This window comes from Actinoplanes sp. NPDC051411 (assembly GCF_040682075.1).
GTDB lineage: Bacteria > Actinomycetota > Actinomycetes > Mycobacteriales > Micromonosporaceae > Actinoplanes.
In genome coordinates, this window is record NZ_JBFBAD010000012.1 from 57,672 (window position 1) to 115,342 (window position 57,671).

At 70.7% G+C, this 57,671-nt stretch carries 46 protein-coding genes and 1 pseudogene (2 of these 47 cut by a window edge); 13 read left to right on the forward strand and 34 right to left on the reverse strand.

Annotation, left to right across the window (positions count from 1 at the left end; genetic code table 11):
* On the forward strand, positions 1–720 hold the 3' portion of the coding sequence (locus AB0M88_RS09355; RefSeq protein WP_364097921.1) for a right-handed parallel beta-helix repeat-containing protein. Its footprint begins 792 nt before the window's first position; 720 of the gene's 1,512 nt are visible here — the last part of the coding sequence; its start codon lies off the left edge, out of view; the stop codon is at positions 718–720.
* Between the two features lie 4 nt (positions 721–724).
* On the opposite strand, the gene AB0M88_RS09360 is transcribed toward AB0M88_RS09355, so the two are convergent.
* From AB0M88_RS09360 to AB0M88_RS09370, 3 genes are read right to left on the reverse strand one after another with little or no spacing between them, the layout of a single operon-like run.
* Positions 725–2,398, reverse strand: a complete 1,674-nt coding sequence (locus tag AB0M88_RS09360; protein WP_364097924.1) for an ABC transporter substrate-binding protein — start codon at positions 2,396–2,398, stop codon at positions 725–727.
* A 25-nt stretch (positions 2,399–2,423) separates the two neighbouring features.
* Entirely contained in the window at positions 2,424–3,359 is a 936-nt protein-coding gene (locus AB0M88_RS09365) for a carbohydrate ABC transporter permease (RefSeq protein ID WP_364097927.1), read from the reverse strand.
* Entirely contained in the window at positions 3,356–4,414 is a 1,059-nt protein-coding gene (locus AB0M88_RS09370; RefSeq protein ID WP_364097929.1) for an ABC transporter permease subunit, read from the reverse strand. Before AB0M88_RS09370 ends, AB0M88_RS09365 begins: the two co-directional genes overlap by 4 nt.
* A gap of 217 nt (positions 4,415–4,631) precedes the next feature.
* Between AB0M88_RS09370 and AB0M88_RS09375 the strand changes: the two genes are divergently transcribed.
* Positions 4,632–7,118, forward strand: coding sequence for a X2-like carbohydrate binding domain-containing protein (locus AB0M88_RS09375; protein ID WP_364097932.1), 2,487 nt, complete (start codon positions 4,632–4,634; stop codon positions 7,116–7,118).
* Positions 7,119–7,137: 19 nt separating this feature from the next.
* Here the strand turns inward: AB0M88_RS09375 and AB0M88_RS09380 are convergent, their stop codons facing one another.
* Together AB0M88_RS09380 and AB0M88_RS09385 are read right to left on the reverse strand one after the other, a co-directional pair.
* Positions 7,138–9,984: a hypothetical protein gene (locus AB0M88_RS09380; protein WP_364097934.1), complete on the reverse strand. Its 2,847-nt coding sequence runs from the start codon at positions 9,982–9,984 to the stop codon at positions 7,138–7,140.
* Positions 9,985–10,134: 150 nt separating this feature from the next.
* The gene (locus AB0M88_RS09385; RefSeq protein ID WP_364097937.1) at positions 10,135–11,265 is read right to left on the reverse strand and encodes a Zn-dependent alcohol dehydrogenase; all 1,131 of its coding nucleotides are present in this window, start codon (positions 11,263–11,265) and stop codon (positions 10,135–10,137) included.
* Between the two features lie 128 nt (positions 11,266–11,393).
* On the opposite strand from AB0M88_RS09385, the pseudogene AB0M88_RS09390 reads away from it, so the two are divergent.
* From AB0M88_RS09390 to AB0M88_RS09415, 6 genes and pseudogenes are all read left to right on the forward strand, one after another.
* A pseudogene (locus AB0M88_RS09390) lies at positions 11,394–12,172 on the forward strand (SDR family oxidoreductase).
* Positions 12,169–13,020 (forward strand): SMP-30/gluconolactonase/LRE family protein, encoded by an 852-nt coding sequence (locus tag AB0M88_RS09395; RefSeq protein ID WP_364097940.1) that lies wholly within the window; start codon positions 12,169–12,171, stop codon positions 13,018–13,020. Before AB0M88_RS09390 ends, AB0M88_RS09395 begins: the two are co-directional and overlap by 4 nt.
* A gap of 150 nt (positions 13,021–13,170) precedes the next feature.
* Positions 13,171–13,353, forward strand: a complete 183-nt coding sequence (locus AB0M88_RS09400; protein ID WP_364097943.1) for a hypothetical protein — start codon at positions 13,171–13,173, stop codon at positions 13,351–13,353.
* Between the two features lie 81 nt (positions 13,354–13,434).
* Entirely contained in the window at positions 13,435–15,000 is a 1,566-nt protein-coding gene (locus AB0M88_RS09405; protein WP_364097946.1) for a GGDEF domain-containing protein, read from the forward strand.
* Positions 15,001–15,155: 155 nt separating this feature from the next.
* Positions 15,156–16,703 (forward strand): amidohydrolase family protein, encoded by a 1,548-nt coding sequence (locus tag AB0M88_RS09410; protein ID WP_364097949.1) that lies wholly within the window; start codon positions 15,156–15,158, stop codon positions 16,701–16,703.
* Positions 16,704–16,867: 164 nt separating this feature from the next.
* Entirely contained in the window at positions 16,868–18,619 is a 1,752-nt protein-coding gene (locus AB0M88_RS09415; protein ID WP_364097952.1) for an ABC transporter ATP-binding protein, read from the forward strand.
* On the opposite strand, the gene AB0M88_RS09420 is transcribed toward AB0M88_RS09415, so the two are convergent.
* The 5 genes from AB0M88_RS09420 to AB0M88_RS09440 all read right to left on the reverse strand — a co-directional run bounded on the left by AB0M88_RS09420 (position 18,598) and on the right by AB0M88_RS09440 (position 27,200).
* The gene (locus AB0M88_RS09420) at positions 18,598–19,284 is read right to left on the reverse strand and encodes a hypothetical protein (RefSeq protein WP_364097955.1); all 687 of its coding nucleotides are present in this window, start codon (positions 19,282–19,284) and stop codon (positions 18,598–18,600) included. The genes AB0M88_RS09415 and AB0M88_RS09420 overlap by 22 nt on opposite strands.
* Before the next feature lie 38 nt (positions 19,285–19,322).
* Positions 19,323–19,535: an MbtH family protein gene (locus AB0M88_RS09425; RefSeq protein ID WP_364097958.1), complete on the reverse strand. Its 213-nt coding sequence runs from the start codon at positions 19,533–19,535 to the stop codon at positions 19,323–19,325.
* Entirely contained in the window at positions 19,532–25,474 is a 5,943-nt protein-coding gene (locus tag AB0M88_RS09430) for an amino acid adenylation domain-containing protein (RefSeq protein WP_364097961.1), read from the reverse strand. The genes AB0M88_RS09425 and AB0M88_RS09430 overlap by 4 nt, the downstream gene beginning before the upstream one ends.
* A gap of 401 nt (positions 25,475–25,875) precedes the next feature.
* Positions 25,876–26,838 carry a permease prefix domain 1-containing protein gene (locus AB0M88_RS09435; protein WP_364097963.1) on the reverse strand — a complete coding sequence of 321 codons (963 nt, stop codon included), beginning with the start codon at positions 26,836–26,838 and terminating at the stop codon, positions 25,876–25,878.
* The gene (locus AB0M88_RS09440) at positions 26,835–27,200 is read right to left on the reverse strand and encodes a PadR family transcriptional regulator (protein WP_364097965.1); all 366 of its coding nucleotides are present in this window, start codon (positions 27,198–27,200) and stop codon (positions 26,835–26,837) included. The genes AB0M88_RS09435 and AB0M88_RS09440 overlap by 4 nt, the downstream gene beginning before the upstream one ends.
* A gap of 203 nt (positions 27,201–27,403) precedes the next feature.
* On the opposite strand from AB0M88_RS09440, the gene AB0M88_RS09445 reads away from it, so the two are divergent.
* Genes AB0M88_RS09445 through AB0M88_RS09455 form a run of 3 tightly spaced genes read left to right on the forward strand, consistent with a single transcriptional unit; the run spans position 27,404 to position 29,486 of the window.
* Positions 27,404–28,018 carry a hypothetical protein gene (locus tag AB0M88_RS09445; RefSeq protein WP_364097968.1) on the forward strand — a complete coding sequence of 205 codons (615 nt, stop codon included), beginning with the start codon at positions 27,404–27,406 and terminating at the stop codon, positions 28,016–28,018.
* A complete protein-coding gene (locus tag AB0M88_RS09450) occupies positions 27,999–28,445 on the forward strand; it encodes a hypothetical protein (RefSeq protein ID WP_364097971.1) in 447 nt (148 codons plus the stop codon). Before AB0M88_RS09445 ends, AB0M88_RS09450 begins: the two co-directional genes overlap by 20 nt.
* Positions 28,446–29,486, forward strand: a complete 1,041-nt coding sequence (locus AB0M88_RS09455) for a hypothetical protein (RefSeq protein ID WP_364097974.1) — start codon at positions 28,446–28,448, stop codon at positions 29,484–29,486. It abuts the gene before it with no gap.
* A gap of 26 nt (positions 29,487–29,512) precedes the next feature.
* Here the strand turns inward: AB0M88_RS09455 and AB0M88_RS09460 are convergent, their stop codons facing one another.
* From AB0M88_RS09460 to AB0M88_RS09540, 17 genes are all read right to left on the reverse strand, one after another.
* A complete protein-coding gene (locus tag AB0M88_RS09460; protein ID WP_364097976.1) occupies positions 29,513–30,229 on the reverse strand; it encodes a hypothetical protein in 717 nt (238 codons plus the stop codon).
* 220 nt (positions 30,230–30,449) lie between these two features.
* Positions 30,450–31,301 (reverse strand): CbtA family protein, encoded by an 852-nt coding sequence (locus AB0M88_RS09465; protein ID WP_364097979.1) that lies wholly within the window; start codon positions 31,299–31,301, stop codon positions 30,450–30,452.
* A 23-nt stretch (positions 31,302–31,324) separates the two neighbouring features.
* Complete coding sequence (locus AB0M88_RS09470) at positions 31,325–31,531, reverse strand: CbtB-domain containing protein (RefSeq protein WP_364098080.1); 207 nt, start codon at positions 31,529–31,531, stop codon at positions 31,325–31,327.
* Positions 31,532–32,200: 669 nt separating this feature from the next.
* Positions 32,201–33,427 carry an MFS transporter gene (locus AB0M88_RS09475; protein WP_364097982.1) on the reverse strand — a complete coding sequence of 409 codons (1,227 nt, stop codon included), beginning with the start codon at positions 33,425–33,427 and terminating at the stop codon, positions 32,201–32,203.
* 72 nt (positions 33,428–33,499) lie between these two features.
* Positions 33,500–34,738: an ATP-grasp domain-containing protein gene (locus tag AB0M88_RS09480; RefSeq protein WP_364097984.1), complete on the reverse strand. Its 1,239-nt coding sequence runs from the start codon at positions 34,736–34,738 to the stop codon at positions 33,500–33,502.
* Between the two features lie 83 nt (positions 34,739–34,821).
* Complete coding sequence (locus AB0M88_RS09485; protein WP_364097987.1) at positions 34,822–35,724, reverse strand: alpha/beta hydrolase; 903 nt, start codon at positions 35,722–35,724, stop codon at positions 34,822–34,824.
* A complete protein-coding gene (locus tag AB0M88_RS09490; protein ID WP_364097990.1) occupies positions 35,721–36,806 on the reverse strand; it encodes a tartrate dehydrogenase in 1,086 nt (361 codons plus the stop codon). The genes AB0M88_RS09485 and AB0M88_RS09490 overlap by 4 nt, the downstream gene beginning before the upstream one ends.
* A 27-nt stretch (positions 36,807–36,833) precedes the next feature.
* Entirely contained in the window at positions 36,834–38,066 is a 1,233-nt protein-coding gene (locus AB0M88_RS09495; protein ID WP_364097993.1) for an aminotransferase class I/II-fold pyridoxal phosphate-dependent enzyme, read from the reverse strand.
* A 53-nt stretch (positions 38,067–38,119) separates the two neighbouring features.
* Entirely contained in the window at positions 38,120–39,316 is a 1,197-nt protein-coding gene (locus AB0M88_RS09500) for an acyl-CoA dehydrogenase family protein (RefSeq protein ID WP_364097996.1), read from the reverse strand.
* Between the two features lie 860 nt (positions 39,317–40,176).
* Positions 40,177–41,559, reverse strand: coding sequence for a hypothetical protein (locus tag AB0M88_RS09505; protein WP_364097999.1), 1,383 nt, complete (start codon positions 41,557–41,559; stop codon positions 40,177–40,179).
* Positions 41,526–42,542, reverse strand: coding sequence for an SIS domain-containing protein (locus AB0M88_RS09510; protein WP_364098002.1), 1,017 nt, complete (start codon positions 42,540–42,542; stop codon positions 41,526–41,528). Before AB0M88_RS09510 ends, AB0M88_RS09505 begins: the two co-directional genes overlap by 34 nt.
* On the reverse strand, positions 42,539–43,066 hold the full coding sequence (locus AB0M88_RS09515; RefSeq protein WP_364098005.1) for an N-acetyltransferase family protein: 528 nt from the start codon (positions 43,064–43,066) through the stop codon (positions 42,539–42,541). Before AB0M88_RS09515 ends, AB0M88_RS09510 begins: the two co-directional genes overlap by 4 nt.
* On the reverse strand, positions 43,063–44,103 hold the full coding sequence (locus tag AB0M88_RS09520) for a diiron oxygenase (RefSeq protein ID WP_364098008.1): 1,041 nt from the start codon (positions 44,101–44,103) through the stop codon (positions 43,063–43,065). The genes AB0M88_RS09515 and AB0M88_RS09520 overlap by 4 nt, the downstream gene beginning before the upstream one ends.
* Positions 44,103–45,044, reverse strand: a complete 942-nt coding sequence (locus tag AB0M88_RS09525) for a class I SAM-dependent methyltransferase (protein WP_364098011.1) — start codon at positions 45,042–45,044, stop codon at positions 44,103–44,105. Before AB0M88_RS09525 ends, AB0M88_RS09520 begins: the two co-directional genes overlap by 1 nt.
* 31 nt (positions 45,045–45,075) lie before the next feature.
* Complete coding sequence (locus AB0M88_RS09530) at positions 45,076–46,299, reverse strand: MFS transporter (RefSeq protein WP_364098014.1); 1,224 nt, start codon at positions 46,297–46,299, stop codon at positions 45,076–45,078.
* On the reverse strand, positions 46,296–47,570 hold the full coding sequence (locus AB0M88_RS09535) for an ATP-grasp domain-containing protein (RefSeq protein ID WP_364098017.1): 1,275 nt from the start codon (positions 47,568–47,570) through the stop codon (positions 46,296–46,298). The genes AB0M88_RS09530 and AB0M88_RS09535 overlap by 4 nt, the downstream gene beginning before the upstream one ends.
* Positions 47,563–48,693, reverse strand: coding sequence for a GNAT family N-acetyltransferase (locus tag AB0M88_RS09540; protein WP_364098020.1), 1,131 nt, complete (start codon positions 48,691–48,693; stop codon positions 47,563–47,565). Before AB0M88_RS09540 ends, AB0M88_RS09535 begins: the two co-directional genes overlap by 8 nt.
* Positions 48,694–48,998: 305 nt before the next feature.
* Here AB0M88_RS09540 and AB0M88_RS09545 point away from each other — a divergent pair, with 305 nt between their 5' ends.
* Both AB0M88_RS09545 and AB0M88_RS09550 read left to right on the forward strand, forming a co-directional pair.
* On the forward strand, positions 48,999–50,003 hold the full coding sequence (locus AB0M88_RS09545) for a LuxR C-terminal-related transcriptional regulator (protein WP_364098023.1): 1,005 nt from the start codon (positions 48,999–49,001) through the stop codon (positions 50,001–50,003).
* The gene (locus AB0M88_RS09550) at positions 49,993–50,427 is read left to right on the forward strand and encodes a gamma-glutamylcyclotransferase family protein (RefSeq protein WP_364098026.1); all 435 of its coding nucleotides are present in this window, start codon (positions 49,993–49,995) and stop codon (positions 50,425–50,427) included. Before AB0M88_RS09545 ends, AB0M88_RS09550 begins: the two co-directional genes overlap by 11 nt.
* A 14-nt stretch (positions 50,428–50,441) precedes the next feature.
* Here AB0M88_RS09550 and AB0M88_RS09555 read toward each other — a convergent pair whose 3' ends face one another.
* The 7 genes from AB0M88_RS09555 to AB0M88_RS09585 all read right to left on the reverse strand — a co-directional run.
* Positions 50,442–51,743, reverse strand: a complete 1,302-nt coding sequence (locus AB0M88_RS09555; RefSeq protein WP_364098029.1) for an ATP-grasp domain-containing protein — start codon at positions 51,741–51,743, stop codon at positions 50,442–50,444.
* Between the two features lie 56 nt (positions 51,744–51,799).
* Complete coding sequence (locus AB0M88_RS09560) at positions 51,800–52,246, reverse strand: gamma-glutamylcyclotransferase family protein (RefSeq protein WP_364098032.1); 447 nt, start codon at positions 52,244–52,246, stop codon at positions 51,800–51,802.
* Entirely contained in the window at positions 52,243–53,259 is a 1,017-nt protein-coding gene (locus AB0M88_RS09565; RefSeq protein ID WP_364098035.1) for an Inducer of phenazine A, read from the reverse strand. The genes AB0M88_RS09560 and AB0M88_RS09565 overlap by 4 nt, the downstream gene beginning before the upstream one ends.
* 190 nt (positions 53,260–53,449) lie before the next feature.
* Positions 53,450–54,694: an MFS transporter gene (locus AB0M88_RS09570; RefSeq protein WP_364098038.1), complete on the reverse strand. Its 1,245-nt coding sequence runs from the start codon at positions 54,692–54,694 to the stop codon at positions 53,450–53,452.
* The gene (locus AB0M88_RS09575; protein WP_364098041.1) at positions 54,685–56,001 is read right to left on the reverse strand and encodes an ATP-grasp domain-containing protein; all 1,317 of its coding nucleotides are present in this window, start codon (positions 55,999–56,001) and stop codon (positions 54,685–54,687) included. Before AB0M88_RS09575 ends, AB0M88_RS09570 begins: the two co-directional genes overlap by 10 nt.
* Entirely contained in the window at positions 55,998–56,129 is a 132-nt protein-coding gene (locus tag AB0M88_RS09580; protein WP_364098044.1) for a hypothetical protein, read from the reverse strand. The genes AB0M88_RS09575 and AB0M88_RS09580 overlap by 4 nt, the downstream gene beginning before the upstream one ends.
* A 29-nt stretch (positions 56,130–56,158) precedes the next feature.
* Positions 56,159–57,671, reverse strand: partial view of a carbamoyltransferase gene (locus tag AB0M88_RS09585; protein WP_364098047.1) — the 3' portion only. It continues 329 nt past the right edge of the window; 1,513 of the gene's 1,842 nt are visible here — the last part of the coding sequence; its start codon lies off the right edge, out of view; it ends in the stop codon at positions 56,159–56,161.

Consider the following 57,671-nt stretch of genomic DNA (forward strand, 5'->3'; position numbering starts at 1 on the left):
AACATCCACGGGACGTACCTCGAGGTCGTCGGCCAACCGGGTCCGGCGGCCCTGACACTGGCCTTCAAGCATCCGGAGACGGCCGGTTTCCTGCCGTTCCACCCCGGCGACGAGGTGGCGTTCGTCGACAAGCGCACGATGCGGCCGCTCCCGGGCGAGCCGGGGATCGTCACCGCGGTCGGCGGCTCCCGGCCGCTGACCACGATGACGGTCACGTTCGACCGGCCGGTGCCGGCCGGCCTCACGGTCGGTGGCACGGTGGCGGAGAACCTCACGTACACGCCGTCGGTCCTCGTCGCCGGCAACGTCTTCCGCAACGTGCCGACCCGCGGGGTTCTCGTGACCACGCCCAAGCCGGTGCTGATCACGGGCAACCGCTTCGACGGCCTGCCGATGGCGAGCGTCTACATCTCGGCCGACGCCTCCGGGTGGTACGAATCCGGAGCGGTCACCGACGTGACGATCCGCGGCAACTCGTTCACCCGGCCCGCCGGCCCGGTCATCTTCGTCGACCCGGCCGTCCAGGTCGTGGATCCCGCGGTCCCCGTGCACCGCGGCATCGTGATCGAGGACAACACCTTCGACATCGGCGACGTCACCGTCCTCGACGCCCGGAGCGTGGGCGGCCTGCGCTTCACCGGCAACGTCGTCAACGGTCCCGACGAGCGGGAGCAGCCGCTGGTCGTGTTCCGCGGCTGCTCCGGCATCGTGGTCGAGTGATCGTCTACTTGGTGGCGGACTTCTTGTACTGGTCGTACGCCTGCTGGTTCAGCTGCAGGTAACGCTTCATGCCGAGGCCGTCGAGGCCTTGCACCCAGCTGTCCCAGTCGGTGTCGATGTTCTTGGTGCCGGTGATGAACGCCAGCTCCCCCTGGTCGACGTAGCTCTGCAGATTGGTCTGCAGCGTCCCCAGCTCGGTGGCCGTGGTCGGGTCGCCCCAGATCTGTCCGGACGGGAAGACTTGCGCCTTGTCGGCGTGCGGCTCGTACTGCTGAGTGGCCTGGAACAGCCGCCGCTCGAGACCGGTCTCGGCGTAGATGTCCATCGGCACGGCCTCGGCGTTGCGGCGGGCCAGCGTGAGGTCGTACTGGCTCAGCGCGTTCCAGCTGATGTTCTTCGCCTGGTCGGCCTGCGGCGTCGGCTTCCACGTCGGCTTCACGCTCGTGTCGAGCGCGACGTCGCCGGCGGCGGGCTTGACCCAGCCGGTTCCCTCGGGCCCGTTGTTGGCGATGGTCGACCCCTCGTCGGTGTAGAAGTAGTCGAGCATCTTGACCGCGGCGATCCGCGCCTCCTTGCTCGACTTGTTGGTCAGCATGAAGGTGTAGCCGACCGTGCTCGCGTTGTCGTACGTGGAGTAGCTCTTGCCCTCGGGACCGGTCAGCGGCGGGACCGCGTCGTACTGCTTGTCCCGGCCGTCCTTGGAGCCGAGCTGGACGAAGATGCCGGGCCAGAGCACGGGCACCGTGCCGAGCTCGACCGCCTTCGGGTTGTTGCCGATGGTCTGCAGCGCCTCGGGGTTCTGGGTGAACGAGCCCGGGTCGATCAGGCCTTCCTTGTAGAGCGAGTTGATGTACTTGAGGCCCTCGCGCCACTCGGGCTTGTCGACCGGGGTGGTCACGGTGTCACCGTTGAGCGCCAGCAGGGACGGCATGCCGTTGTTTCCGCCGTACGGAGCGTAGGCGAACGCGTTCATCAGGTAGCCGATGAGCCGGCTGTCCTGCGTGTCGGTCGACATCGCGATCTCGTCGGCCTTGCCGTTGCCGTTCGGGTCCCGGGTCTTGAACGCCTCCAGGACCTTCCGCAGGTCCTCGGTGGTCTTGGGCATCTGCAGGTTGAGCTTCTTCAACCACGCCGAGTTGATCCAGAGCTTGTTCGGGTACGAGCAGTGGTAGCAGTCGGACCACTGCGGCATGGCGTAGATGTGCCCGTCCGGCGCCGTCGCGATCGCCTTGAGCACCGGGTTGGTGTCCAGCGCGTTCTGCACGTCCGGCGCGTACTGCTTGATCAGGTCGTCCAGCGGTACGGCGACGCCCTGCTTGCCGAGCTTCTGGACGTCGGTCTTGGTGAACGCGTCGACCCACGGGATCAGCAGGAACAGATCGGGGTAGTCGCCGCTGGAGATCGCGAGCTGGCGCTTCTGCTGCGCCGGGGCGCCGTCCATGGTCGTGGTCTGGAACCGGAACGAGATCTTGTATTTGTCGCTGAGCAGCTTGGTGACCGCGTTGGTGTCGAGCTTGGTGTCCTCGTCGGCCGGGGACAGCACCGAGATGACGACCTTGTCGCCGTCCATCTTGGCCTTGGGGGCATCGTCCTTGCCGCTGGAGGAGCAGCCCGCCGCCAGCAACGCGGTTACCGCCGCAGCCGCGACGACCTTGGTCCGGGAGGATGGTGATTTCATGATTGTTCCATTTCGTGAGAACCCTTCAGCCTTTGACCGCGCCCACCATCACGCCCTTGGTGAAATGGCGCGCGACGAATGGGTAGATGCTGAGTACGGGCAGACTGGAAACGACGATGAGGGCGTACTTGAGAACGTTGGCCAGCTGAATCTGATGCATTTGTGTGGCCAGGTCGGTGGCGCCGGTCCGGGTGGTGTTGAGAATGAGGATGTTGCGCAACACGATCTGCAGCGGATACAGATCGGGATCTCGGAGGTACACCAGGGCGTCGAAATAGGTGTTCCACTGGTAAATCGTGTACATCAGGGCGAGGACGGCCAGCAGCGGCTTGGACAGCGGCAGGACCACCGACCGCAGCACCCTCAGTTCGCTCGCCCCGTCGAGCATCGCCGCCTCGTACAGCTCGTCCGGAATCGAGTTGGCGAAGAACGTCCGGGCGATGATCACCTGCCAGACGCCGATCGCGTTCGGGATCAGTAGGGCCCAGCGGGTGTCCAGCATGCCGAGGTCGTGCACGACCATGTAGGTCGGGATCAGGCCGCCCGAGAACAGCATGGTGAAGATGAGCAGCGTCATCAGCATGTTGCGCCCGAAGAAGGTCTTGCGGGACAACGGATACGCGATGGCCACGGTCAGGGTGACGCTGATCGCGGTGCCGGCGACGGCGTAGATCAGCGAGTTGTAGTACCCGGTCAGGACGTCCGAGTTCTTCAGAAGCGACCGGTACGCCTCCAGCGAGAAATCCACCGGCCAGAACGTCACCCGGCCCGAGTTGACGGCGTCCGCGCTGCTGAACGAGCTCGCGACGATGTAGACCAGCGGCAGCAGCACCAGAATCAGCCCGACGCCCAGCATGACCTTGACGACGATCATGAAAATCCGGTCGCCGAACGGTTCGCGGATCTTCACCGCCGCTGGGCGACGACTCCGCAGCCGGGAGACAAAAGTGAGGGTCGTCATCGCCACAATCCGTTCCCGGTGACCCGCTTGGCCACGAAGTTGACCGCCAGCAGCAGGCAGAGATTGACCACCGAGTTGAACAGGCCGACGGCGGTGGCCATGCTGAAGTCGGCGTTGATCAGACCGGTCTTGTAGACGTAGGTCGGGATGATTTCGGACTGCGCGAGATTCAGATTGTTCTGCAGCAGATAGGCCTTCTCGAAGCCGATCGCCATCATGTTTCCGACGCCCAGCACCAGCATGACGACCGCGGTCGGCATGATCCCGGGTAGGTCGACGTTGCGGATGCGCTGCAGCCGGCTGGCCCCGTCGATCTTGGCCGACTCGTGCAGCGCCGGGTCGATGCCGGAGAGCGCGGCGAGGTAGATGACGGCGGCGTACCCGGCGGTCTGCCAGACGTCGGTCCACACGTAGATGTGCCGGAAGTAGCGCGGGTCGCCGAGGAAGTTGATCGGGTCGACCCCGAGCGCACCGAGCCCCTGGTTCACGATGCCGATCCGGGGCGAGAGCAGCAGGATCGTCATCGACACCACCACGACGGTGGAGATGAAGTAGGGCGCGTAGGTCACCATCTGCACGGTCTTCTTGAACCAGCCGTTACGGATCTCGTTCAGCGCCAGCGCCAGCAGCAGCGGCACCGGGAAGCTCGCCAGCAGCAGGTAGAAGGCCAGCAGGATGGTGTTCTTCAGCAGCGTGCCGAAGACCGGGTTGCTGAACAGCGTGTGGAAGTTCTGCAGGCCGACCCACTCGCTGCCCCACGCGCCCAGCACGGGGCTGTAGTCCTTGAAGGCGATGACATTGAAGGTCATCGGGATGTACTTGAAGATGACGAAGTAGGCCAGCGGCACGCTGACCAGCAGGTACAGCTGCCAGTGCATCCGCCACGACCGCTTCGCCTGGATCCACCGGCCGGGCCGGCGCACGACCGCGCCGGCGGCCCGGGCCGGGACGGCGGCCCGTTCGGGCGCGCGCGACAACGTCGCCATCAGGCGGCCCGCCTCGGGCCGGCCGGTCCAGGGAGAGACGGTCCAGGGGTAGGCGGTCCAGGGGTACATGACAGCGACCTCACGGCCATTACCTCCTATATCCTATATGATCGGGCCGAGAAGCCGGCCTCGATCTCCGGAAACATGGGCGAAACCTAAGCTCAATAATTTCCTTCGTCAAGTATTGATTTCCGTGAGCTGCTGGCCTACCTTTCGGCCATGTTCGCCGGGGGCGACACCGCCGCGCTGGCCGACAAACCCACACCCCGCTCCCGGAGGTTCGACGTTGAGGTCAACTCATTCCGCGGCCGTCCTCGGCGCCGCGATGCTCTTACTCCTGGGCGCGAGCGCCTGTCCGGCCCAGGCCGCCACCGGCCCGAAGCCGAGCCCACCGCCCGCCCGCGCCGCCTCGGCCCCGCCGACCGCCTCTACGGCGCCGACCTCCACAGCGTCGACCTCCACAGTGGACGCCCTGACGCCCGACCCGTGGGCCCGGAAGCCCTACATGGGCTGGAGCAGCTACAGCATGCAGGTCTACTCCGGCAACGGTAAGTGGATCACGGCCGACCAGCTCCTCAAGCAGTCCGACGCGATGCACGCCAAGCTGCAGAAGTACGGCTACGACTACATCAACGTCGACGCCGGGTGGAACGACGGCGTCGACGGCAACGGCCGGCCGAAGCCCAGCACCACGCTCTACCCGCAAGGCCTGCAAAAGGTCATCGACCACGTCCACGCCAACGGCCAGAAGTTCGGGGTCTACATGATCCCGGGCATCGCCCCGGCCGTGTACGACGCGAGCCTGCCGATCGCGGGCGCGCCCGGCTGCACCACCCACGACATCGTCAAACAGCCGGCCCAGCCCTCCGACTACTGGCACATCGGTTACCGGATCGATTTCTCGAACCCCTGCTCGCAGAAGTACATCGACTCGATCGCCGACCTCTTCGCCGAGTGGGGCGTCAACTTCGTCAAGTTCGACAGCGTCACACCGGGCTCCGGCGTGAGCGACCGGTCGCTCGATGCCCGCGACGACGTCGCCGCCTGGTCGACGGCGCTCAAGGCCCACCGGATCTGGTTCGAGCTGTCCTGGGCCGTCGACCCCGCGTTCGCCGGCTACTGGCGGTCCCAGGCGAACGGCTGGCGGATCGAATGGGACGTCGAGTGCTACTGCGCCAACGACGCGCTCACCCAATGGGCGAACATCGCCCGGCTCTTCCCGGACACCGCGACCTGGTGGCGCAACGGCGAAAACGGCGGCTGGAACGACCTCGACTCGCTCGACGTCGGCAACGGCAGCATGGACGGCCTCACCCGCGACGAACGGCGTACCGCGACGACGCTCTGGGCGGTCTCGGCCGCGCCCCTCTATCTGGGCAACGACCTGACCAACCTCGACCCGTACGGCCTCAGCCTGGTCACCAACCCGGAGGTGATCGCGGTCGACCAGGCCGGAACCCCGGCCCGCCCGGTCTCCACGTCGGCACAACAGCAGGTCTGGTACGCCCTCAACGCCGACGGCAGCTACACCGTCGCGCTGTTCAACCTCGGCCGGACCGACAAGGACATCACCGCGAACTTCTCCGACCTCGGACTGACCGGCGCCGCGACCGTACGCGACCTCTGGGCCCGCACGGACCTCGGCCGCTTCACCGGCCGGTTCACCGCCGCGGACGTCCCGATCCACGGCGTACGCCTGCTCAGGGTGACGCCGCAGCGCGGCGCGGCCGTCGCCGTCAACGATGACGCCCTGCGCGTCTCCTACCAGGGCGCCTGGACCCGCAACGGCGGGAACGAGGTCGCCGCCACGTCGCAGCCTCTCGCCCTGACCGTCACCGACACCGGCACCACCACCCCGCCGTCGACCGCCGGCCCGGTCCGCACGATCAGCCACGACGACACCGACCAGAGCATCACGTACGTGGGATCGTGGTCGGCCAGCACCGGCCGCGGCCTCGGCGACTACGGCGACGGCGTGCACTACACCGAACGCGACGGCGACGCCTTCGAATACACCTTCCAGGGCACCGGAGTCTCCTACCTCACCGAAATGGACTCCTCCCAGGGCAACGTCGACATCTACCTCGACGGCCGGCTCGTGAAGACCGTCGACACCGGACGAGAGCCGGGGAAACCGCGCCTCGCCCAGCAGACCGTCTTCACGGTGAACGACCTGCCGGACGGGAGCCACACGCTGCGGGCGGTCAAGAAGTCCGGCTCCTACATGCTGCTCGACCGGATCGACGTACTCCAACCGAGCCTGATCGACCCGCCGGCGGCGTCGTTCGACAAGAAGGCGCCATCAGATGTACCGGTGAGGCTCGGACGCGACGGCAGCGAGCTCACCGGCGTCTCCAACGGCGCGACGGCACTCCGGCCGGGCACGGACTACACCCGGTCGGGCTCGACCGTGACCCTGCGCCCGGCCTACCTCAGCGGCCTTCCGGCCGGCACCACCCAGCTGGATTTCGCGTTCCGCGGCGACTACTTGGACGACGTCCACGCCACAACCCGCAACGGTGACGGGGTCTCGTACACGTTCACTGGCACCGGCGTCGACTGGATCACCGCCGGCGCACCGGATCAGGGGCTCGTGAACGTCTACCTCGACGGCAGGCTCGCGCGAACCGTCGACACCCACAGCCCCGTCCGCGCAACGCAACAGACGGCATTCAGCGTCTCCGGTCTGAGGAACGGCCGGCACACCTTCACAGCGGTCAAGGTGTCCGGTGGCGTCATGCGTACCGACGTCATCCGGTACACCACTCGATGATCCGGGCCGGGCGGCGCTGTCAGCTGAGGGTCAGGTCGTCGATGTAGCCGCGGTAGCCTCCGGTCGCATTCGGGTGGTCGTAGCCGATGAGGATGCGGTTGACCTGCTTGTCGGCGTTGTCGGTGGCCAGGTTGACGCTGACCAGGTTCCAGGCGTCGAGGGTCAGGTGCCCGCATTGGAAGGCCGGATGAGCACGATTCCCGTGCTGGTCGAGGGCGCCCGAGTCGCGCAGCGTGCTGCCATCGGTGAAAGCCAGGTCGACCGCGACGCAGGTGCTGTTGTTCGAGCCGGCCGAGACCCAGGCGCTGGTGGCGTTGCTCTGCGGGTAGATCCAGTAGCTCAGGGTCCTGCCGGTGCCGATGGCAAGTGGCGAGCCGCTGAGGTCGTAGGTTTTCAGATAGGCGTGCGTGTTGCCGCCGCCCTGCCCGGACCCTGAATACATCAGCGCGCTGCCGCCGGAATGCGCCGTCTCGCCGCTGCGGACGGCGGCTTCGGGGGCGGAGAGACCGCAGCAGATGCCGGTGACGCCGGATTGGCCGCCTGCGGCGGTGTCGACGGTGTCGGTCCAGCTCGGCGTCGGGTCGCCGGGCTCAAAGCCGGAGCTGAACGCGCTGCTGGACCCCCCGCCGGACGTGCCGGAGAGCGGTTGGGTCAGTGCGCCCTGGATGGTCGCGAGGGAGGTTCCCGCCGGCGCGAGGTCCAGGGTGTCGTTCGCCGCGGTCGAGAGGGTGATCTTCGAACCGGAGACGGTTCCGGTGTCGGTGCCGTTGCGGTACACCTCGACGTTGGCGGGCCAGGGGTTGGTGAAGGTGAAGTTGCCGCCGTTCTGGCTGACCGCCCGGATGTACTGCACCGCGTTGCCGGCTCGGCTGCTGGAGATCAGGAAGTTGCCGTAGGCGAGCAGGTCGCCGAACTTCGCGCTGGTGTTCGCCGGCCAGTCCGCGAACACCTTGATGTCGTTCTGGAACGACTGCATCAGCATCTCGTCGAGGCCGGAGGTGGTGACGTTGAGGTTTTCGATGCCTCCGCCGTTGTGGTGGACGGCCATGTTGGCGAAGCTCTGCGCGGTGGCCTCGTTGTCCAAATTGGACAAGATGGTGCCGGGGTTGTAGCCGACGCGGGCCGCCGCGGCGTAGAAGGTCGCCGGCGCGTTGCCGCCGTGCCAGGCGTTGGTCAGCGCGCCGATGGTGTTACGGGCGGTCTGCAGCTGCGTCGCGTCGCTGTCCAGGCCGATCAGGCTGCCGGGGTAGATCGCCTGGGCGTCGATGTCGTTGCCGTCGTTGATGAAATCCGACCCGGCCTCGGTCTCCCGCAGGATCGTCGCGCCGTTCAGCGTCATCGTCGGCAGGCCGCTGAGGTGCGCGGCGATGTTCTGCCACGTGGCGCGGGTGGTCGTGTCCTGGTTCAGTGCGGTGCTCATGTCGATGAGGCCCTGGAACAGCAGGTGTACCAGCCCGAGTGACATGCCGCTGTTGGTCTGGGGGTAGCTCTGGTCCTCGTGCGGGGCGTCGTTGGTGATGACGTACCGGTTGCGCACCGAGTCGAAGGTCAGGTAGTTCTGCCAGAACAGGCCGGCCTGCTTGAGCCACGGGTAGACGGTGTTCGCGTAGCCGGTGTCGTGGGTGTACTCGTAGCGCATCACCATGTCGCTGGCGAGGTTGGCCGCGTTCGACTTCTGGTTGTGCAGGTTCATGTCGGCGCTGGTTCCCTTGGGCGACAGGCCGACCGGGTAGAGCACGCCGGTGAAGCCGTTCTGGGCGGCCAGCGACTGGCCGGCCGACTGCCAGTCGAGGACCGGCCGGTCGTACGCGGCCATCTGCGTCACGTGGTTGGTGGAAAGCGCGGCGTAGAACGGCGTCTCGTAGTTGTAGTTGGTGTGGAAGTCGCCGTTCCAGTTCATGTTGCCGGTGATCCAGTTGCCCCACAGGCCGGGCGCGGTCTTGCCCGACCGGGACACGCACGCGAGCAGATAGAGCGACCCGTACCAGCTCTTCTCGACCGCATTGTCCGGGATCTCGACGTACGACCGCGACCAGTAGGTCTGCCACCACGAGCGGTGCGCGGTGTTGCGGATGCCGACATCGGCCTGGGCGAGACCGCTGACCAGCGCGTCGGCGCCGGCCTGCCAGGAGGCGCTGTCGATGCTGGAGACGATGCCGGCGACCAGGGTCGAGGTGCCGCCCGGCTGGATGGTCAGCGTGATGCGGTTTCCGGAGATCGACTGGGACTGTCCGATCGTGCGGGCGGCGATCCGGGCATGCGGGTCGCTGCCGGTGCCGGTGTCCGCGGCCACGTCGGCGTCCAGATCGTTTCCGGTGGTCGAGGTGCTCGGCGCACCGCCGGATCCGTTCTGCAGAGCGATGCCGATGCTGAGCGCGGCTCCGCCGGTCAGGGTGAACGAGGTGACCACCAGGCCGGAGTTGGCGTCCACCCAACTGACGGTGTTCAGCGTCTGGGATCCCAGGGCATAGGTGCCACGGACCTCGGCGTGCGCGATGTCCTGCACGACGCGGTAGGACGATCCGGCCAGCGCGGGGGCGATGAGCGCGATCCGGCCGAGTGGCCTGATCGCGTGGCTCGAGCCGGAGAAGAAGTCGTTCTTGCCGAGGTAGAGCGTCTGGTTCGAGATCGATCCGCCGACCGCGACGCCGATGTCACCGTTGCCGAGCAGCGGGGCGTCGGTCGTCTCGCCGTTGGTCAGGGTGGTCGGCGGACTGGTCCAGACGCCGGTGTACTGCTGGACGACGCGCCAGGCCTGGCCGGCCGTGACGGAGTCGGCCCGGGCGGGCGAAGACGCCGCGACGGTCGCGGTCGCACCGGCGACCACGGCGACCGCGATGAGGCTGAGACGTTTTTTGAGCGCCATGGATCTGACCTCTTCTCGAGAGCAGTGGGGATGTCCATGCGGAGGTCGAGATAACGTTATCTCGACACGAGAGTCCGCCCTCTTGAATCGGCTGTCAAGGGCTGACCAGAACCGCCGCCGGCCCGGTGGCCGGCCGCGGTCGCCGGGCGGCTACGAGGCGCTGTAGGCCGGGACGATGATTCCGCGGCCGACCGCGCCGCCGATCAGGTCGCTCACCGCGTCGTCGATCCGGTCCAGCGGATAGTGCGTTCCGACGAGTTGGTCGATGGGCAGGCGCCCGGCCTGGTACAGCGACAGCAACTTCGGTACGTCCACCTGGGGGTTGGACGACCCGTAGAGACTGCCGACCACCCGGCGCTCCCGCTGCACCAGCGCGTTCAACGGCAGGCTCAGCTCCTGACCGGCCGGGCCGAGCCCGATCGCCACCAGCGTGCCGCCCGGTCGCAGTGCGTCGAAGCCCTGCCGCAGGGTGGCCGGTCGCCCGATCGCCTCGACGGCGTAGTCGAATCCGTCGGGGGCGATGTCGGCGAGTTCCGCGGCCACCTCGGCCGACGAGGAGCCGGCGCGCACCACGTGCGTCGCGCCGAGCCGGGTGGCGGCCTCCAGCCGCTCGGTGACCATGTCGACCGCGACGATCGGGTACGCCCCGGCCAGCACCGCCCCCATCACGACGGACAGGCCGACTCCGCCCGCGCCGAAGACCACCAGGCCCTGGCCGGCGCACGGTCCGATCGCGTTGAGCACGGTGCCGACGCCGGTGATGACCGCGCAGCCGGTGATGGCGGCGACGTCGGCGGGCACCCCCGGCGGGATGGGCACCACGGCTCGTTCGGAGACGATCGCGTATTCGGCGAAGCAGGAGACGCCCATCAGGTGGTGCACGGTCGTCCCGTCGGGCCGGCTCAGGCGGGTGGTCCCGTCCTGCAGGCCGCCGGACGCGGCGTGGATGGCGCCGGACTGGCACAGCGCCGGCCGTCCGGTGAGGCAGTACCGGCACCGCCCGCAGCGCGGCCGCCACATCAGGCCGACCATGTCCCCCGGGCGTACGGCGGTGACATCCGACCCGACCGCGACGACCTCGCCCGCGCCCTCGTGCCCCGGCACCACCGGCATCCGGCTGGGCAGGTCGCCGGTGAGGTAGTGGTAGTCGCTGTGGCAGACCCCGGCCGCGTCGATCCGGACCAGCACCTCGTCGCGGGCCGGGTCGGCCAGGTCCAGTTCCTCGATGGCGAGGGCGGCGCCCGGCCGCTCGAGGACCGCGGCCCGGATGCGCCTGGTCATCGGGCTACGGCCGTACGGGAAAGGAGCCAACCGTCTCACCCATCCAGAAAGTTTTCGTAACACTTGCGAAAATGTCGCCGTCGACGGGAGCATACGAGGGCCAATTGTCGAGGGTCAAGAGAGCGCACATGTCACGAAACATTTCCAAGGACCGTGGAGAATTCGCATCCTATCCGTCGCTGCGGGACCGGGTCGTGTTTGTCAGCGGTGGCGCGTCGGGGCTGGGCGAGGAGTTCGTGCGGCAGCTCGCCGGTCAAGGCGCGCGGGTGGCGTTCGTCGACATCGACGAGGACCGCGGCGCGGCCCTGCAGCGGGAGCTCGGCGAGGACACCCTGTTCCGGCCGTGCGACGTCCGGGACATTCCCGCTCTGCGGGCCGCGCTGGCCGCGCGGCCGACCGCTTCGGCCCGGTCCGGGTGCTGGTGAACAACGCCGCCGACGACCGGCGGTACCGGGTCGACGAGTTCGACGTCGCGTTGTGGGACGACCGGATGGCGGTCAACGTCCGGCACCACTTCTTCGCCGCCCAGGCGGTGGCACCCGGCATGCGCGACGCCGGCGGCGGGTCGATCATCAATCTGGGCTCGATCAGCGCGCACATCGACCTGCTCGAACTCCCGGCGTACATCACGGCGAAGGCCGGCATCGAAGGCCTGACCCACACCCTGGCCCGCGAGTTCGGCCCGTGGCAGATCCGCGTCAACTGCATCATCCCCGGCTGGATCATGACCGAGAAGCAGCTGGCCCACTGGGTGACCCCGGAAGCGGAGGCCTCCATCGTGCGCAACCAGTGTCTGCCGGGCAAGCTGTACCCGGAAGATGTGGCCCGGATGATGCTGTGGCTGGCGGCCGATGACTCCCGGTCGTGCACGGCGCAGCAGTGGATTGTGGACGGCGGTTGGATGTGACGACGGCACGGCAGGTGACCGAGGTGGTCACCGAACATGGCGAAGGCCCCTTCTGGGACGCGGCGGCCGGCCGGCTCCTGGTGGTCGACATGCTGGCCGGGGCGGTGGTCGCGGTGGTGCCTGACGGCACCCTTTCCCGGTACGAGGTGGGCGGCGTGGCAGCGGCGATCCGGGCCCGGGAGTCCGGCGGTTACGTGCTGGCCACCGAACGCGGATTCCAGCGCTACACGGCCGACTTCACGCCCGACGGGCCGCCGGTCGCGGCGTTCGACGACCCGGCGGTCCGGATGAACGACGGCGGCTGCGACCCGCAGGGCCGGTTCTACTGCGGCACGATGGCGTACGCGATGACGCCCGGCGCCGGCGTGCTCTACCGGCTCGACCCCGACCTGACCGTGCACCGGGTGCTGACCGGCGTGACCATCTCCAACGGCGTCCAGTGGCCGGCCGACGGCCACCACGTGTGCTACAACGACACGCCGACCGGCCGGGTCGACCGGTACGCCTTCGACCCGGACGCGGGCACCTTCGGCGAGCGCGAGACCCTGGCGACCATCGACCCCGCGCAGGGCCAGCCGGACGGGATGGCCCTGGACGCCGAGGGTGGCGTCTGGGTGGCCCTGTGGGGCGGCGGCGCGATCCACCGGTACTCGAGCGACGGCACCCTGACCGAGCGGATCTCCGTGCCGGCCCGGCAGACCACCGCCTGCACCTTCGGCGACGGCACCACGCTCTTCATCACCACGTCGCGGGACGGCCTGGGCAACGAGGCGGAATCCGGGGCCGGTGCGGTGTTCGCGGTCGATGTCGGGGTCGAGGGAGCCCGCCCGTACGCCTTCGCGGGCTGAGCGTCGCCCGTCCACAGTTCCCCCTCGGCGTGGCCGGCGGATACGTGATGCAGTCGTGGCAACCCTCTCGCACCCGAAAGACACCTCGGCTGCAACCGGGGCCGCGAATTCTTGGCTCCAGGTCCCCCACCTACGCTACGGAGGAACAGAATGCGCTCCCGAATCTTCTCCACCCTCGCCGTACTCGCGGCCGGCGTCGCTCTGACGGCCGGAACGGTCGGCGCCGTCGGTTCGGCCCTCGGCGGCGGGTCGGGCAACTCCTCCACCACGCATCAGGCCGGCAAGATCATGGCCAAGCTCCCGGCCCCTTCGAAGCAGGCCGACCAGAACTGATTCCACCGGCAGCGTGAACGTCGGCAAGCGGCCGGGCCCGGGTCACCGGTGCCCGGCCGCCGCTCGGGGAGGGTGGAGGCAGTGACGACGATCGACGCGCCCGTGGACCGCACGGCCCTGGCCGAGCTGATCGCGGAGCTGGAGAGCCGGTCCGTGTCGCAGTTCCGCACCCTGCACGAACCGGCGGTCATGGCCGAGCTCAGGGCGGTCGAGCTGGGCGACGCCGAGCTCGAGCACCGGGCGATGCTGCTGCAGTGCGGCGTCCTGCTGCGCGAGGGCCGTTCCGCCGAGGGCGGCTACCGGGCACGCCGGGTACTCGACTGGGCGGTGGTGAACGACAGCCCCAACCTCCTCGCCCGCGCCCACCGTGAGATGGCCGTCTTCCATCGCCAGATCGGTGACCTGGCGGACGCGCTCCGGCACGCGGTGCAGTGCGTGGCGAACCTCGCCGACGACGCTCCCCCGGTGCTCCGGGCCCAGCACCTGATCTCGCTGGCGGTGGCCCTGGACGAGAACGGATCCGCCGAGGAGGCGCACCGCCGGTTCGGCGAGGCGCTCGACCTGGCCACCGCGGTCGGCGAGTTCGAGCTCGCGCTCTTCACCCTCAACAACGTCGCCTACATCGCCTACGAGAACGACGACGACGCGGGCGCACGGGCGCTGGTGGCCCGCATGCGCGACACCCTGGCGCACTGCGGCCGCCCCTTCACCGCCAACGAACTGGACACGGTGGCCCGGGTCGAAATGATGTCGCGGCGCTACGCCGTGGTCGAGGAGCTCCTGGGCCCGGTCCTGCACGAGAAGTCGGCGGTGCGGGGCGACCAGGGCGACGCGCTGGCCGAATGCCTGCTGACCCTGGCCGAGGCCCGCCGGCTGGACGGCCGGTACGCCGACTCCGAGGCCGCCCTGGACGCGGCTTTCCAGATGTGCGAGGAACGTGGGCTGGAATCGCTGCGCATGCGGGCCCACGAGGAGAGGGCCGCCTTCTTCGCGGACACCGGAAGGTTCCGCGAGGCGTACGAGGAATACCGCACGTTCCACGCCGTCTTCGCCTCGCTGCGCTCGATCCAGCGCGAAGCCCGCGCCCACGCGCTGCACACGGTGTTCGAGGCGACCGAGGCCCGCAAGGACAACGAGCGCTTCCGTGAGATGGCCTACCGGGACGCGCTGACCGGCCTCCACAACCGCCGGTACCTCAACGAGAAACTGCCGGCGATTCTCGGCTCGGCCCGCCTGGAGCGGCGGCCGGTGTCGCTCGCGATCATCGACCTCGACCACTTCAAGCGCATCAACGACACCCTGTCGCACAGCACCGGCGACGCGGTGCTCAAGCAGGTGAGCGCGCTGCTGGCCGAGGCCGCGACCGACGACGCATCGATCACGGTCCGCCTGGGCGGCGAGGAATTCCTGCTGATCCTGCCGGGGGTCGATGCCGGCGAGGCCCACCAGCGCTGCGAGCGCCTGCGGCGCCGACTGCAGGCGTACGCCTGGAGACCGCTCACCGGCGATCTCACCGTGACCGCCAGCATCGGCGTGACCACGTCGCCGCGAGGCGACGACACCATGCCCGACCTGCTGGCCCGCGCCGACGAATGCCTGTACGCGGCCAAGCGCGGCGGCCGCAACCAGGTCATGGCGAGCGGCTAGCACCGACACCGCCGTGGCCCCAGGTTGTCTGGCGTCCCGCCCGGCCTTTGGGGGTAGTAGGCCCCCCTCGAAACGGGGCCCAGCACCAGTGTCCACACGGGCCCGCGCGAGCAGGCTGATCCCTGACATCGGCACAGCCAGACAGGGAGAGGCTCATGCAGCGTCGGACCATCCTCACCGGCACGGCACTCGGCGCCGCGGGCGCCGCATTCGGACTTTCGCGGCCGGCCGGGGCCCACTCCGGCCGGCCGGCCCGCGAGCTCGTCGCGGTGCGGGGCGTGACCGTGATCGACGCGGCCGGCGGCGTCCGGCGCGACCAGACCGTGCTCGTCCAGGGCGACCGCATCCTCGACGCCGGCCCGGCGCAACGGGTGCCGGCGTCGCACGCCACCACGGTCATCGACGGTTCCGGGAAATATCTCATCCCCGGCCTCGCCGACATGCACAACCACGCCACCGGCATCGACGACACCGACCCCGAGCTCTACGCGGTCAACGGCGTCACGACCGCCCGGCAGATGTCGGCCAGCGCCGAGGCACGCGAGTGGCAGCGGCAGATCGCCGCCGGCACCCGGATCGGTCCACAATGGTCAATCGGAAGCAAGATCATCGACGGCGCACCGTCGCTCTGGGACGGCCTGGACCCGGACGGGTCGATACACCAGTCGGTGGCCGGCCCCGGGCAGGCCCGGGCCGCCGTGCGGCAGCAGCAGGCGGCGGGTGCCGCCTTCATCAAGACCTACACCCGGCTGACCCGGGAGTCGTTCCTGGCCATCGCCGACGAGTCGGCCCGGGCCGGGCTGCCGTTCCTCGGCCACGTGCCCGACTTCGTCCAGCTGACCGAGGCCAGCGACCGCGGCATGCGCACGGTCGAGCACCTCTTCGAGATCTGGTACGACACGTCGGCCGAGGAGGACCGTCTGCGCCGCGGCGTCACCTCCGTGCCGATCGCCGGCGGCGACTACAACGGCTGGTTCAACCGGATGCAGCCGTACGAGTACGCCGCGGCCCGCACCTACGACCGGCGCAAGGCCGAACGGGTGTTCCGCCGCGTCGCCCGCAACGGCACCTTCGTGACGCCCACGCTCGTGCTGCACGAGACCAACGACATGCCCGAGCGGATCGACCGCCACGACCCGCGCTTCCGATACTTCAGCGCCGACATGATCGGCTACTGGGACTGGGCGCTCGACAACCTGTACCTGCCCGGCCGTACGCCGGCCCAGATCGCCCAGTCGCGGGACCTCTTCCAGCGCCGTCTCGGCCTCACCGCCGACCTGGCCGCGGCCGGCGTACAGCTCATGACCGGCACCGACCTCGGCACGACGTACCTCATGCCCGGCTTCAGCCTCCACGACGAGCTGGCGCTGTTCGTGCGAGCGGGCCTCCAGCCGATCGACGCCCTCGCCGCCGCGACGCTGCACCCGGCGCGCTACCTCGGCCGGCCCGACCAGGGCGTGATCGCCCGGGGCGCGGTCGCCGACCTGGTGCTGCTCGACGCCGACCCGCTGCACGACATCCGCAACACGACGCGCATCAACAGCGTCTTCGTCCGCGGCCGGCTCATCGGCCCGGAGGCGCGCGCCCGGATGCTGGCCGACGTCGAGGCCGCGGCGCGGCAGCCGAAGCCGCCCGCCGCGGCTCCCGTCGCCTACCGCGGCTGCCCCTGCCACGGCACGGCTCGCCGCGGCACCGCGGTCTGAACCCTTCGCCACCGGGCGGCCGTCGCCGCAAGGTGACCTGCGAACACCTGTTCACCCCAAATGTGCACTCGTACGAACAATTTCACAATCATCAGTGGAACTCCGATTCTGCCGGGGCCGCCCCGTAGCCTCTACGCAGCCGGTCAGGGAAGGAGTCCGCAGTCTTGGAGGTTTCCACCGCCGCGAAACAGGCGCCCGAGGTCTCCCTGCGCCGCATCGGCGGCCTTCTCGCTCCACACTGGCCGCGGCTGGCGGCGGTCACGGGAATCATCGTCGCGTCATCACTGGTCGGCATGGCCACGCCCTTTCTGCTGCGCGGGATCATCGACCGGGCACTGCCCGCCCAGAACCTGAGGTTGCTGAGCTGGCTGGTGGCGGGGCTGGTCGCGGTCGCCGTCTGCACGGCCGTGTTCGGTCTCCTGCAGACCTGGATCGCCACGGCGGTCGGCCAGCGGGTCATGCATCAGCTGCGGGTGGACCTCTTCACCCATCTGCACCGGCAGTCGGTGGCGTTCTTCACGCGCACCCGGGCCGGCGAGATCCAGTCGCGGATCACCAACGACATCGGCGGCATGCAGGCGGTCGTCACCTCGACCGCCACGTCGATCGCCTCGAACCTCACGACGGCCGTCGCCACGGCGGTCGCCATGCTCGCGTTGTCCTGGCAGCTCTTCCTCGTGTCGGTGCTCGTGCTGCCCCCCGCGCTCTTCCTGGCCCGTCGCGTCGCGAAGATGCGCAAGGAGATCACCGCGAAGCGGCAGCACGAGCTCGCCGACCTCAACGTGATCGTCGAGGAGAGCCTGTCGATCAGCGGGGTGCAGCTCAGCAAGATCATGGGGACCGGCCCGGCGCTGATCGAACGCTTCGCCGGCTCGTCGGCCCGGCTCGTGGATCTGCAGCTGCGCTCGCAGCTGGCCGGCCGCTGGCGGGGCGCCTCCATGAACATCATCTTCGCCGCGATCCCGGCCGTCATCTATCTGAGCGCGGGCCTTCCGCCGGCCGCCGGCACGCTGACCATCGGCACCGTCGTGGCCTTCACCAGCCTGCAGTCCCGGCTGTTTCAGCCGATGATGGGCCTGCTCGACGTCGGCGTCTCGCTGACCAGCTCGACGGCGCTGTTCGCGCGCGTCTTCGAATACCTCGACCTGCCGGTCGAGGTCGACGACCCCGTCCTGCCGGTCCGGCTGCCCCAGCCGGTGCGCGGCCACCTGCGGTTCGAGGACGTGAGCTTCACCTATCCCGGCAACGACGAACCCGCGATCAGCGGCATCACCCTGGACGTGCCGCCCGGCTCCTCGCTCGCGCTGGTCGGCGAGACCGGCTCGGGCAAGAGCACGGTGGCCGCGTTGATCGTGCGGCTCTACGACCCGTCCGCGGGCCGGATCACCGTCGACGGCTTCGACCTGCGCGCGCTGCGGCTCAACGAGCTGGTCGGCGTCGTCGGCATGGTGGGCCAGGAGACGTACCTGCTGCACGCCTCGGTCCGGGAGAATCTGCGGTACGCCTGGCCGGACGCCACCGACGAGCAGGTGGAGTGGGCCGCCCGGGCCGCGCAGGTCCACGAGGTGATCGTCGCGTTGCCCGAGGGCTACGACACCATCGTGGGCTCGCGCGGGCACCGGTTCTCCGGCGGGGAGAAGCAGCGGATCGCCATCGCCCGGACGCTGCTGCGCGATCCGCCGATCCTGGTGCTGGACGAGGCGACCAGCGCCCTGGACAACTCGACCGAGCGGGCGGTGCAGCGAGCGCTCGAGGAGCTCGCGCGCGGGCGTACGACGGTCACCATCGCCCACCGGTTGTCCACCGTGCGTGACGCCGACCAGATCGTCGTCATGCGCGGCGGCCGGATCCTGGAGGCGGGCACCCACGACGCCCTGATCTCGATCGGTGGCTTCTACGCCGCGCTGACGGCGTGAGAGCGCGCCCACTTGCGGAGCATGTTGTAGTGCGGCCGGTGGTGCCAGTAGCACTCGTACAGGAAACGGTCATTGTCTACTGTAGACCCATATGTGCGGTCGGAACGCTGGAAGGCCGAGCTGCCGGCCGCGTCGCGGTGCCACTGCGAAGTCCGGCTCCAGACCTTCTGATCGCCGGGCTGCCACGACAGCGACGAGGGCAGGAACGGTATGCCGGCGTACCGGCAGTAGCGCTCGACCGTGTCCCGCGCGTCGGTCAGCAGGTCCTCGGCCTCGACCACGAACGGCCGTACGCCGGTCGCCTCGCGGACTCGCCGCGCGATCTCCACCTGGTAGCCGTACCCGATCTCGTCGCAGACCATGTCCGGGTTCATCGCGTAGTGCGACGGGATCACCCGGCGCGGATCACGGACGATGAACGTGTGCCGGCCGACGTACGGGATGCGGTCACCGCCGGTCGTCAGATAGTCGTACTCGGTGGTCTCCTTGACGAACACCGGATGGTCGTCGGCGCGCTCCTCGAGCAGCTTCAGCAGCTCGTCGTGGCTGGTCGCCACGCGTTCGCCGACGATCGTGTGTCCCTGCACGACGATGCTCGAGAACGGTTCGTGGAAGACCTCGTGGTCGCCGCGTTCCAGCATCATCCGCAGGAACGCCGTCGACATCGACCTCGGTGTTCCCCAGAGAAAGAGCAGGCCCGAGGTCATGACGAGGCCATCCGGGCGACCAGGCTCGCCGGCCGGATGTCCCACCACGACTTCTCGACGTAGGCCAGGCACTCGTCGCGGCTCTCCGGCCCGAGGACCGTACGCCAGCCGGCCGGCACGTCGATCACCTCCGGCCAGAGCGAATGCTGCCCCTCGTCGTTGACCAGTACGAAGTAGCTGATGTCCTCGCGCTCGAACGGGTTGCTCATGCCGTCGGCCCTTCCGTGGGAGTAAGACGTATGTGTTCGGCCACCCGCGCGCCGATCGTCTCCAGCACCTCGGCCCGGGCGAGTTGCCGGTGCTTGTAGTTGAGGGCCATGACGTCGACGACGCCGGTGACGTACCGGTGCCACATGGGTGCGAAGTGGTGCTCGGACGGCCGGGCCGCGATCGCCTCGACGAACAGCACGTCGCCGTCGAAGACCGAGAACTGGTGGTTGTCGGTCAGCTCGATCATGTTCTCGTAGAAGTCGACCGTGGCCCGGCCCTTCTGCCGCATCAGGAACGAGTAGGGCCCCTGACGCTGCCGGAGCTGCTCGTAGAGGATGTCGCCGGTCAGGTGCGGGCGTTGCTCGGCCGGGACGTTGAGGTCGAAGTGACGGGCGACCGCGTTCAGCCGCTCCACCTGGGTCGCCGGGCGCTGCGGCGTCGGCCGGGCGTCGAGCATGGCGATCAGAGCGACCTGCTGGCCGGCGCGCTGGAGCTGCACGCCCATCTCGTGGGCGATCTCGCCGCCGGTGCTCAGGCCCAGCAGGTGGTACGGCCCTTCGGGCTGGACCAGGCGGATCTGCTGGACGTAGTCGGCGGCCATCTCGGTCATGGTTGCCGGCAGCGCCTCGCCCGGCCGCAGACCACGGGCCTGGACGCCGTACACCCCGACGGCCGGCGGGATCGCGTTGACCAGCGGGTAGTAGAGCCAGCTCAGCCCGCCCAGCGGATGGACGCAGAACAGCGACACCGGGCCGGTGCCCGCCCGCAGCGGCACCACCAGGTCGAGGGTCGTCTCCTCCGATGACGCGGCGAGCCAGCTGGCGAGGTCCTTGGCCGTCGGCACGGCCGACACCACGAGCGGGTTGACGGTCCGGCCGAACTCGGCCTCGATGGCCCGCGCGAGTGCCTCGACGGTCTCCCGGCCGCCGCCGAGGTCGAAGAGGTTGTCCTCGGCCGCCACCTCGTCGACGCCCAGCGCCCGCGCGACCAGCACGCGCATCCGGTCCTCGGGTGCGGCCCGCGGCTCGGCGTCCGGCAGCCGCGGCAGGTCGTCGACCCGGGCGGCCAGGTCGGCGAGCGTCAGGCTCTCGAAGACCGTGCGGAACGGCAGTTCAACGCGCAGCAGCGTCCGGAGCTCGTTGACCATCTGCATCGCCAGCAGCGAATGGCCGCCGAGCGCGAAGAAGTTGTCGTCGCGGCCCACCCGCGCCACGCCGAGCAGGCCCTGCCACAGCTCGGCCAGGGACTCCTCGACGGGTCCGGCGGGCTTCTCGTAGGCCCGTTCGCTGTCCGTCACGCCCGGATCCGGCAGCGCCCGGCGGTCGACCTTGCCGTTCACGGTGACCGGAAATTCATCCATCGCCACGAACGCCGACGGCACCAGGTGCGCCGGCACGACCGCCGGCATCTGCCGGCGCAGCCGGACCGGATCAGGATCAAAACCGACGACGTACGCCACCAGCCGCTTGTCCACGCCGTCGCCGTGCACCATCGCCACGGCCTGTTCCACTCCGTGCAGCCCGAGCAGCGCCGCCTCGACCTCGCCCAGTTCCACCCGTACGCCGCGAATCTTCACCTGCTCGTCGTCGCGGCCGAGGAACTCGATCGCCCCGTCGGCCCGCCGCCGGGCGCGGTCACCGGTGCGGTACATCCGCTCCCCCGGCACGAACGGGTCGGCGACGAACCGCTGCGCGGACAGCACGGGCCGGTTCAGATAGCCCCGGGCGAGCGGGCGCCCCGCGATGTAGATCTCGCCGGGCATGCCGGGCGGCACGTGGTCGAGGTCGGGTCCGAGCACGTACACGCGGGCGTTGGCGATCGGGACGCCGATCGGTGTGCCGCGGCCCTCGTCGTCGCCGTGGCACAGCCAGCTCGTCACACCGATGGCGGCCTCGGTCGGCCCGTACAGGTTGTAAAGACCGGCGCCGGGCAGCGCCGCGGCGAAGCGGTTCCGCAGGCCGCGCGTCAGCGTCTCGCCGCCGGCGATGACGTGACGAAGGCTGGTGCAGCGCCCGGCGTCCGGCTCGCGCAGGAACATCTCGAGCATCGACGGGACGAAGTCGGCGAACGTGATCCGCTCGCGCCGGATGAGCTCGACCAGGTAGCGGCTGTCGCGGTGCCCGTCCGGCCGGGCCATGACCAGGGTCGCCCCGTTCATCAGCGCCCAGAACAGCTCCCAGACCGAGGTGTCGTAGGTGAGCGGCGACTTCTGCAGCACCCGGCGGTCGGCGTCGGGACCGAACCGCTCGTTCATCCAGGCCAGCCGGTTGCGGACGGCGGCGCGGACGTTCACCACCCCCTTCGGCGTGCCGGTCGACCCGGAGGTGTAGATCGCGTACACGGCGTCCTCGGCGCCGACCGGCACGCCCGGATCGTGTTCCGGCTGCACCGCGAGGCCACTGCCCGGTCCGTCGACGCAGAGCAGCAGGCGGTCGTGGGCGGCCAGACGGTCCTTTGTGGCCAGCTGCGTGACGACGACGGTGACGGCGGTGTCGTCGATCATCGACGTCAGGCGGGCGGGCGGCAGGTCGGGGTCGAGCGGGACGAACGCGCCTCCGGTCTTCCACACCGCCAGCACGGCCACCACCAGGTCGAAGCCACGTTCCATGCTGATGCCCACCAGCACGTCGCGGCCCGCCCCCAGCCCGATCAGGCGATGCGCCAACTGGTTCGCGCGGCAGTTCAGTTCCCCGTACGGCAGACTCCGGCCCTCGAAACGCACCGCGGTCGCGGCCGGACTCCGGTGGGCGTGTTCCTCGATGAGCTGGTGCGGCCAGGGTTGCGCGTCCCAGTCGCGTACGTCCCCGGCGCTCGCGGCCTCGGCCGCCAGCCGCTCCGGTTCGCTCATCAACGGCAGCCGGCCGATCGGCCGGCCGGGCCGGGCCACCGCCTCGGCCAGAAGCCGGCCGAGCATGCCGGCCATCCGCTCGGCGGTGTCGTGGTCGAACAGGTCGCAGGCGTACATCACCTCGCCGCCGATGCCGGCCGGACGGCCAGACGGATCGAGGAACTCCACGAACTGAAAGCTGAGGTCGAACTTCGCCGATCCGGATCCCACGCCCATCCGCTGCGAACTGACCCCGGCGAGGCCGAACCGCGCCGACCGGCCGACCTGCGAGGCGACCATGACCTGGAACAGCGGGTGCCGGCCCGGCACGCGGGGCGGGTTCAGCTGTTCGACCACGCTCTCGAACGGCACGTCCTGGTTGCCGAAGGCCACCAGGTCCTGCTCGCGCACCCGGCCGAGGAGTTGCTCGAAGGACGGGTCGCCGGTGAGGTCGGCGCGCAGCACGAGGGTGTTCACGAAGAAGCCGACCAGGTCCTCGAGCGCCTCGTCGACCCGGCCGGACACCGGCCACCCGAGCGGGACGTCGGCGCCGGCGCCGAGCCGGAACAGCAACGCGGCCACGGCCGACTGCAGCACCATGAAGACGGTGGCGCCGTGACGCCGGGCCATCGCCGTCACCTGCTCGTGCACCTCGGCCGGAACCGTCAACGGCACCGAACGGCCGCGGTACGTCGGCTCGGCCGGCCGGGCCCGGTCGGCCGGCAGCGCCAGCTCATCGGGAACGCCGGCGAGCAGCTCACGCCAGTACGCGAGCCGGGGACGGGCGAGTCGCACCAGTTGCCGTTGCCACACGGCGAAATCGGCGTACTGCACCGGCAGTTCCGTCCACTGTGGTGAAAGGCCGGCGCGTCGTCGCTCGTACGCCTCGCCGAGGTCGCGCATCAGCGGTTCCATCGACGCGCCGTCGGCCGTGATGTGGTGCAGGACCAGCACCAGCGCGAAGTCGTCCGGCCCGAGCTCGAGCAGGCGCGCCCGCAACGGGATCTGGGTCGTCAGGTCGAACCCTTCGCGGACGACGCGCTTGACGGTGCTCTCCAGGTCACCGGGCGCGATCCGTTCGCGCACCAGCAGTTCGCCGAGCTCGGCCATCGGCACGACCCGCTGCCGCGGCTGCCCGTCGAGCAGCGGGAAGCGGGTGCGCAGCGGCTCGTGGCGCCGGACGACGTCGGTGACCGCCGCGCGCAGGGCCCCGGCGTCGAGACCGTCGGACAGGCGGACGACCACCGGGATGTGATAGGCCCCGTCGCTGCCGCGCAACTGCGCGGTCAGCCACATCCGCTGCTGCGGGTAGGAGAGCGGCACCATCGCCGGACGCACCTGGCGCCGCAGCACCGGCCGCGTACCGGTTTTCAGCACGGACGCCCGCTGGGCGAGCTCGGCCAGGGTCGAGGTCTCGAAGAGGTCGCGGACCGGGAGCTCGACGTTCATCACCGTCCGGACGCGGTTCACCAGCTGCGTCGCCAGCAGCGAGTGACCGCCGAGGCGGTAGAACTCGTCGGTGCGGCCCACCCGGGGAACGGCGAGGACCTCCTCCCACAGCCGCGCCAGCGCCTGCTCCACCGCGCCGACCGGAGGCACGTAGTCCCGTGCGCCGGCATCGGCGGCGGGATCGGGCAGCGCCTGGCGGTCAACCTTGCCGTTCACCGTCACCGGCAGCGAGTCGAGCATCATGAACACCGACGGCACGAGGTGATCGGGCACCACCGCGGCCAGGTTGCGGCGCAGGGCCGCGGCGTCCGGGCCGTCGGCGTCGGCCACGACGTAGGCGACCAGGCGGCGATCCACGCCGTCGCCGTGCGCCACGACGACGGCCTGGTCCACGCCGGCCAGGCCCATCAGCGCCGACTCGACCTCGCCCGGCTCCACCCGTACACCCCGGACCTTGACCTGGTCGTCGGCCCGGCCCTGGTATTCCAGCTGGCCGTCGGGCCGCCGCCGCACCACGTCGCCGGTGCGGTACATCCGCTCGCCGGGCGCACCGAACGGGTTGGCGACGAAGCCCTGCGCGGTCAGCGCGGTCCGTCCGGCGTATCCGCGGGCCAGCCCGGCGCCGGCGAGGTAGAGCTCACCGGCGGGTTGCTCACGCAACAATTCGTCGAGGACGTACGCGCGCACGTCGTGCAGCGGCCGTCCGATGGGCGGCGTGCCGTCGCCGGTCAACGGCTCGCTCACGGTCGCCGCGACGGTCGCCTCGGTTGGGCCGTACGCGTTGAACATGCGCCGATCGCGGCACCAGCGGGCCGCCACGGCCGGCGGGCACGCCTCCCCCGCCACGACCAGCGTCACCGGATCCGGCAGACCTCCATGTTGTTCTACTGTGGACAGTAGCGACGGCGGAAGCGTCACGTGGGTGACGCCGCGGCGCCTTATGACGTCGACGAGCGCGGGCCCGGGAACCAGCCGGGACCCGTCCGTCACGACCAGGGCCGCACCGGACAGCAGCGTCGTCCACACCTCGGACACCGAGGCGTCGAAGCTGACCGACGCGAACTGCAGCCGCCGGCTACCCGGGCCCAGGCCGAAGATCTCGGTCTGGGCCCGCACGAGATTCCGTACGCTGCGGTGGGTCACCACGACGCCTTTCGGCACGCCGGTCGAACCCGAGGTGTAGATGATGTACGCGGCGTGGTCTGCCAGCAGCGGCTCGTGGCGGTCGGCGTCCCGTACGGCGCCCGCGTCGAGGCCGGCGATCTCCTGCGCGATCTTCGGGTCGTCGAGCACCACCTCGGTGATCCCGGAGGCCGCCGACGACCGGGCGGCGGCCGTCGTCACCACGCATCGCGCCCGCGCGTCCGCCATCATGAACTCGGCCCGCGAGGCCGGATAGGCCACGTCCACCGGCACGTACGCTCCGCCGGCCTTCGCCACCGCGAGAGCCGCCACCACGAACTCGACCGACCGGCCCATCCGCAGCGCCACCACGACCTCGGGGCCGACGCCCTGATCGATCAGAAGCCGGGCCAGCCGGTTGGAGCGCTCGTCCAGGTCCACGAAGGACAGCGACGCGTCGTCCCCCGCCACCGCGACGTCCCGCGCACCGCGCCGCACTTGCGCGGCGAACAACTCCGGCAGGGTCGGAGAATCGAGCACATCTGCCTCCTCGAAGTGGCGACCCACGCCATCCGGTCGATCGCGCCTCGCTGGCCCCCCGGCGCTCCCGGTCGCGATGACGATCCAGAGTGGCGCAACGTCACGCCACTGTGGTGGCCCACGACAAAAACCGCAATATCGAGAAAATCACCGCGATTGCGATGCACAAGAACCCGGGCTGCTGCGTCACCGTCGAAGGGCGGCCACCGGGAATGCACGATGACCAGGCACGACACTCAGGGCGGCAATGGAACCAAACGTCCGCAAGACCGCCGTCGCGCCGAGGCGGCGCCGGCGCGGGCCCTCAGGACGGCATGAATCGGTGAGATACCGCGGCCGGCTCACCCAGACAAAAACGCGAGACACCGGGCTCGGCCCGGTGTCTCGGAGTTTCGTTCAGATCAAAGGGCCAGGCTGCCGGGCTCCTTGGTCGCCAGGCCGCGGCGCGCCCGCTCGGCCCGGGCCGCCACCTCGGCGACGTCCCAGACCGCGGTGGCCACGGCCACCACCACCGCGATGTTGGTCAGCCAGGTCAGCGGGTTGACCTCGCCCCAGTTCAGGGTCGCGATGAACTTCGGGTTGTAGAAGTGGTGGGTGGCCAGCAACCAGACGAGCGGGACCGTGGTCAGGATGCCGAGCGCGGCGTTGACCAGGGTGACGGTGTGCGTCCACACGCGGTGGCGGTGCAGCCAGACCTGGTAACCGCATTCGAGCACCAGCATCACGAGGAAGAACGGCCACCAGAAGCTCCAGTTCGCCGGGTCGAGCACCGGCTCGCGGGTGAACGTGAACTGCTGCATGATCAGCGCGACCATCAGCAGCACCGGCCAGACCAGCCCGGCCGCGAGTTGCCCACGGCTGACCACGGACGGTTCGTATTTCGGCAGGTCGGCCGGCTTCCACGTCGTCTTCAGCTCGGTGCGGGCGTCGGTGCGCTCGAGGATGGCGAAGACCAGCGTGGTCCAGAAGCCGATGTGCACCGCCGTGGTGATGAGCGCGGAGATGCCGCCGCCGATCACCTTGCCCACCGTCGGGTGGTCGAACAGCTGCACGGTCACCGCGACCGCGACCACGATCGGGAGCACGACCGTGTAGAGCATCTTGATCAGCCGGCGCCAGAACGGGAAGAGGTCGGGGCCGATCAGGTAGGGCAGGCGGCCCGCGTACGAATCGGCCAGCCGGTCGGGGTCACCCAGCTCGAGAAGCGTGGCCTCGACGGCGGCGTCGCGCGGCTCGCCCCCGTCGACCCGGGCGTCCACCGCGTCCTCGATGGAGGCGCGCAGCTCACGGTCGATGTCGGTGCGCTGCTGCTCGGGCACGCGGCGCAGCGCGGTGAACACGTAACGGTCGATGAGGCTGGTCATTTCTCGCTCCCCGTGGTCGGTCCGGCCGGCGCCGGCTCGTCAAGATCGGTGACCGCGGTGTTGAGCCGGGACCATTCGCCCCGGAGGGCGGCCGCGATCGCGTCGCCCTGCTCGGTGGTGCGGTAGAACTTCCGCGGCCGAGCCTCGTCGGTGTTCCACGAACTGGTCAGCAGGCCCTGACTCTCCAGGCGCCGGAGCAGCGGGTAGAGCGTGTTGGCCTCGACCTCGAAGCCGGCCTCGCTCAGCATCTCGAGCAACGAATAGCCGTAGCCCGGTGTGCGCAGCACGGTGAGGCTCGCGACGACGACCGTGCCCCGGCGCAACTCCTGCAGGTGACCGGAGAGCGTCGCATCCATTGTCATGCCACTCACCATAGTGTGTATCACACACTATGACAAGCCACACGACATTGTTCCTGCCTGAGCAGTGGGGACTTGCGCCCGGTGTGGCTCGCCGTTCTCCGGGCGACCCGGGTCCGCGCCGGTCGGAAACGGGGCAGTCAGGACGTTGACGGACTTGTATATTGACCCGGTTCGGCAGTACGGGGTTCGTACGGGGGGTGGCCATGGGGGAGCTTGCCGACCGGCTGGAACGCCTGACCGTGCGGGAGACGTCTCCCGACGGCCAGATCGCCGCGACCCGCGACCGTAACCAGGTCACGCTGCGGTTTCACGAGGGCGCGTACCGCTCTTACACCGAATCGGCCCTGGCCGGGCAGCTCGGCGATCTCGCCCGGTCGGTGCGGGCCGGCTGCCAGCGCGGATACTACGAGGTCATCGGCGACGTGACCGGTCAGCCGGTCAGCGCGGGCGAGGTGGAGCGTGAGCTCGACGGCCGCGAACGGCGGTTCTACGAGGCGCAGCGGGCGTTGCGCGTCGAGACGAGCTCGGTGAACGGCTGGATCACGGTCGAGACCGAGGGCCTCGACCAGTGGCGGGTGCGCATCCGCGACGGGGCGTTGCGCGCGCTGTCCGAGGAGCAGTTCATCTCGGAGGGTGTCGCGGCGCTGGGGCGGCTGCTCACGGCGTACCACGATCGCGACCGTGAACTGCGGGACGAATTCTTCGACTTGAAACTGCCAGAGGGAAGCAAGCTGCCGGACGAGAACGGACTGCCCGGGGGGACCGAACCGGCGGCCGGCAGCGAGGAGGGAGGCCGGGATGGTCGATTCTGGTACTGAGCTGGGCGCCGATCTCGGGAAGCTGTGGCTGTGCGGCCGGGCGTACCTGCCGAAGATCGCCGACGCGTTCCTGGCCGGCAACGCGCGGGCCGACGGCACCGCGACGTACGACGGGGCCTTCTCGCGTACGGGAACTGTGGGCCCTGGTTATGAAGTGAGCGTGCCCGGCCCGGTGCAGCCGGCCTGGACGGCGGCCCGCGACGAGTTGCAGCGGGTGATGGGGCAGACCGCCACCAACATCTACGCGGCGAGCGACGCCCTGATCCGGGTGACCGATCTTTACGCTACGGCCGACGGATCGAGCGCCGAGCTCAGTCGCGAGATCTCGAAGTTCATGGACGGCACGCAGCTGCCGCCGGGCGCTTCGAACTACGTACCGGTCGAGCAGCCGGGCGATCGGCCCGCCGTGAAACAGCCGGGAGACTAGATGGCAGCCGGACCAGGCGCATACAAGTCGCCCGAGGAGATCGCGGCCGCGGCGAAGAACGTCGTCGAGGCCGCGGTCAAGATGCGCGGCGAACGGGAGCTGAGATTCGTCCCCGAGGGCCCGGGTCCCGACCGCTGGGCCGCGGGTGCGAACTCGGCGGACCGGTCGATCGTGGCCGGCAAGTACGGCGGTTACGCCGTCGACGCGAACGGCTACTACCTCGGCACCGACGCCGACTGGGCCAAGGTGCGTGCCGCGTACGCCTGGATCCCGGGCCTCTTCAGCGGACGGGTCGATCCCGATCCGATCCGGTTCCAGCCGTTGATCGACGGGATGGAGCAGACCGCTCTCACCATCCACGACGACGACCATTCGGTGGGGACGAGCCCGGTCGCACAGTACGTCGACGACGTGAGCCACCTGACGGCGGACTGGAAAGGCCCGGCCGCGGACCTGTTCCAGGCGAACTTCATCGGCCGGCTGAAGACAGCGGCCAAGAACCAGGCCTACATCGCCGGCGTGATGATGCACGCGATGATCGCCGAGCGGGACATCTTCGTGGCGGTCCGCAACGACCTGGTGAGCACGGCCGGCGACACGGTCAAGGCGATCGAGGCGATCGACGAGAAGAGCTCGGGCGGTCTCAAGACGTTCCTGACCGTCGCGGCCGCGGTCACCGCGCTGGTGGCCGGCATCGCGTCGATTCCGACCACCGGCGGCCTGCTGCTACCCGCGGCTATCCAGGCCGACCTGTGGATCATCTCGGGTGCCTCCGCGACCCTGGGGCTGGCGACGTTCCCGGACCACAACGGCCTCAAGCTGGCCGCCCCCACCGTCGACGGCGTGCTCAGCAACATGATCGACTCCCTCACCAGGATCGACGGTTACATCACCACGCACGAGAGCGACGTCAAGAGGTGCCTCGACAGGTGCACCTCGGTGCTGACCGGGCCGGAGCGCGACCTGCTGCTCCTGCCGCCCCAGCCCGGCATGGTCAGCGACACCGACGCCGAACTCAGAACCGATTTCATGCCGCCGTGACGGGGCCGCCCACCTGAGGGCCCCGCTCACTCGCCGTCGACGTAGACCTCGGTCCGGGCGTCGGCGGCGCCGGCGGGCAGCGGGTACTTCGTGCCGGTTGTGCACGAACTCGCTCCCGGCGGCACGCTCGAGCAGGTCGCGGTCAGCGCGACGCCGGCCCCGCCGACCAGCTTTCCGGCCTCGTCGCGGAAGATGATGTCGATGTACTTCCCGTCGACGGGCCGGTCGTAGGCGGAGGTCAGGTCGAAGGTGTACGTCGCCGAGTCGCCCTTCCGCTCGGTCCTGACCTTCGAGGCGGTGATCGCCGCGAAGTCCGGATAACCCTTCGGGTACCACGTTGAGGCGCCGACGTTCACCCGCAGCTTGGTCGCCCCGGCCGCGCTCACGTAGATCTGGCCGCCGAGCCCGGTCCTCGCCTGCGGCTGCGTGGCGTGCGCCTGGTATTTGCCGTGCTCGATCTGGTCGTCGATCGTCTTGCCGGACGCGTCGGTCAGCGCGATCGTCACGCTCGTCCCGGTGGCGATCCAGGCCTTGCTGCTGCTCTCGAGCACGATCCCGAAGCTGACCTGGGGACGCCCGGTGCCGTCCGTGATCTGCGACAGCCCCTGCTCGGCGACCCGGACCGAACCCCCGTCCGGCGCGGTCGTGCCGCTCACCGGCGCCGCGGCACTGGTCGTCGGCGCCGGGGTGGGCTCTTCCTTGTTGTCGTTCTGGCATCCCGCGACGCCCACCGCGAGCAGCACGCCGCCCACGAGAGGTCCCCACAACCAGCGGCGCATCCATAGCCCCCGATGTCAGTCGAGCGTCCAATTTAGCATCGCGGCCTCCCGCCCGTGCCCGGCCCGATTTGGGCGACGCAGGGCGTTTCCGCTGACCGGCGGGCTGAGGATCGCTTGCAGCGAGGACCCTGCCTCGCCGGCGGCGGGACAGGGTCCTGAAGGCCTCAGAACGCCGAATTCTCGATCAGGCGGTGACCAGCTCCGAGTCGGCCGAGCGGGCCGGCGGCCTCGGGGCCAGCAGACGCTCGGCCAGCGGCGCGAAGACGAGGCCGATCGCCGTCCACAGGATCAGCTGGGCGCCGACCGAGTAGAACCGGAACGCGAACAGCACGTCGGCCGGGAAGCCCGGGAACACGATCTTCCCGGACGGGTCGGTCAGCGGCGCCGGAGTCTCGGTCGCCTGGTGGAACTCCTTGTTCGCGGCCAGGTGCCCGACCGAGGGCAGGATCAGCATGACGATCCCGGTCGCGACGAGGAACACCGCCCCGGCGATCAGCGAAGCGTTCCAGTTGCCGAACCGCGGCTTCAGGCGCTTGCCCAGCCACACCGCCAGCACCAGGAACAACACGCTGGCGACGGTCATCAACAGGTAGAGCTCGCCGCGCTGGCGGATGGTGTCCTCGTGGCCGATGGCCGGCGGGTTGGCCGGGTACTTCGCGAACGGCACCAGGTACATGCTGAGGAAGCCGCCTCCGGCGACCAGCAGCGCCAGGCTGCGCGGCTTGAGGTTGCCGGAACGGCCCAGGTAGAGGGCGTACGCGATGGCGAAGAGCCCGCCCATGGCCGCGCCGAAGAAGATCAGCGCGACCCCTACGCCGACGTCGGCCTGGATCGTTCGGGAGAAGATGTCCGGGCCCTCGGCCGGCACCGTCATCCCGGCCGTCTTGTCGAGGGCGTCCTGAGCGGCGTTGCGGGCGCTCTCGAAGTCGATCGCCTTCTGGATCTGCGGCTCGGCGAAGATCCGGGCGAACACGAACGCGAGCAGCCCACCGATGGCGCCGGCGAGAACGCCGCGCCAGATGATGCGCTTTTCCATTGTCTCGGCCTGCTCCTCGAGCGTCAGTGGCAGGGGAAGCCGAGGAAGTGGCGGCCGTCGTGCACGAACTCGTGGACGTGCATGTCGCTGCCGAACACCGACCAGGCCCCCTGGTCGACGCCGATGAAGTAGTAGATCGCCAGCGCGATCAGTGCGGTGCCGGCCAGCCAGAGAACGGCGCGCGAGTTGGGGATGACCAGCGGGGTGGCCGCGGTCGTGGGCTGAGACATCGAGCTCATGAAAGCCTCCTTGGGGATCCTGCGTCCCTCGTTGCGGTTGGGCGTGGGCTCGGCGAAGTATCTGACTTGGCCGGCAACCTGACGGGCTGCCGGTTCACAGTGGCGCGACCGTGCTGGATCTTCCCCAGCTTCCTCACACCGACCCGAAGCTGACGCTAGCTGGGCCGGAAGCACGACGTCAACGTGAGCTCGCGTGTCGCGCAAGCGTGTCGGGCCAGAAAGCCCCACTCGTCATCAAAAGGCTCAGGTGGGCGGCCGGCACTTGAAGCGACACCCGAACGTGACGAGAAGTGGGCGACACGCCCGCCACACCATCTGGTGTGACCAATCTTCGGCCGGACCCACATATGGTGGGGCGGAGCCAGGCCCCGGCCGGCTAATCCACAAAGGACCGACGGGTTCCCGACATAGTCACCGCGCGAGGACCGTCGCCACCGGGCACACTGCGGCGGGGCCGCCCCGCCAGCCCGCGGCGGCTGACCGCGCTGGTGGTCGCCACTCTGGCGGCCGCCCTCGAGGCCGCCGTGGCCGACCGCACCACCAGCGAGCCGGCGCAGCGCTGCGGCGTGTCGCCGGCCGCCGCCAGCCAGCAGGCGACGGTGCTGCGCGGCGCCGGGCTGATCAGCACGCGCCGCGACGGCGGCGGGTCGAACGCCGGCCTCAGCCTGCCCGCTGGTCGGCCAGGATCAGGTCGTTCCGGAGGCGGGTGCGCTCGGCCCAGCGGGCCGCCGGAGGCACGGCCAGGCCGGTCAGGGCGAAGAAGGCGCCCACGGCCCACCAGCCGGGGACGCCCCAGCCGATGCACAGCGCGATGAGCAGGGCGGGACCGATCGCGATGCCCAGTCCCAGGCCCATGCCGAACAGGCCCTGATATTGGCCGATCGCGTGTGGGGGCGCGAGCAGGAACGATACCTCGAAACCGCCCGCGGCGTGCCAGATCTCGCCGATCGTGTGCACGACCACGGCGCCGAGCAACATGGCGACGGCGAGCGGGCCGGGGAACCCGGGCAGCAGGGAGATCGCCACGCACGAGAGAAGGAAGGCGATCCCGGCGCGGCGGAAGGCGTCGGCGCCGGCTCGCAGCGTGGAGATCCGCTTGCTCGCGCGGACCTGGAAGAGCACGACGATGGCCGTGTTCACCAGCATCACCGCCGAGATCGACCAGCGCGGGGCGTCGGTCCGGCCGATCAGCCACAGCGGCACGGCGGCCGTGAGCACCCGGTACTGGATGGCCATCAGGCCGTCGAGCGCGGTCAGCAGAAGATAGGGGCGGTCACGCAGGGCCATCCACTTCGGACCGCCGACGGCCGGTATCGTCGGCACGGCCGGCAGGATCATGATCAGTACGGCGCAGGCGGCGTACGAGACGGCGCTGCCGGAGATGAGCAGCAGATAGGACGTTCGCGTGTCGACCTGGATTCCCCAGCCCGCGAACAGGGCGCCGCCCGCGATGCCGAGGTTGGTGACCGCCCGCAGGTAACCGCGGAACTCGGCCGGGCGCTCCCCGCCGTACTTCTGGATCAACGGGCTTCGCGCGGCCGGTCCCGAGGTCTGGGCGGCGCCAGCCAGCGCGGCGAACAGCACGAACGACAGGAATCCGTGCGCCAGGCAGAGCCCGCCCATGGCAACGGCCCCGAGCAGTAAGGTGACCGCGTAGACGTTGCGCGCTCCCCTCCGGTCGGCCAGCGCCCCCACCGGGATCCCGGCGGCCAGGCCCGCACCGCCGGCGATGGTGAGCCCGAGGCCGATCTGGGCGGCCGGCAGGTGCACCACGCGGGTGAAGTAGAGGACACCGGCGGCCAGATAGATGCCGTATCCGAGCATGTTGACCAGCGTGGCGACCGCGAGCAGGCGGGCCGGGCCCTTCTCGGGGAGAACTGACGGCATGCAACGTTCCTTCCGATGGCGCGATACAGGGCTCGCCGGGGAGGCTACGACCTTCCCGGCGATCCCGCGTCCCTATTCGACAGTGAAGCGGACGCCCGAGGTGAGCTCCAGCGCGAGCCGTTGGGCCTGGGCCGGACTGTCCGCGCCGACGACGATCAGCCCCACCCGGTCGCCGGAGCGCCGCACGGCGGGAACCACGTCCCCCGGCCCGACCGCGAGTTCGGCGTGCAGCACCGCCGGATGGGCGACGACGTCGTCCCAGCCCTCGACGGACAGCACGCGGCCGGGCGGCGGGGTGAGATAGCGGACGGCCGCGCCCCGCGTCGGCCGCAGCGAGGCGTGGCCGTTCACGCGGCCCAGGAGGTCGTCGAAGACCAGGCCGAACAGCTCCAGGCCGGGAATGGCGTACTCGACCATCGCGTGGATCCAGTCGCCGCCGAACCGCCCGTGCACCTCGCCGAGCACGATGCCGTCGGGGGTGAGCCACAGCTCGACGTGGAAGCCGCCGGTCCGCAACCCCACCGTCGTCAGGGCCGCGCCGACCTGACGCTCGATCTCGCGCCGGTCCTCCTCGGCCAGCTCGGCCGGCAGCACGTGCCCGATCTCGACGAAGTAGGGCAGCGGCGTCTTCTCCTTGGCGGTGATCGCGAGGACGGTCGGAACGCCGCCCAGGAACACCCCCTCGACACTGAACTCGCTTCCCTCGACGAACTCCTCGGCCAGGAAGAGCGCGGGGTCGGGCAGCAGCGCCAGCGCCGCCGGGAGGTCGGCCGGGCCGGCGACGATGCTGACCCCCACGCTCCCCATGGCATCGCGCGGCTTGATGATCCACGGGCCGGTGGACTCCCCGAGGAAGGCGATCGCGTCCTGCGCGCTCGCGCAGAGACGCACCGCCGGCTGGGCGAAGCCCGCGGCGGCCAACGTGGCGCGGCAGAGGTCCTTCGCGCGGGCCCGGCGGACGGCCTCGGGCGGGTTGCCCCGCACCTGTACGGCCTCGGCGGTCTCGGCCGCCTCGACCTGTGCCATCTCGTGCAGGCCGAAGACCGCGTCGATGCGTTCGCCCTCGGCCACCCGGTATTTGGCCCAGTCGGCGGTCTCGCCCGGATGGCTCAGGTCGACCTCGGAGACGGCGTCCGCCAGCTCGACGATCGACGGCGTCTCGGCGAGCACCGACGCCCGGTTGGTGATGTGCGTGCGGAGGCCGCGCGAGCGGGCCTGGATCAGGGCCCGGGTCGCCAGGTCGACGTTCGTCGGCAACGGCCGCGCGCCACCGACGAACAGCAGGGTGGGAGAGCCTTGTTCGTCAGTCATCGGCGCATTCCTTCGGGACTTGGAGGGACGGATATCGGAGGAAGGTGCTGGTGGATGCCGGCCGGGCACCGCACAGAACTCGCCTACCCGATCATCTCCGCGGCGAGGAACTCGCGCAGAGCATCGGCGACCTGCCCCGGCGCCTCCTCCGGCAGGTAGTGATCGGCCGGCAACGCGGCGCCGGAAACGGTCCGGGCGTAATCCCGCCAGACCTCGAGCACGTCGTACGACCTCCCGACGAAGCTGTGCTCACCCCACAACGCGAGCAGCGGGGCCTCCACGACGTTGCCCGCCACGGCATCCGCGGAGTCGTGCACGAGATCGATTCCGGCCGCCGCGCGGTAGTCCGCGCAGGAGGCGGCGATGGCGGCCGGATCGGAGTAGCAGCGGACGTATTCGGCGACCGCGGCCGGATCGAACTCCGCGCCGCCGTGATGGCGGGCCCGCATCCGAGTGGTGATCCAGTATTCGGGGTCGTTGCCGATGAGCCGTTCGGGGATGCCGTGACCGGCCGCGAGGAAGAACCAGTGGAAGTAGCCGAGGCCGAAGTCCTTGTCGGCATGGTCGAGGGCGTGCCGCGTCGGGACGATGTCGAGCACGGCCAGCGCCGTGACCGCGCCCGGAGCGTCGAGGGCGAGGCGGTGCGCGACCCGGCCGCCGCGGTCGTGGCCGGCCACCGCGAACCGGTCGAATCCGAGCGCCGCCATCACCCCGAGCTGGTCGGCCGCCATGGCGCGCTTGGCGTACTCCGGGTCGCCGTCGCTGCTGGCGGGTTTGTCGCTGTCGCCGTAGCCCCGCAGGTCGGTGAGGACGACCGTATGCTCGGCGAGCAGCAGCGGCGCGACCCGGTGCCAGATCACGTGCGTCTGGGGATAGCCGTGCAGCAGCAGCAGCGGCGGACCGTCGCCACCGACCGCGCAGTTGATGCCGACCCCGTCGACGTCGATCCGGCGGTAGGTGAACGACGGCGGCAGAGGAATGCTCACGAGCGGCCCGCACGGACGGCGTCGGCGACCGCGGTACCGAGCCCGACGGTGGTGCCGGAGCCGCCGAGGTCCGGGGTGAGGGTGTCGCCGCCTCGCGCGACGACGTCCTCGACCGCGGCGAGCACCGCCGCACCGGCGGCGTGTTCGCCGAGATGATCGAGCATCATCGAGGCGCACCAGATCTGGCCGGTCGGGTTCGCGATGCCCATGCCCGCGATGTCGGGCGCCGAGCCGTGGACGGGCTCGAACAGGCTGGGGAAGGCGCGCCCGGGGTTGATATTGGCGCTCGGTGCGATGCCGATCGTCCCGGTGCAGGCCGGGCCGAGGTCGGAGAGGATGTCACCGAACAGGTTGCTGGCCACCACCACATCGAACCGGTCCGGGTGCATCACGAAGTTGGCGGCCAGGATGTCGATGTGGAACTTGTCGACCGTGACGTCGGGGTAGCGGGTGGCCATCTCGGCCACCCGCTCGTCCCAGTACGGCATGGTGATCGAGATGCCGTTGCTCTTCGTCGCCGACGTGAGGTGCTTGCGCGGGCGGCTCCGGGCCAGCTCGAACGCGTAGCGCAGGATCCGGTCGACCCCGGTCCGGGTCATGACGGTCTCCTGCACGACGGTCTCCCGGTCGGTGCCCTCGAACATCCTCCCGCCGATGCTGGAGTATTCGCCCTCGGTGTTCTCCCGGACGACGACGATGTCGATCTCGCCCGCGGCCCGGCCGGCCAGCGGACTCGACACGCCACGCAGCAGCCTCGCCGGCCGCAACGAGACGTACTGGTCGAAGCGCCGGCGGAACTGCAGCAGACTCCCCCACAGCGAGATGTGGTCGGGCACGACCTCGGGCCAGCCGACAGCGCCGAAGAACAACGCGTCGAAACCGCGGAGCTGCTCGAACCAGTCGCCGGGCAGCATCGCGCCGTGCCGCTGGTAGTAGCCGGCACAGGCGAAGTCGAACTCGACCGGCTCGATCCGGAAGTCGAAGACCTCGGCGGCCGCGGCCAGCACCCGCAACCCCTCGGGGACGACCTCCGTACCGATCCCGTCGCCCGCGATGACGGCGATCCGATGCGAAGTGGTCATTCCTCAACCCTCATGCCGGCGCCACTGTCAGACACCGGCGTCCGCCGCGGCCGGCTCGCGCCGGCGCAGCGTGGTGAGCAGCTCGCAGAACTCCTTGATCTCGACCGCCGTCATGTTCGCCCGCAGCATCAGGCGGAGTCCCGCCCGGCCGCGGCCGACGATCGGGAAGAAGACCGGCGGGGCCGAGAAGCCGGCCCGCAGCAGGTCCTGTGACAGCGCGACGGTCGCCTCCTCGGAGCCGACCTGGACGAACCGGATCGGCAGGCCGTCACCACGCTCGGGCGTCTCGACCAGACTGTCGAACAGAGCGATGTTGGCCTGCAGCCGGTCCTGCAGCTCGGTCAGCTCGGCGGAGGCGTGCAGCTCGGCCGAGGCCAGGAGGGCGCCCAGGCCGGCCGTGTTGATGCGCTGCGACCACATCAGCGGGCCGGCGCTGCGCAGCGCGGTGTCGAACCGCATCTGCGAGCCACGGCGACCGAGGAAGATCGCGCCCCCGGACGCCCCGAAGCCCTTGTTCAGCGAGGTGATGATCAACGTACGGTCGTTGATGCCGCCCATCGCCTCCAGCACGACGCCGCGCCCGCGCTGCCCGACGGTGGAGATGCCGTGCGCCTCGTCGAGCAGCAGGAACAGGCCGTACTTCTCCTGCAGGCGCAGGAGCTCGGGCATCGGGGCCTGGCCACCGATGCTGTACACGCCGTCACCCACGTACGCGACCTGCCGGTGCCGCTTGCACAGGTCTTCCAGCGCGTCGATGTCGTTGTGCGGGATCGTGGTGATCTCGGCCTCGTCGGCCACGTTCGGCTTCATCGCGTTCAGACAGAAGTGCGCGCTCTTGTCGAACACCATCAGGGGCGGCACGTCGTCGGTGAACAGGCCCGAGGCGACCAGCGGCAGGCTCGTCCAGGCGGCGGTGGCGCAGGAGTTGACGGTGACGGCCTCGACGTCGAAAAGCTCAGACAGCGCGATCTCGGCGTCGCGGAGCACGCCGAACCGCATGGTGCGGCGTGAGGAGGACGTGTTGAGCGATCCCTCGGAGAGCAGGGCCTCGGCCGCCGCCTGGACCAGGCGAGGGTGCGTGTCCAGGCCGAGGTAGGAGTAGGACGCCATGTTGACGAACTCGTGGCCGTCGGCGAGCACGCGGTGCCGGCCGTCGCCGAGCCCGGCGACCACGAGGTCGAACAGGCCCGCGTCGCGGGTGACGTTCCAGAAGTCGGCACTGATCCGCGTGGACTTCTTGATGTTGAGAAACTGATGCATGCGATCTCTATCTCGTTCGTGATGGGAATCAGGAGTGCGCGCGCGAGGAGCGGTCACGCCGGTACCGCCACCGGCTCCGGCCACGCTTCGGACACGGTCGACGGCCGGGTCGTGTGGCGGATGCCCGCGCTGCGGTAGAGGCTGTCGTGGATCCCGTCGGCGATCAGCAGCCCCTCCAGGTCACGCCGGATCTTGGCGATCGGCGAGTCCGCCTGGTATCCGGCGGCCCCGAGCAGCAGCCCGAGCTCGGCGGCGGCGTGGTGGGCGGCGTCGATGCCGTGCGCTTTCATCTCCCAGCCCCACTGCTCGGCCCGGTCGGTTCCGGAGTGGGCGAGGTGTGCGGCCATGGCCGTGCCCAGAAGCGCGGTCACCAGCTGGGCGTGCGTCCGGCCGAGGGTGACCAGCGCGGAGTCGCGCAGGCGGGGCACGTCCCCACTGGCCTGCCGGTCGGTGAGGCTGGCGGTGACGAGGTCGAACACGGCCGCGGCGGCGCCGATCCCGGTGGCGGTGACCAGTGACCGGTAGGAGGCGAAGTGCTTGCGCAGCAGGAACATTCCGTCTCCGCGCAGGACGTCGCGTTCGGGGTCGACCGCCACGTCGTCCAGGTCGAGGATGCCCCACGTCCAGCCGGCCACGCCGGTCGGGGCCAGCGGCTGGCGGCGTATGCCGGGCGCGGCGGCGTCGATCGCCGCGGCGGCCAGCTTGCCGGCCGGGTCCTGGAAGAAGACCACGAAGACCGAGGCCTCGGTGAGCCGGCTGATCCACTTCTTGCGGCCGCTGACCAGCCATGTCCCGCCCGGCCCGAGCGTGGCCCGGGTGCGCGCGGCGGCGGGACGGGAACCGCCGTGCGGTTCGGTGATGGCGACGCCGGCCAGCTCGCCGGCCGCGACGCGCGGCACCCACCGGTGGCGGATCGTGGGGTGGCCGTGTTCGTCGATCAGTTCGCCGTGGCCGAGGGTCACCGCGTCACGCAGGTCGATGTCGCGGTAGCCGCAGATGAACTGGGCCAGAACCGCGTACAGCGGCGGGTGGGTCCGGGTGACCAGGAAGCCGCGCTCGACCATCGCCCGCCGGACGGCCTGCAGCCGGCGGGAGCGCTCGGCCCCGGACGGCAGGTCGATCGGGTGGGTGGTGAGCACCTCGTCCAGTTCGGTCTCCATGGCGGCCAGCTGATCCCAGTCGACCCGGTCGGCCGGATCGAGGACCGGACGCACCGACCGGAGCCAGGCACCGCTCCCGCCACCAGTCATGATCGCTTCCCCGGGCCCGCGCCCGTCCTGCGCCCGCATCAGGTCGACACCGGCAACATCGAGGTTTCCGTGAGACACGTTCACCAACCCATCCCCCGTTCTGTGATTGGCCGTAATTGATTGCCATCGCTGAGGTTTCCATCGCTCCAGATCCGCGTCAAGACCCTTGGTTTGCCATCAGCGAAGTTCACCGAAAGTCAATGCGGCGACCGTCGCAAATGGTTATCGTGAGTTTTTAACGGGTTGACAGGGCAGCGCGGATATTTCGCCGGAGATAAACAACGTTGACGCACCTGACCGGCATCGGGCATGCCGGTTCCGGAGGGGTCGATGGACGAGTTGATCTAGTGGGCGGATTCCTCGTTCAAAGGATCTCGGGTAACTTTGAGTAACATCAGGCGGCCTTGAGCGGGCAGGCATCCAACCGGTGGCTCAGCGTCGAACAATTGCCGCGGCCAAGCGGTGTCGACGGCCTCAAATACCTGGTCAGGAACCCTATGGTTCCTCGGCCGCCGGCGTCGGCGAACTCGCCGGACAGTCCCGGTGGCCGCCCGAGCGGCCTGTTCGAGCTGTTCACCAAAACAATCTCAGACACGCTGGAAGAGCCCCGCCACGAGTCGGCGAATGTCCGTAAAAGAAAATCGTCCGGACGGTGACTTTCGACACGCCGGCGAGTGCCGGTCGAGGTCCTCGGGACGGCGAAAGGAGTTTCAAGTCACAGATCGTCGGGAGACGGCGCTTTCGTTGTCCGAGAATGGACGACGACCGGGGAAATGCCGCCGCATTTCGCGGAGATCTACGATGCGCCGGTGCCGAAAGAAATGATCTCCCGGATCACCGGCGACGTCGCGGCGAATTCCTCAGATCCGGGGTGCCGGCACGGTGAACACGCCGGTCACCCTCGTACGCCGGTTGATGCCGTAGTTGAGGACGGCGCCCGCGCCGTCGGGCAGCGCGCGGACATCGGTGCCGGCGTAGCCCTGCGGAGTGACGAAGACGCCCCAGCTCGCCACCCACTCGCCGAGCTCGCCGGTCTCCGGGTCGACGACCGGCTCGGCGCGCGGACGCACCCGGCGCTGCACGATCGCGCCACCGCCGGCCGTGTCGGCCGCGGCAGCCGCCAGCGCCGCCGCCCACTCCCGGTCGGTGCTCTCCCAGCCGACCACGATGCCCGCACCGCCGCACTCGCGCAGCGGTTTGAGGATCAGCGACTCCCGTTCGGCCCGGCAGGCGTCGACCAGACCCGTGTCTCCTCTGATCAGCCGGGTCCACGGCAGCAGGCGCGAGAGCAGGTCGCGCTCGGACCCGGTGAGAAGTTCCCGCGGGGCCGCGGAGAGCAGGGCCAGCGCCCCCTTGTTGGAATAGAGCGAGCTGTCCATCGGGGTGAACAGCAGCAGACGGTCCTCCTCGTGGGCCCGGAACAGAAGCTCGGCCCGGCCGGCGGCCGCCGGATCGTCGAGCAGGTCGTCGACGGTGAAGAAGCGCAGCACGGCGCGGACCGGGCGACCGGCGACGATGACCGTCCCGGCCGCCTCGGTCACGTCGGACAGCTCGGCCAGGTGCAGGTCGACTCCGTAGTGGGGCAGCGATTCCCGGACCGCCTCGATCAGGCGCCGATAGCGGCCGAGGCCGCCGGCCGCGCAGACCAGCGCGACGGGCAGCGGTTCGCCGGCCGGGGCGACCGACGCCCGCAAGGCGTGGGCGAGTCTCTCGGACGTGTCCACATAGGACAGGTGGTGCCGCACCGCGAACGCTCCGAACCGGGGATGCCGCAGGAGAGCGCGCTGAAGCTCGGCCCGGTCGGTGCCGCCGAGATCGCTGGCGACGTTGAACTCGAGCAGGCGGAACCCGGTGCCGTCGTGATAGAGATCGGCCCGGCCGTAGCGACTGCCGGGCCCGGTGGCGAAGCGGCGCAGAATCTCACCGCGGCGCCCGGTGATGCCGAGCGCGGCGCAGTAGGCCTCCCGGTCACCGTCGAACAGCCGCCGGGGCAGATCGGTCAGCAGGTCGAAGAAGGCGAGCACGTCGTCGGCGGCCCCGAGCAGGTCGTCCTCGTCGACGAACATCGGCCGGCTGAGCAGATGCTCGCGCCAGCAGGCCGCGTAGGCGGGTGGCAGATCGGCCTCCCGCAGCGCGTTTCGGAGCGGCTCGGCCGACCGGTTGAACTCGTCGGTGACGCGGGCCGCCGCGCCGGCCCGCGCGGTGATCGTCATAGCTTGACCGCCCGGACGGCGCTCGACCACGGCTCCTCCTCGAGGTGGGTGAGGTCGGGGCTGGCGCCGAGCCGGCGCGCGGCGGCGGAAACCAGGCGGTGGAACGGCACGACGCCGACCAGGGGGCGGACCAGCGGAGGCACGGCCGCGAACGGCAGGTCGGCGGCCTCGTCGGCCGCACTGACGAAACTGCGCGCGCCGATGGCGCTCAACAACCCGAGCAGGGCGTCGGTGCGGCCGCCGTCGGCCTGTTCCGGCCGGATGACGTACGCGACGGTGCTCGCCCGGAACACCGCCGGCGTCCCGTGCAGAGCGAACTCGGAGTGCATACCCTCGGCCCAGCGGTACGTGCCCTCCTTGATCTTGAGGGCGGCCTCCTCGGCGGTGATCGCGTCGAGGCCGGTGCCGGTCAGCAGCGCGGGGTCGGGCCCACTGCCGGCCAGAGCGTCCACGGCGGCCTCGGCGAGCGGAAGGTCGAGGGTGCGGCGCAACGCGTCCGGCACCGCCGCCAGGCCCCGGCCGAGCGGAGCCGCCGCGTCGCCGAGCAAGCTGACGACGAGCCGGCCGAGAACCGCGAGCCCGGTGACATAGGAGACGGTGTGGGTGCTCGCCCGCTCCTGCGGGCAGGTGCGGAGCACCGTGCCGGCGACCGGCTCGGCCGGTCCGGCCCCGGTGACCGCGATCGTCGCCGCACCCGCCTCGGCCGCCTTGCGCAGCACCTCGTTCGGGTAGATCTTGGTGCCACGGTGACTCACCACCACGATCTGGTCGGCGGCCGAGATCACGCCGGTCAGCGCGAGATCGTGCGCGTCGAGTGCGGCGGTGTGGACGCGGCCGCCACTGAGTTCCCGCACCCACGCCGCGGCGACCCGGCAGGCGTGCAACGAGGTGCCGATGCCGGTGAACAGCACGGGCCGGGCCGGGTCGAGGCGGGGCACCGGGCCGGCCGCGAGTACGGCACGGACCGCGTCGGGCTGTTCGGCGACGTGCTGGTCGAAGGCTGTGGTGGTCACGGTCGTCCTTCCTGGAGGCAGCGCTCGATGTTGTCGTCGTAGAAGCGCTGGTACACCTCCAAGTCAATCAGCTCGCCGTGTTTGTAGCCGATCCGGGCGATCGCGCCGCCGCGTTCGTAGCCGAGACGCTCGAGCATCCGGATCGACACCTTGTTGGTCGAGGTCGCCAGCCCCAGCACGGTGGTGAAGCCGGCCTCCCCGGCGTAGTCGGTCAGCCATGCGCAGACTGCCGGCCCGACGCCGGCACCCTGGCTGTCCGGTGCCACATAGACGGACACCTCGGCGCTGACCCGGTAACCGCCGCGCGAGGCGAACGGGCTCAGGCAGCCGTACGCGACGAGCCGCCCGCCCCGCTCGGCGCCGACCGCGACATAGCGCCGCTCGTCGTGGTGGGCGAGCCAGTCCGCCATCGCCTCGACCGTCTTCTCCTCGGTGTCGAGCGTCGCGACGGTGTGGCGTACGGCGTGGTTGTAGATGCCGGTGACCGCCGGCAGATCCGCCTCGGTGAGTGGCCGGATTCTCATACCAGTACCCCTTTGAGCAGTCCGTGCCGGGCGAAGGCGGCCCGGACCCGGTCGTTGTCGAGTGCGCCGAGTTCGGTGAAGTAGCGGACGGTCTGGCTCGCCGTCTCCTGGGCGTACGCGGTGACGACCGGCGCCGGGAAGGTCTCGGCGAGCACCTGTTCGACATCGTCCGGCCGCAGCCCGTAGGCCAGCAGCTCACCGCGCAGGCTGGGCAGGTCGGGCCGGACGAAAGCCATGATCAGCTCGGGCACCAGCTCGGCCACCTGGTCGCGAAGCACCGGGTCGAGCTGACCCCAGAGCACGCGCAGGAACGCGGCGAAGTAGACGTGGTGCCGTCCCTCGTCGAGCGCGTGGTCCCGGATGGACTCCCGCAGCGCCGGTGTGATGCGGGCGTCGGTGCTGCCCTCGGCGAGCGTGGCCGAGATCAGAGTCTCCGAGCAGATCACGAACATGATCTCCACCAGCGGCGCGAGACGGGAACCGGCCCGCTCCCGGATCTCTGCCAGTCGGTTCAGGAAGTACGGGTGGTCACCGAGGCGCGGCACGATCCCGGTGGCCTGGCGGATCTGCCGGATCAGGTCGGCCGAGAACAGCGCGTGGTACGCCTCGTCGCAGTAGATCTTGTAGGCGTCGAACCGCATGTCCTCGTGCACCCGGGCGCCGAGCGTGTCATGCGCGATGCCGAGCGCGGTGCGGTTGACGACCAGGTGCTCCAGCTTCGCCGTGAAGTCCAGATAGCGGTACGCGTGCTGGGTGAGCACCTCGTCGAACTGGTGTGGCGGCAGGCCCTGGACGAGCGGGTGCCGCGCGATCGGCACGAGTTCGGGCGGGAACAGCTCCGCGGCGGTCACCTCGGCCAGCGTCCGGCGCGGCATGCGGCGGACCGCCGAGCGCTCGAACCAGGTGGCGAACGGGCTGCGGTAGGGCGGCGGCTCACCGTCCACGGACGGCGCGGTCGCGTCGTCGCGCAGCAGCGACCGGAGCGGGCAGACGACGACTGCGGAGCAGCCCACGAAGAGTCCGACGGTTCCGCACATCAGCGGTCACCGGCGGGCGCGGCGACCCGGCGCCGGTAGACGCCCACGCCCTCGGACGTCGCGAAGGTCCGCTGGACGTCGTAGTGCTCGTCCAGGTGGGCGTGGAACTTGGCGTACTGCCGCCGGTTGTTGGCGACCCGGCCGTCGAAGTAGCCGTTGGTGGTCAGGTTTTCCAGCAGCATGTTGTGCGCGACCAGCACACCGCCCGGGCGCAGCCGCGGGGTGGTCGCCGCCATGATCGGGTAGTAGATCGCCTTGTCGGTCAGATCCTCCGGGGCGCCGGTGCGGGGCCCCTCGGCGTCGAGGACGCACAGGTCGAGCTCGGGCAGCCCGGGCCCGTCGGCGATGGCGTCGGCGACGCGGAACTCGACCCCGCCGGCCAGCCCCAGTGCCTCGATGTTGTGCCGGGCCAGCTCCATCGTCGACTCGTCGATGTCGATGAGCACGGCGCGGCCGCCGGCCGCCTGGATGCCGGGCAGCGCCCAGACCGCCCAGTATCCGTAGTAGGAGCCGGGGAAGGCCGTGTGCCGGGGCGCGAGCAGGTGGGCCAGGGCGAAGAGCAGCCGTGCCTCCTCGGGGAAGATGTAGGTCGTCCGGCCGCCGTGCGCGAACTGCTCGTCGATCCGCCGGCGGATCCCGGTGAATTCCCGCTCCGGGTACCGCGTCGACTCGATCACGCCCGCGTCGCGCAGCGTGCGCAGGCAGCGGTCGACGTACGCCGTCTCGTCCACCGGAAACCGGCTGGAGAGGTTGAGCTGGTCCTCGGTGAGCCCGAGTCCTTCGGCGGTGACGGCACCGGAGTTGATCCACCGGCAGTAGCCGGCCCGGTCGAGGGATCCTCGCAGGAACGCCCGGTATTCGCGGTATCCGCGGAGGGCGTGGTCAATCTGGTCGTACGCCGTCCCGGCCGCGATGCCGGGGACAATCGTGCCAGCACTCATTGATCTAGCCTCTCTGTGCGGGAGTGATCGTTCAGATCTGCCGAGCGGTCTCTCCGTAGACAGTGGCGCCGGCCCGTCGGCCGAGCATGATGAGCAGGGCCGCACCGGCCGACAGGGCGAGCAGCACCCACCAGAGCAGGGCCGGGTCGTGGCCGATCAGGACGGCCGCGCCGGCCGGCGCGAGCGCCCCGGCGGCACCGATGAAGACCTGGTTGAAGGCGAGATAGCTGCCCCGCTCGTGTTCCGGAGCCAGGGTGGTGAGCAGCACCATGACCGCCTGCGAGGAGAGCAGTTCGCCGATCGTGTAGACCGCCATCCCGGCGATCAGGGCCGCTATCGCCCCGGCCACCGGCAGGGCGCCGGCGGTGAGCAGCGCGATCATCAGGCCGCCGTGCAGGGCGGCACCGATCGCGGCCACCGCGGACGGGGGCCGCTTCTCGACCCGGTGCGCGAGCGGGAGTTGCAGGAGGGCGAGGACGGCGGTGTTCACGGTGAACAGCACGCTGACCGTCCACGATGGAAGGCTCAGGTCCTCGACCAGCACCACCGGCAGGGCCACCTCGACGCCGAGTGCGAGCGTCCAGAGCACGGCGCCGACCGCGACCACCGCTCCGAACGGGCGGTCGCGCCAGGGCCGCGCCCTCCGGGCCTCCGGGCGGTCCGGCGCGGCCGTCCGAGCCGGTACGCGCAACGGCAGGTAACAGGCGGCCGCGACGAAGAAGCTGACCGCGTTGATGGCACCGAGCAGCCAGTACCGGCCGTGCAGGGCGGTGAGGGCGAGGCCGGCGAGCACCGCGCCGGCGCCGAACCCGGCGTTGAACAGCACCCGCGAGAGGGCCAGCCAGCGGCTGCGCTGGCCTTCACCGGCGAGCGCGGCCGCCAGCGCCGGGGTGCCCGCCTGCTCGGCCCGGTTGCCGAGCGCGATGACGGCGCTGAGCAGCAGGAAGACCACGAAGCTGGTGGTCGCCAGGTAGCCGAGGTAGGCCAGGCCGCGCAGCACCGCGGCGGCGATCAGCACCGGACGCGGGCCGAACCGGTCGGCCAGGCCGCCGACCGCCGGCAGAAGAGGCAACGTGGCCAGCGCCGACACCGTCAGGCCGAGGCCGATCCGGGCCAGCGACATCCCGAGCACGGCGTGCAGGAACAGCAGCATGAACGGGTAGTAGAAGCCGGTGCCGACGGCGTTGATGAGCCCGGCGGCGGTGAAGCCACCGAGGCCGGGACCGCGCGGCAGCCAGGCCCGTACGCCGCTCATCGGCCGGCCGCCGGCTCGTCCCGGAGCACCACGCTGAGCTGGCCGATGGCGGCGTCCGCCCAGCGGGCGGCCTCGACCGGCGTGCCGGCGGTGACCACCAGGTGGCCGAGCACGTCGGCGTTGCTGCGCGCGGGCCGCACCGGGGTCCCCGGGGCGAGGTAGGTCGTGAGCTCCACGACCCCGGGGATCCGTTCGGCGAGGTCGGTGCCGAGGATCTCGCCGAGGACGCCGGCCGACGGGGCGGTCAGATAACGCGAGGCGGCCGCCCGGTGGCGCGTGACCCGCAGGTCGGGGATCAGTCCACAGTGCATGCGCAGCAGTTCGCGGGGCAGGTCGAGCCCGGTGCTCTCGCGGATGACACGGCCGATCTGGGCGCCGCCGAGCCGCGCGTTGATCTCGATCAGCTTCGGGCCGTCGGCGGTCACTTTGAGCTCGACGTGGGTCGCGCCGAAATCGTGGCCGATGGCGTCCAGGGCGGCCAGCGCGACCCGGACGCACTCGTCGCGGACGTCGGCCGGCAACGACGAGGGGAAGGTCTCGCCGGTCTCGGCGAACCAGGGATGCCGGTCGAGGCCCTTGTCGGTGACGCCGATGACGTGCCGTTCCCCGGCGACCATGATTGATTCGACGCTGACCTCGTAACCGATCAGGTATTCCTCGACCAGCACGCCGGCCGGCTTGGCCAGGCCACGGAAGTCGGTGGTGGTGGCCGTGAGCGTGGCGAAGTGGGCGCTGACCTCGGCCGGTGTGCGGCAGAGCTGGACCCCGATGCTGGCCGCCTCGGTCATCGGCTTGACCACGCACGGGTAGCCGACGCTCCCGGCCGCGGCGAGCGCCTCGGAGTCGGTGCGCGCGTGCACCGCGCGGGGCGCGGGGATGCCGGCCTCGGCGCAGACCCGGCGGGTGCGCCGCTTGTCGCGGGCGTTACGGGCGGCCGCCGGGTCGAGGCCGGGCAGGCCGAACATGTGGGCGACGTCGGCCGCCACGGTCACGTAATAGTCGATGATGGCCATGAGGCCGGCGATCCGGCCGGTCTCGTGGTGCTTGCCCAGCGCCTCGGCCACCGTGGTGCTGTCGGTGGTGTCGGCGAGGACGAGATCGTCGATGTGCTCCTCGAAGGCGGCCGTCGAGCCGGAGGCGTCGGCATAGCGGCCGAAGTCGTCGGTGACGAAGACGGTGCGCAGACCGAGGTCGTGAGCGATCCGCAGCGGTTCCAGCCCGAAGCCGCCGCGGCCGCTCTCCACCAGCACGAAGTCGGTGCGGTCAGTCATCTGAGCTCCCGGGTTCGGCGCCGGCGCCCGGCACCGGCAGCAGGTACGCGATCTGGTCGTCGGCCAGGCAGCCCCGCGAACGCTTGGCTTCCTCGCTGCCCATGCCGTAGTGGATGCCGGTGATGCCGAGCCCGGGCGCGGCCTCGGCCGGGCGGTAGTAGAGCACCTCGAAGTAGAGCGGCAGCGATCCCTGGTAGTCGTAGTCGAAACCGGCCTGACGGGCGTACCACTGATCCTGGTGCCGCAGCAGCGTGCCGAAACCGCGGACCTCGCCGTCGCCGTAGGCGAGGCAGACCTGCAGGTCGTCGCCGAAGGCGGCGAGCATCTCGTGCAGCGTCGCGGCGGTCTGGTCGGCCGTCCAGGACAGGCCGTACTTCCGCATGAGTTGCTCCTCCAGCGCCCCCAGCCGGGGGATCAGGCCGGGATCGAGCGGGACGATCCGGGTCGTGACACCCGCCGCGGCCACGTGCCGCCGTTCGGCGAGGACACGACGGCGGCGCTTGGGCGAGAGCCGGCGCAGCAGGCCGTCGAATCCGTCCGTCTCGATCGGCAGTCGGCTGTAGCGGCCGGACTGGTGGGCGAGGTATCCGCGCCCGTCGAGCACCCGCCGCAACAGGACGTCCCGTTCGTCGACGAAGGGGAAGGCGACCGACCGGGCACCGGACTCGGCGGCGATCCGCTCGGCCCGCGAGACCAGGCCGGTGACCAGTTCGGCCGCCCGGGCCTCGGTGAGCCCGGCGCGGCGCAGCACCCGGCTGCGGCCCATGTGCCGGCCACCGCAGACCAGGCTGGGCAGCAGCCGGCCGGCCGGGCCGAGGGCGGCCAGGACGTCGCGGGCGCCGGGCCGGTCCTGCTCGGCGCTGAAGCCGAGCAGGGTGTCCGGCCGGCCGAGCACCCACGGGGATTCCTCGGTGGCCAGCGCGGTCGCCAGCGCGGCGACCGGGCCGTCGGGGCCGTCGCAGAGCAGGTAGCGCATCCGCGCGCCGGCGGTGCGTTCGGCGACCTCCAGCCACCGGGAACCGAGAAACACGTCGTCGGGGCCGACCAGCTCGTCCCAGCCCTGCCGGACGGCGTCCTGGGCACGGTCGACCTCGCTCAGACCTGAGGGGGCGCGCGTCACCATGACGTCTCGTACTCCTGGATTTCCGTCGTGAATGAGACAGGGACCCCGCCGGAGCGGGCTCGGCGATCGGATGGGCGGATCCCTCGTCGCGAACGGTTGTCCGCCATCCTGACAACGCCGGTCGAGCAGCGTCCAGATCCGGGCCGTGGCAGCAAGCGGACACGGCCGACACGAGCCAGGACAACTAACTTCGCATTTGTCATCATAACCACACTTATTGACTTAGATATCGGGGTATGTGACGGTGGGTGAGGCGGTGGCCACGCAATCGCGGCGCCCCGCCAGACATCAACGGGGGATGAACTGTGGACACCACACTGAGCACATTCGACAGCGCCCGGGAGCTCTATCGCTTCGCCGCCGACCATCCGGACTGGTCGGAGGCCTCGGCCGCCCGGCACATACCGATGCCGCTGAGCGAGGTGCGCGCCGCGGCCGACCTCCTGCTGCGGGCCGGCCTGCTGCGGGCGGCCGGCGACCGGCCGAGCGGCACCAGCACGGTCGGCGCCGGCGCCGCGATGTCCCGGCTGATCGACCAGGGCCAGGCCGCTCTCGACGACTGCCGCCGCGGCCTCGAGTTCCTCGGCGCGGCCATGCCGTTCATGGCCCAGACGGCGATCGACGCCGCGCACGCCAACCGCACCGCGGTGGAGACCGAGCGGGTGATCGGCGCGGCCGCCGTCGACGCCGCGCTGGACCACTGGGCCGCCACCGCGACCGGCGAGTTGCTCAGCCTGCATCCGCAGCGCCTCCCGACCGCCGTCGGCTGGAACACCGTTCACCACCGGCTGCTGACCACGGTCCGGCGCGGAGTCGCCACCCGGTACGTGCACCGGGTGGCGGACAACACCCAGGGCAACCGCCGCCTGGCCGACCTGAGCACCGGGGGCGTCGACGTGCGCAGCCTGCCCGTCATCCCGTTCCCGCTGATGGTCGTGGACGCCGAGCTCGCGGTCGTGATCGACGCCGAGCCGGACGGCGAACCCAGCGCGCTGGTGATCCACTGCCCGGCCGTCGCGGGCGTGCTGCGCCAGGTCTTCGAGCACTACTGGCAGTCCGCGACCGCCCCGGAGGCACCGGCCGGGCTCTCGCCGGTGAGCGCCCACCGCCGGGCGGTGCTCGGCATGATGGCGGCCGGCCTGAAGGACGAGTCGATCGCGCGCGAGCTGGGCGTGTCGGTGCGCACCCTGCGCCGCCAGGTCGCCGAGCTGATGGACGAGCTCGGACTGCGGACCCGGTTCCAGCTCGGGGCACACAGCCGCGAGATCGCGTGGATCGCGCGGGCCGGGGAGACTACTCATGTCGCCTGACCGCCCCCGCCTCACGCCGGCGCCCGGACGGCTTTTCGTCTACGGCAGCCTGACCTTCCCCGAGGTCCTGACCGTCCTGATCGGACGGATGCCGTCGGCGGTCGCGGCCGAGGCACCGGGCTGGCGCGCCGCCGCCCTGAGTGAGCGGCGCTTTCCCGGGCTGGTGCCGGGGCCCGGTGCGGCGCGCGGCACGGTGCTGACCGGCCTCAGCCCGCTCGAGTGGGCGGTCCTCGACGACTTCGAGGGGCCGTTCTACGACCTGCGCCCGCTGCGGCTGGCCGGCGACGGCGGCACCGCGCACGCGTACGTGTGCACGTCCGACGATCTCGTGCTGCGATCGGACTGGAACCGGGACGAGTTCCGGGCCCAGCACCTCGACGACTACGTCGCGATGTGCGCGGGCTGGTCGCAACGGCGGGGATAGCCCCGCCCCGGCGGCTATGACGCACCGCCGGCCGGCTCGACGACGAAGCGCACCGAGCCGGCCAGCGTGTGCGCCAACACGCGGGCCCGCGCCGCGGTCGGCGCGCCGACCATGATCGCGCCGAGCCGGCCGTCCGCGTCGCGCAACGGCCCGACGACGGTGCCCGGGCGGGCGGCGAGTTCGGCATGCAGCACCGCCGGATGCGCCGCCACCTCGGCCCAGCCCTCGATCGCGCGCAGCACGCCCGGCTCGGACGAGGTCAGGAAGCGGGTCGCCGCCGCGCGGACGGGCGGGCCGGGGTAGCGGGGCGGCCGCCCGAGCGCGTCGTCATAGACCACCCCGAACAACTCCAGGCCGTCGATGGCGTACTCGAGCATCCGGTGGATGGCGGCGCCGGCGTTGCGGACGTGCACCTCACCGAGCACCACGCCGTCCGGGGTGTTCCAGAGCTCGACGTGGAACACGCCGTAGCGCAGGCCGAGCACGGTCAGCGCGCCGGTCACCGCGGCCGTGAACCGGTCCCGCTCGGCGTCCGGCAACTCGGCCGGCAGGATGTGCCCCACCTCGACGAAGTACGGCGGGGGCGCCTTCTCCTTCGCGGTCACCGCCAGCACCACCGGCTTCTGGTCGAGGAACACGCCCTCCACGCTGTACTCCGGCCCGGTGACGTACTCCTCGATCAGGAACGGCACGCCCGCCGGCAGCACCGCGACCGCCCCCGGCAGGTCGTCCAGGTGGTCGGCCCGGGTCACGCCCCGGCTGCCCATGCCGTCGCGCGGCTTGACCACCCACGGCCCGGAAACGCCGGCGGCGAACCGTTCCGCGTCGGCCAGGCCCGCGCAGACGGCGACCCGGGGCTGGGCGAACCCGGCCGCCGCGAGCGCGGCGCGGCACTCGTCCTTCGAGCGCACCCGGCGTACGGCGTCGGGCGGATTGCCCGGCCGGCCCAGCGCCTCCGCGATCTCGGCCGTCGCGACCTGGGCCATCTCCCGGACGCCGAGCACGACCCGGAAGTCCTCGCCGGCCGCCCGGCGGCCCAGCGCCCAGGCGACGCCGGCCGCCGGGTCCTCGAAGTCGACGGCGGACACCGAATCGGCCGGCAGGGCGGCGAACTCGGTCTCGGCCAGTGTGTCCGGCCGGTTGGTCAGGTGGGTGCGCAGGCCACGCCGGTGAGCCTGGACCAGCGCGGTCCGCGCGATGTCCAGGCTCCACGGCAACGGCCCGGCCCCGCCGACCAGAAGGAGCCCGCCCGCCGGACGGCCGCCGGTCACCGGGCCACCGATCACCGGGCCGCCGATCATTGGGCCGCCGATCATTGGGCCGCCGATCATTGGGCCGCCGATCATTGGGCCGCCGATCATTGGGCCGCCGATCATTGGGCCGCCGCGCGCTCGAGCCGGAGCCAGTCCCCGTCCTCGATCAGCCCGTCCTCGAAACCGCTGATCAGGCACTCCCCCTCGATCGGGCGGCTGCCACGGAAGTAGCACCACGCCTCGACCCGGTCGCCGGCGTCGGTGCGCACCACCACCCGTTCGCGGAGGTAGATGCTGGCTCCGGGGTCGGCCGGATCGAAGCCCTCGAAGGCGTCCAGGCCGGCCATGGTCGACGCGTACGCCTCGGAGCAGAAGGAGACGACGTCGCCGCGCACCACCCGCCCGGCCTCCGGCCGCACCAGCGGTCCCTGATCCATGTAGAGCGCGTGGTCGGGCAGGGCCGCCGGGTCGACCGAGCGGACGACCGGCTCGATCTTGCCGTGGTTGCGGCTGCCCAGCCGCAGGGTTCCGTAGACGAACAGCGGCAGCTCTTGGGCGTAGTTCACTGTGCCTCAGGCCTTTCGGTCAGCAGCGGGAGCAGGTTACGGGCCACCACGTCGTGGCCGTGATCGGTGAAGTGGATCCGGTCGACGAAAATCCAGTCGTCGGGTGCGATCCACGAGGCGAGCGCCGGGGTCAGGTCGATGAACGGCACACCGAGACGGGCCGCCTCCTGGCCGACCCGCGCGGCGTACTCCTTCTGCACCTCGGGCGTCAGGATGTCGCCGTACGCGGCGCCGAAGTCGCCGAAGGTGTCCAGCTCGGCGAAGACCTCGGACTCCTGGGGGCACGGCTCGGACCGCACCCAGTTCGCCAGCGGCTGCAGAACATAGGTCAGGCGGCTGCCCCCCTGGTCGGCCAGTGCCTTCCACAGCCGCAGATGGCGGCCGGTCAGGTCGACGGCGTAGTCGAGCTGAACCTCCAGCGGTGTCGGGGCGTCGTCCTCCCGGCGCCGCGTACGCCGGCGGCCGCGCGCCGACGTGGCGCCCAGCGCGTCGAAGAACTGGTTGCACATGAAGAACGCGCCGTGGTCGCCGCGGACGGTCTCGGGCAGCCGGGCCAGGCCGAGGTTGTTGAACCCGGAGAACAGCACGATCTCCTCGACCCGGGGCAGCAGGTGCGAGTAGAGCGCGTAGAGCTGGAACTCCTGGGTGGAGTTGAAGCTGCGGCCACCGAAGTTCAGCCAGGGCCCGCCGCGCTCGTCGTACGCGTTGAGACGGGAGGCCAGCGTCGCCTCGTCCCGGCCGGCGCCGATCCCGAAGACGGTGCTGCTGCCGGCGAGCACCCGGACGCGGTCGGCACCGGCGAGGTCACCGGCCGAGATCCGGCGGTCGCCGGCGTACGCGTACCGGAAGCCGTACCCGTCGGTGTTGACGACCGGCGACCGGTGCTCGCGGGGATGGAAGTACATCAGGTAGGGCAGCCAGCGCACGTCGCCGTCGTCGGCGAACTTCTCCTCGTACTCCGCCATGTAGGGCAGCAGCGACCGGCGTACCGGCATCTTCGTCGACTGGGCCATGGTCCGTCCTCGCTCGTCGTTGTCGTCGATCGGCGGTCAGAACATCGGATAGATCGAGGCGTCGTTCTTCTTCCGCTTGCGTCCGAGGAGTCGGTCGATGATCCGGCGGAGCAGCCGCATGGCTTCCCTTTCTGTCAGGTAGGTCCGGCACCGGCTCGCGCCGGGCCGAAGGTATCAAGTGGACGGCCGGTCAAGCGGTCGCCGGCTCACGGCTCAGAGCGGCGCCGATCAGCGGCCGGAAGGCCAGGCCGAGAAGCAGGAACAGGACCGCGAGCACGAGGAGTCCCGGTGCCCCGGTGCGGATGGCGAGAGCGACCACGACGGTGGGCGCGAGCGACTGGGCGGCACTGGTGCCGATGCCGAAGACGCCGCTGTACTGTCCCTGCGCGTGCGGCGCGGCGAGGCCGTACGAGTACTCCATCGACGCCGCCGCGTGCCACAGCTCGCCGACCGTGTAGACGGCCGCCGCCACCAGCAGCACGACGACCGCGGTCGGCCGCGCCACTCCGGACGAGCAGGCGATCAGCGCCAGGCTCAGCCCGACCGCGGCGCCGGCCCAGCGCATCCGGTCGCCCGCCGCCCGCGGGTCGTCGACGCCACGACTGGCCCGCACCTGCAGAAGCACGACGATCGCCGTGTTGATCAGCAGAACGCCGGAGATCAGCCAGGCCGGGGCCGTGGTGTGCTCGGCGATCCAGAGCGGGAACAGCACCCCGGGGACCGCGAAGTGCAGGGAGAAGAGGGCGTTGAGGGTGGTCGCGGTCAGATACGGCCGGTCCCGCAGAGCCTGCCACTTACCGGTGTCCCGGCCCGGCACGGCCCGCAGCACGATGTGCGGAAGCCGGGTCAGCAGCAGCGCACAGCCCAGGTAGCCGGCCGCCCGGCCGCCGATCAGCAGGAGGTAGGCCGGCTTGGTGCCGACCGCGACCGCCGCCCCGCCGAGCAGGGTGCCGAGCGCGATCGCCAGGTTGGTCAGCGAGCGCAGGTAGGCCCGGAACTCGATCGGGTCGTCGCTGGCCAGGCCGCGGACGATCGCCGCCTGGACCGACGCCGAGGCCGCCGTCGTGGCCCCGACCATGGCGGCCGCCAGCACGAACTGCCACAGGTCGGAGACCAGCGCCGCCGTCGCCATCCCGAGGACGCCGAACAGCATCACCGCGATCTGGGTGTTGCGGGCCCCGACCCGGTCGGCGACCCGCCCGACCAGCAGTCCCGCGGCGACGCCGAGGGCCGAGCCGGCGGTGAGGCCGGTCGCGTACTGGCCGGTGGGCAGGCCGACGACCTGGGTGAAGTAGAGCGCGCTGCCGGTCAGGTAGAGGCCGCTGCCCAGCGTGTTGACGAAGGTCGCCAGCGCCAGCACCCGCTGCGGCCCCGGCGGCCGCAGCAGCCGGTGCGGCCGGGTCACCGGGACGGCCGGCGGCGGTGTCACGTCCACGAGGTGTCACCGAAGTCGTCGTCCGGCCGGATCCGGCGCTGCCAGGCGCGCAACTCCCTCGCGGTGGCTCCGGCCGGCGCCGTGACGACCCGTTCGGAGAACCACGCCTCGACCTCGGCCCGGCGGGCGGCGAGGCCCTCCGGCGAGTCGGCGGAGACCATGACCTGCCCGATCCGCTGGTTGGTGCTCGACAGGGCGGGGTCGAAGACGGTGCCGAAGGGCCGCTCGATCCGGACGAACTCCACCCCGGGCCGCTCGCGCACCTGGAGCGGGCTCGGACAGTCGATCAGCACACCCGGCGGGGCCATCAGGTAGGTGCTGCCGAAGTGCCGGGGATCCCGCTTGACCACCAGGCCCGGATCGCGGCCGAGCGCGCAGAGGACCCCGCTCTCACCGAGGTTCACGTTGAACTTCGCCTGCAGTTCCTCGTGCACCATCGCTCCGGCCCGCCGGGCCGCGCACTCGCTGAAGGCCACCCGGCCGGTCGCCGGGTCGTGGAACAGTTCCATGTGGAAGGTGCTGTTGCGCAGGCCGAGTGCGCTCAGCGTCCGGCGCACGACCGGCAGGCCGATCTCGTACGCCTCCTGATCGTCCACCGGGTCGAGCCGGTCCACGGTCAGCGCGAGATCCTCGCGCACCGCGGTCAGACAGGGCGCCCCGTAGCGACCGAGCGCGCAGAAGACGAGCTCCCCGTTGAAGACCACGCCGTCGGCGAGCCATTCGTCGCCCGGCAGGAATTCCTCGAGCACGAAGGTGCGCTGCGGAGTTCCCTGCCGGCGGTATTCGGCGCTGACCGCCCGCAACTCCTCGATGCCGGTCACCACCGACGTCTTCGCGGTGGCCGCCCCGGCCGCGGGCTTGAGCACCGCGGCCGGGTACGGCAGGGCGGTGAGCGCCGAGACGTCGTGGACGTCCGGGATGACGGTGACCCGCGCGGTCGGTATCCCAGCCGCCGCGACCAGGCCCTTCTGGAGCGACTTGTCGCGGAAGCCGACCGCCTCGGCCGGTGTCAGGTAGTCGGCGCCGAGTTCGCGCGCGAGAAGACTCGCGGTCACGATCGCCCACTCGTCGGTGGTGTGGATGCCGTCGAACCGGCGCCCGCCGAGCCCGGCCCGGTGCAGGGCGGTGAGGATCGACTCCGCGTTCTTCTGGTCGTCGACCATCAGGACCGGCAGAGCGGGCGGGACGTCCACCAGGCCGTCGTCGTACGCGGCGGCCCCGCAGACCACGACCGCGTCCACGTCATGCCGGACACAGGCCTGGAGCGCGTACCGGTCGAGACCGATGAGGAGCAGGGACGGCCTCACCGCAGGTCCAGCCAGTAGCTCGGGGCGTCCGGCCGGCGCAGCCGCAGCGGATCGCGGCGCCGCCGGGCGAGCAGGCCGCGCGGCGCGACGATCAGGTAGTAGGTGATGGCGTTCAGGGCGGTACGCATGGTCGGTCCTTCGTTCGCAGGGCGGCCGGTCAGTCGAGCGGGATTTCCGTACGCCAGTCCCGGTGCTCGGTCCACTCCGGCTGGCCGGACTTGCGGAGCAGGAAGTCGCCGATCACCAGCAGGTCGATGTCGGTCCGCATGAAGCAGGCGTACGCCTCGGCCGGGGTGTTCACGATCGGCTCGCCCCGCACGTTGAACGACGTGTTCACCAGCACCGGGCAGCCGGTCTGCTCCTTGAAGGCGCGCAGGAGGCGGTGGAACGGCTCGTTCGACTCGGCGGTGACCGTCTGGACGCGGGCCGAGCGGTCGACGTGGGTCACCGCCGGAATCGTGGAGCGCACCGTCTTGAGAAGGTCGAGGCCGGTGGCCCCGTCCGCGCCCGCCGGCTCGACCCGCTGCGCCTCGGCGACCGGCGCCACGATCAGCATGTACGGGCTCGGCTGGGTGAGCTCGAAGTAGTCCTTGGCGTCCTCGGCCAGCACCGCCGGGGCGAACGGCCGGAACGACTCCCGGAACTTGATCTTCAGGTTCATCGTCGTCTGCATCCGCGGGTCGCGCGGGTCACCGATGATCGAGCGGGCGCCGAGCGCGCGGGGCCCGAACTCCATGCGCCCCTGGTGCCAGCCGACGATGCGCCCCTCCGCCAGCTCCGCCGCCACCACGCCGGTCAGCGCGTCCCGGTCGAGCGACTCGTAGACCGCTCCGAACCGGTCGAGCTGCTCGCGGATCTCGTCATCGTCGTAGGCCGGGCCGAGCAGCGCGCCCGACATCGCGTCACCGCCGGAGCCCTCGGCGAGATGGGGCCGGCGCGCGCCCCGCTCGACGGCGACCGACATCGCCGCCCCGAGGGCGCCTCCGCAGTCGCCGGCCGCCGGCTGCACCCAGACCTCGTCGAAGATGCCGGCCTCGACGACCTTGCCGTTGGCGACGCAGTTGAGGGCGACACCACCGGCGAGGCAGAGCCGGCTCTCGCCGGTGCGCTCCCGGGCGCTGAGCGCCAGGCCCAGCATGACCTCCTCGGTCACCTGTTGCACCGAGGCCGCGAGGTCGAACTCCCGCTCGGTGAGCGGGCTCTCGGGCGTACGCCGCGGGCCGTCGAAGAGCTTCTCGAACGCGGCGCCCGTCATCACCTCGCCGCGCAGATATTCGAAGTAGCGCTGATCGAGCCAGAACGTGCCGTCCGGCTTGACGTCGATCAGGTGCTCGCGGATCAGGTTCGCGTACCGCGGCTTTCCGTACGGCGCGAGGCCCATCACCTTGTATTCGCCGGAGTCCACTTTGAACCCGCAGAAGTAGGTGAACGCCGAGTAGAGCAGGCCGAGCGAGTGCGGGAAGCGCAGTTCGGCGACCGGTTCGAGGGCGGTGTCGCGGCCGTGCCAGAGGGTGGTGGTCGCCCACTCCCCCACCCCGTCCACGCAGAGCACCGCGGCCGAGGCGTACGGGCTGGGTAGGAACGCCGACGCCGCGTGCGAGAGGTGGTGCTGCCGGACGTGTACCGGCGGCACCGGACCGGCCCCGAGCCGGGCGAGTTCGGCCGCCACC

Coding starts and splice junctions, on each gene's coding strand:
- AB0M88_RS09360 (WP_364097924.1), bottom strand. CDS start 2,398: ATGAAATCACCATCCTCCCGGACCAAGGTCGTCGCGGCTGCGGCGGTA.
- AB0M88_RS09365 (WP_364097927.1), bottom strand. CDS start 3,359: ATGACGACCCTCACTTTTGTCTCCCGGCTGCGGAGTCGTCGCCCAGCG.
- AB0M88_RS09370 (WP_364097929.1), bottom strand. CDS start 4,414: ATGTACCCCTGGACCGCCTACCCCTGGACCGTCTCTCCCTGGACCGGC.
- AB0M88_RS09380 (WP_364097934.1), bottom strand. CDS start 9,984: ATGGCGCTCAAAAAACGTCTCAGCCTCATCGCGGTCGCCGTGGTCGCC.
- AB0M88_RS09385 (WP_364097937.1), bottom strand. CDS start 11,265: ATGACCAGGCGCATCCGGGCCGCGGTCCTCGAGCGGCCGGGCGCCGCC.
- AB0M88_RS09400 (WP_364097943.1), top strand. CDS start 13,171: ATGCGCTCCCGAATCTTCTCCACCCTCGCCGTACTCGCGGCCGGCGTC.
- AB0M88_RS09410 (WP_364097949.1), top strand. CDS start 15,156: ATGCAGCGTCGGACCATCCTCACCGGCACGGCACTCGGCGCCGCGGGC.
- AB0M88_RS09420 (WP_364097955.1), bottom strand. CDS start 19,284: ATGTCGACGGCGTTCCTGCGGATGATGCTGGAACGCGGCGACCACGAG.
- AB0M88_RS09425 (WP_364097958.1), bottom strand. CDS start 19,535: ATGAGCAACCCGTTCGAGCGCGAGGACATCAGCTACTTCGTACTGGTC.
- AB0M88_RS09435 (WP_364097963.1), bottom strand. CDS start 26,838: ATGACCAGCCTCATCGACCGTTACGTGTTCACCGCGCTGCGCCGCGTG.
- AB0M88_RS09440 (WP_364097965.1), bottom strand. CDS start 27,200: ATGACAATGGATGCGACGCTCTCCGGTCACCTGCAGGAGTTGCGCCGG.
- AB0M88_RS09445 (WP_364097968.1), top strand. CDS start 27,404: ATGGGGGAGCTTGCCGACCGGCTGGAACGCCTGACCGTGCGGGAGACG.
- AB0M88_RS09450 (WP_364097971.1), top strand. CDS start 27,999: ATGGTCGATTCTGGTACTGAGCTGGGCGCCGATCTCGGGAAGCTGTGG.
- AB0M88_RS09455 (WP_364097974.1), top strand. CDS start 28,446: ATGGCAGCCGGACCAGGCGCATACAAGTCGCCCGAGGAGATCGCGGCC.
- AB0M88_RS09465 (WP_364097979.1), bottom strand. CDS start 31,301: ATGGAAAAGCGCATCATCTGGCGCGGCGTTCTCGCCGGCGCCATCGGT.
- AB0M88_RS09470 (WP_364098080.1), bottom strand. CDS start 31,531: ATGTCTCAGCCCACGACCGCGGCCACCCCGCTGGTCATCCCCAACTCG.
- AB0M88_RS09475 (WP_364097982.1), bottom strand. CDS start 33,427: ATGCCGTCAGTTCTCCCCGAGAAGGGCCCGGCCCGCCTGCTCGCGGTC.
- AB0M88_RS09480 (WP_364097984.1), bottom strand. CDS start 34,738: ATGACTGACGAACAAGGCTCTCCCACCCTGCTGTTCGTCGGTGGCGCG.
- AB0M88_RS09490 (WP_364097990.1), bottom strand. CDS start 36,806: ATGACCACTTCGCATCGGATCGCCGTCATCGCGGGCGACGGGATCGGT.
- AB0M88_RS09495 (WP_364097993.1), bottom strand. CDS start 38,066: ATGCATCAGTTTCTCAACATCAAGAAGTCCACGCGGATCAGTGCCGAC.
- AB0M88_RS09500 (WP_364097996.1), bottom strand. CDS start 39,316: ATGACTGGTGGCGGGAGCGGTGCCTGGCTCCGGTCGGTGCGTCCGGTC.
- AB0M88_RS09515 (WP_364098005.1), bottom strand. CDS start 43,066: ATGAGAATCCGGCCACTCACCGAGGCGGATCTGCCGGCGGTCACCGGC.
- AB0M88_RS09520 (WP_364098008.1), bottom strand. CDS start 44,103: ATGTGCGGAACCGTCGGACTCTTCGTGGGCTGCTCCGCAGTCGTCGTC.
- AB0M88_RS09525 (WP_364098011.1), bottom strand. CDS start 45,044: ATGAGTGCTGGCACGATTGTCCCCGGCATCGCGGCCGGGACGGCGTAC.
- AB0M88_RS09530 (WP_364098014.1), bottom strand. CDS start 46,299: ATGAGCGGCGTACGGGCCTGGCTGCCGCGCGGTCCCGGCCTCGGTGGC.
- AB0M88_RS09535 (WP_364098017.1), bottom strand. CDS start 47,570: ATGACTGACCGCACCGACTTCGTGCTGGTGGAGAGCGGCCGCGGCGGC.
- AB0M88_RS09540 (WP_364098020.1), bottom strand. CDS start 48,693: ATGGTGACGCGCGCCCCCTCAGGTCTGAGCGAGGTCGACCGTGCCCAG.
- AB0M88_RS09550 (WP_364098026.1), top strand. CDS start 49,993: ATGTCGCCTGACCGCCCCCGCCTCACGCCGGCGCCCGGACGGCTTTTC.
- AB0M88_RS09555 (WP_364098029.1), bottom strand. CDS start 51,743: ATGATCGGCGGCCCAATGATCGGCGGCCCGGTGATCGGTGGCCCGGTG.
- AB0M88_RS09565 (WP_364098035.1), bottom strand. CDS start 53,259: ATGGCCCAGTCGACGAAGATGCCGGTACGCCGGTCGCTGCTGCCCTAC.
- AB0M88_RS09580 (WP_364098044.1), bottom strand. CDS start 56,129: ATGCGTACCGCCCTGAACGCCATCACCTACTACCTGATCGTCGCGCCG.